Origin of the sequence: Pseudorhodobacter sp. MZDSW-24AT, from assembly GCF_002794355.1 — a bacterium.
Taxonomy (GTDB): domain Bacteria; phylum Pseudomonadota; class Alphaproteobacteria; order Rhodobacterales; family Rhodobacteraceae; genus Pseudotabrizicola.
Window position 1 is genome coordinate 616,397 of the sequence record NZ_PGOI01000007.1, and the last position, 57,355, is coordinate 673,751.

Annotated in this window: 52 protein-coding genes (2 of these 52 cut by a window edge); 36 read left to right on the plus strand and 16 right to left on the minus strand. The window is 59.5% G+C overall.

Features of this window, described 5'->3' with window-relative positions; all coding sequences use genetic code 11:
* Together CUR21_RS09025 and CUR21_RS09030 are read right to left on the minus strand one after the other, a co-directional pair.
* A protein-coding gene (locus CUR21_RS09025; protein ID WP_100196653.1) for an argininosuccinate synthase crosses the window boundary here: on the minus strand, positions 1 to 1,186 show its 5' portion. Its footprint begins 62 nt before the window's first position; only the first 1,186 of its 1,248 coding nucleotides appear in the window; the start codon lies at positions 1,184 to 1,186; its stop codon lies off the left edge, out of view.
* Positions 1,187 to 1,360: 174 nt separating this feature from the next.
* Positions 1,361 to 2,677: a ferric reductase-like transmembrane domain-containing protein gene (locus tag CUR21_RS09030; protein WP_198431649.1), complete on the minus strand. Its 1,317-nt coding sequence runs from the start codon at positions 2,675 to 2,677 to the stop codon at positions 1,361 to 1,363.
* Positions 2,678 to 2,939: 262 nt separating this feature from the next.
* Here CUR21_RS09030 and CUR21_RS09035 point away from each other — a divergent pair, with 262 nt between their 5' ends.
* Both CUR21_RS09035 and CUR21_RS09040 read left to right on the plus strand, forming a co-directional pair.
* Entirely contained in the window at positions 2,940 to 3,686 is a 747-nt protein-coding gene (locus CUR21_RS09035) for a cytochrome c oxidase assembly protein (protein WP_232622734.1), read from the plus strand.
* Complete coding sequence (locus tag CUR21_RS09040) at positions 3,683 to 4,159, plus strand: CopD family protein (protein WP_100196656.1); 477 nt, start codon at positions 3,683 to 3,685, stop codon at positions 4,157 to 4,159. The genes CUR21_RS09035 and CUR21_RS09040 overlap by 4 nt, the downstream gene beginning before the upstream one ends.
* Here the strand turns inward: CUR21_RS09040 and CUR21_RS09045 are convergent.
* Positions 4,141 to 4,668 carry a DUF2231 domain-containing protein gene (locus CUR21_RS09045; protein WP_100196657.1) on the minus strand — a complete coding sequence of 176 codons (528 nt, stop codon included), beginning with the start codon at positions 4,666 to 4,668 and terminating at the stop codon, positions 4,141 to 4,143. The two genes, CUR21_RS09040 and CUR21_RS09045, sit on opposite strands and share 19 nt — an antisense overlap.
* 153 nt (positions 4,669 to 4,821) lie before the next feature.
* Between CUR21_RS09045 and CUR21_RS09050 the strand changes: the two genes are divergently transcribed.
* From CUR21_RS09050 to ilvA, 4 genes are all read left to right on the plus strand, one after another.
* Positions 4,822 to 5,385 (plus strand): cytochrome c oxidase subunit II, encoded by a 564-nt coding sequence (locus CUR21_RS09050; protein WP_198431650.1) that lies wholly within the window; start codon positions 4,822 to 4,824, stop codon positions 5,383 to 5,385.
* Positions 5,378 to 7,882 (plus strand): cytochrome c oxidase subunit I, encoded by a 2,505-nt coding sequence (ctaD, locus tag CUR21_RS09055; RefSeq protein ID WP_100196658.1) that lies wholly within the window; start codon positions 5,378 to 5,380, stop codon positions 7,880 to 7,882. Before CUR21_RS09050 ends, ctaD begins: the two co-directional genes overlap by 8 nt.
* Entirely contained in the window at positions 7,882 to 8,190 is a 309-nt protein-coding gene (locus CUR21_RS09060) for a hypothetical protein (RefSeq protein ID WP_100196659.1), read from the plus strand. The genes ctaD and CUR21_RS09060 overlap by 1 nt, the downstream gene beginning before the upstream one ends.
* A gap of 67 nt (positions 8,191 to 8,257) precedes the next feature.
* Positions 8,258 to 9,505, plus strand: a complete 1,248-nt coding sequence (ilvA, locus tag CUR21_RS09065; protein WP_100196660.1) for a threonine ammonia-lyase IlvA — start codon at positions 8,258 to 8,260, stop codon at positions 9,503 to 9,505.
* Here the strand turns inward: ilvA and CUR21_RS09070 are convergent.
* Positions 9,502 to 9,843, minus strand: a complete 342-nt coding sequence (locus CUR21_RS09070) for an Hpt domain-containing protein (RefSeq protein WP_232622735.1) — start codon at positions 9,841 to 9,843, stop codon at positions 9,502 to 9,504. The two genes, ilvA and CUR21_RS09070, sit on opposite strands and share 4 nt — an antisense overlap.
* 217 nt (positions 9,844 to 10,060) lie before the next feature.
* On the opposite strand from CUR21_RS09070, the gene CUR21_RS09075 reads away from it, so the two are divergent.
* Positions 10,061 to 11,281: a PP2C family protein-serine/threonine phosphatase gene (locus CUR21_RS09075; protein WP_232622743.1), complete on the plus strand. Its 1,221-nt coding sequence runs from the start codon at positions 10,061 to 10,063 to the stop codon at positions 11,279 to 11,281.
* Here CUR21_RS09075 and CUR21_RS09080 read toward each other — a convergent pair.
* Positions 11,269 to 11,715, minus strand: a complete 447-nt coding sequence (locus tag CUR21_RS09080) for an NUDIX hydrolase (RefSeq protein WP_100196662.1) — start codon at positions 11,713 to 11,715, stop codon at positions 11,269 to 11,271. The two genes, CUR21_RS09075 and CUR21_RS09080, sit on opposite strands and share 13 nt — an antisense overlap.
* Before the next feature lie 77 nt (positions 11,716 to 11,792).
* Between CUR21_RS09080 and CUR21_RS09085 the strand changes: the two genes are divergently transcribed.
* From CUR21_RS09085 to CUR21_RS09120, 8 genes are all read left to right on the plus strand, one after another.
* Positions 11,793 to 12,779: an Hsp33 family molecular chaperone HslO gene (locus tag CUR21_RS09085; RefSeq protein ID WP_100196663.1), complete on the plus strand. Its 987-nt coding sequence runs from the start codon at positions 11,793 to 11,795 to the stop codon at positions 12,777 to 12,779.
* Positions 12,772 to 13,365, plus strand: a complete 594-nt coding sequence (locus CUR21_RS09090) for a CoA pyrophosphatase (RefSeq protein WP_100196664.1) — start codon at positions 12,772 to 12,774, stop codon at positions 13,363 to 13,365. Before CUR21_RS09085 ends, CUR21_RS09090 begins: the two co-directional genes overlap by 8 nt.
* Positions 13,362 to 14,504, plus strand: coding sequence for a CCA tRNA nucleotidyltransferase (locus tag CUR21_RS09095; protein WP_100196665.1), 1,143 nt, complete (start codon positions 13,362 to 13,364; stop codon positions 14,502 to 14,504). The genes CUR21_RS09090 and CUR21_RS09095 overlap by 4 nt, the downstream gene beginning before the upstream one ends.
* Positions 14,505 to 14,567: 63 nt before the next feature.
* Entirely contained in the window at positions 14,568 to 16,409 is a 1,842-nt protein-coding gene (locus CUR21_RS09100) for an ABC transporter ATP-binding protein (protein ID WP_100196666.1), read from the plus strand.
* On the plus strand, positions 16,406 to 18,256 hold the full coding sequence (locus CUR21_RS09105) for an ABC transporter ATP-binding protein (RefSeq protein WP_100196667.1): 1,851 nt from the start codon (positions 16,406 to 16,408) through the stop codon (positions 18,254 to 18,256). Before CUR21_RS09100 ends, CUR21_RS09105 begins: the two co-directional genes overlap by 4 nt.
* Positions 18,253 to 19,473, plus strand: a complete 1,221-nt coding sequence (locus CUR21_RS09110; protein ID WP_100196668.1) for a class I SAM-dependent RNA methyltransferase — start codon at positions 18,253 to 18,255, stop codon at positions 19,471 to 19,473. Before CUR21_RS09105 ends, CUR21_RS09110 begins: the two co-directional genes overlap by 4 nt.
* Before the next feature lie 33 nt (positions 19,474 to 19,506).
* Complete coding sequence (locus tag CUR21_RS09115; RefSeq protein ID WP_198431651.1) at positions 19,507 to 20,298, plus strand: ion transporter; 792 nt, start codon at positions 19,507 to 19,509, stop codon at positions 20,296 to 20,298.
* Positions 20,299 to 20,366: 68 nt separating this feature from the next.
* Positions 20,367 to 20,864: a murein L,D-transpeptidase family protein gene (locus CUR21_RS09120; RefSeq protein WP_100196669.1), complete on the plus strand. Its 498-nt coding sequence runs from the start codon at positions 20,367 to 20,369 to the stop codon at positions 20,862 to 20,864.
* A gap of 29 nt (positions 20,865 to 20,893) precedes the next feature.
* On the opposite strand, the gene CUR21_RS09125 is transcribed toward CUR21_RS09120, so the two are convergent.
* Positions 20,894 to 21,409, minus strand: a complete 516-nt coding sequence (locus CUR21_RS09125) for a CAP domain-containing protein (RefSeq protein WP_100196670.1) — start codon at positions 21,407 to 21,409, stop codon at positions 20,894 to 20,896.
* A 177-nt stretch (positions 21,410 to 21,586) separates the two neighbouring features.
* On the opposite strand from CUR21_RS09125, the gene CUR21_RS09130 reads away from it, so the two are divergent.
* Together CUR21_RS09130 and CUR21_RS09135 are read left to right on the plus strand one after the other, a co-directional pair.
* On the plus strand, positions 21,587 to 22,192 hold the full coding sequence (locus CUR21_RS09130; RefSeq protein ID WP_100196671.1) for a L,D-transpeptidase: 606 nt from the start codon (positions 21,587 to 21,589) through the stop codon (positions 22,190 to 22,192).
* Positions 22,193 to 22,339: 147 nt separating this feature from the next.
* Positions 22,340 to 22,519 carry a hypothetical protein gene (locus CUR21_RS09135; RefSeq protein WP_100196672.1) on the plus strand — a complete coding sequence of 60 codons (180 nt, stop codon included), beginning with the start codon at positions 22,340 to 22,342 and terminating at the stop codon, positions 22,517 to 22,519.
* Between the two features lie 112 nt (positions 22,520 to 22,631).
* Here the strand turns inward: CUR21_RS09135 and hemH are convergent, their stop codons facing one another.
* Both hemH and CUR21_RS09145 read right to left on the minus strand, forming a co-directional pair.
* A complete protein-coding gene (hemH, locus tag CUR21_RS09140) occupies positions 22,632 to 23,732 on the minus strand; it encodes a ferrochelatase (protein WP_100196673.1) in 1,101 nt (366 codons plus the stop codon).
* Positions 23,733 to 23,789: 57 nt separating this feature from the next.
* Positions 23,790 to 24,608 carry an SAM-dependent methyltransferase gene (locus CUR21_RS09145; protein WP_100196830.1) on the minus strand — a complete coding sequence of 273 codons (819 nt, stop codon included), beginning with the start codon at positions 24,606 to 24,608 and terminating at the stop codon, positions 23,790 to 23,792.
* Positions 24,609 to 24,626: 18 nt separating this feature from the next.
* Here CUR21_RS09145 and CUR21_RS09150 point away from each other — a divergent pair, with 18 nt between their 5' ends.
* The 9 genes from CUR21_RS09150 (at position 24,627) to infB (ending at position 34,778) form a co-directional block, all read left to right on the plus strand.
* Positions 24,627 to 25,358, plus strand: a complete 732-nt coding sequence (locus tag CUR21_RS09150) for a double zinc ribbon domain-containing protein (RefSeq protein WP_232622736.1) — start codon at positions 24,627 to 24,629, stop codon at positions 25,356 to 25,358.
* Positions 25,359 to 25,400: 42 nt separating this feature from the next.
* A complete protein-coding gene (gene grxC / locus CUR21_RS09155; RefSeq protein ID WP_100196675.1) occupies positions 25,401 to 25,658 on the plus strand; it encodes a glutaredoxin 3 in 258 nt (85 codons plus the stop codon).
* Positions 25,659 to 25,752: 94 nt separating this feature from the next.
* Positions 25,753 to 26,202 (plus strand): MarR family winged helix-turn-helix transcriptional regulator, encoded by a 450-nt coding sequence (locus CUR21_RS09160; RefSeq protein WP_100196676.1) that lies wholly within the window; start codon positions 25,753 to 25,755, stop codon positions 26,200 to 26,202.
* A 42-nt stretch (positions 26,203 to 26,244) separates the two neighbouring features.
* The gene (locus CUR21_RS09165; protein WP_100196677.1) at positions 26,245 to 26,856 is read left to right on the plus strand and encodes a sugar transferase; all 612 of its coding nucleotides are present in this window, start codon (positions 26,245 to 26,247) and stop codon (positions 26,854 to 26,856) included.
* Positions 26,857 to 26,968: 112 nt separating this feature from the next.
* Positions 26,969 to 28,903, plus strand: coding sequence for a nucleoside-diphosphate sugar epimerase/dehydratase (locus tag CUR21_RS09170; RefSeq protein ID WP_100196831.1), 1,935 nt, complete (start codon positions 26,969 to 26,971; stop codon positions 28,901 to 28,903).
* A gap of 371 nt (positions 28,904 to 29,274) precedes the next feature.
* Positions 29,275 to 29,880 (plus strand): ribosome maturation factor RimP, encoded by a 606-nt coding sequence (rimP, locus tag CUR21_RS09175; RefSeq protein ID WP_100196832.1) that lies wholly within the window; start codon positions 29,275 to 29,277, stop codon positions 29,878 to 29,880.
* Between the two features lie 16 nt (positions 29,881 to 29,896).
* Positions 29,897 to 31,519: a transcription termination factor NusA gene (nusA, locus tag CUR21_RS09180; RefSeq protein WP_100196678.1), complete on the plus strand. Its 1,623-nt coding sequence runs from the start codon at positions 29,897 to 29,899 to the stop codon at positions 31,517 to 31,519.
* Between the two features lie 23 nt (positions 31,520 to 31,542).
* The gene (locus CUR21_RS09185; protein ID WP_100196679.1) at positions 31,543 to 32,187 is read left to right on the plus strand and encodes an RNA-binding protein; all 645 of its coding nucleotides are present in this window, start codon (positions 31,543 to 31,545) and stop codon (positions 32,185 to 32,187) included.
* Positions 32,184 to 34,778 (plus strand): translation initiation factor IF-2, encoded by a 2,595-nt coding sequence (gene infB / locus CUR21_RS09190; RefSeq protein ID WP_100196680.1) that lies wholly within the window; start codon positions 32,184 to 32,186, stop codon positions 34,776 to 34,778. The genes CUR21_RS09185 and infB overlap by 4 nt, the downstream gene beginning before the upstream one ends.
* Before the next feature lie 328 nt (positions 34,779 to 35,106).
* On the opposite strand, the gene mutT is transcribed toward infB, so the two are convergent.
* From mutT to CUR21_RS09210, 3 genes are read right to left on the minus strand one after another with little or no spacing between them, the layout of a single operon-like run.
* A complete protein-coding gene (mutT, locus tag CUR21_RS09200; protein ID WP_100196681.1) occupies positions 35,107 to 35,505 on the minus strand; it encodes an 8-oxo-dGTP diphosphatase MutT in 399 nt (132 codons plus the stop codon).
* A complete protein-coding gene (gene argJ, locus CUR21_RS09205) occupies positions 35,502 to 36,893 on the minus strand; it encodes a bifunctional glutamate N-acetyltransferase/amino-acid acetyltransferase ArgJ (RefSeq protein WP_100196682.1) in 1,392 nt (463 codons plus the stop codon). Before argJ ends, mutT begins: the two co-directional genes overlap by 4 nt.
* A 15-nt stretch (positions 36,894 to 36,908) precedes the next feature.
* Positions 36,909 to 37,754 (minus strand): peptidylprolyl isomerase, encoded by an 846-nt coding sequence (locus CUR21_RS09210; protein WP_100196683.1) that lies wholly within the window; start codon positions 37,752 to 37,754, stop codon positions 36,909 to 36,911.
* Between the two features lie 184 nt (positions 37,755 to 37,938).
* Here CUR21_RS09210 and secA point away from each other — a divergent pair, with 184 nt between their 5' ends.
* The 3 genes from secA to CUR21_RS09225 all read left to right on the plus strand — a co-directional run bounded on the left by secA (position 37,939) and on the right by CUR21_RS09225 (position 43,299).
* On the plus strand, positions 37,939 to 40,638 hold the full coding sequence (gene secA / locus CUR21_RS09215) for a preprotein translocase subunit SecA (RefSeq protein ID WP_100196684.1): 2,700 nt from the start codon (positions 37,939 to 37,941) through the stop codon (positions 40,636 to 40,638).
* 141 nt (positions 40,639 to 40,779) lie between these two features.
* Positions 40,780 to 41,775 (plus strand): hypothetical protein, encoded by a 996-nt coding sequence (locus CUR21_RS09220; protein ID WP_100196685.1) that lies wholly within the window; start codon positions 40,780 to 40,782, stop codon positions 41,773 to 41,775.
* A 15-nt stretch (positions 41,776 to 41,790) separates the two neighbouring features.
* Positions 41,791 to 43,299 carry a phosphate ABC transporter substrate-binding/OmpA family protein gene (locus CUR21_RS09225; RefSeq protein WP_100196686.1) on the plus strand — a complete coding sequence of 503 codons (1,509 nt, stop codon included), beginning with the start codon at positions 41,791 to 41,793 and terminating at the stop codon, positions 43,297 to 43,299.
* Here CUR21_RS09225 and radC read toward each other — a convergent pair.
* From radC to dnaK, 3 genes are all read right to left on the minus strand, one after another.
* A complete protein-coding gene (gene radC, locus CUR21_RS09230) occupies positions 43,271 to 44,038 on the minus strand; it encodes a DNA repair protein RadC (protein WP_100196687.1) in 768 nt (255 codons plus the stop codon). The two genes, CUR21_RS09225 and radC, sit on opposite strands and share 29 nt — an antisense overlap.
* A gap of 206 nt (positions 44,039 to 44,244) precedes the next feature.
* Entirely contained in the window at positions 44,245 to 45,393 is a 1,149-nt protein-coding gene (gene dnaJ / locus CUR21_RS09235; RefSeq protein ID WP_100196688.1) for a molecular chaperone DnaJ, read from the minus strand.
* A 76-nt stretch (positions 45,394 to 45,469) separates the two neighbouring features.
* Positions 45,470 to 47,383, minus strand: a complete 1,914-nt coding sequence (gene dnaK, locus CUR21_RS09240; protein WP_100196689.1) for a molecular chaperone DnaK — start codon at positions 47,381 to 47,383, stop codon at positions 45,470 to 45,472.
* Between the two features lie 302 nt (positions 47,384 to 47,685).
* Here dnaK and CUR21_RS09245 point away from each other — a divergent pair, with 302 nt between their 5' ends.
* Positions 47,686 to 48,807, plus strand: a complete 1,122-nt coding sequence (locus CUR21_RS09245; protein WP_100196690.1) for a hypothetical protein — start codon at positions 47,686 to 47,688, stop codon at positions 48,805 to 48,807.
* 77 nt (positions 48,808 to 48,884) lie between these two features.
* Here CUR21_RS09245 and CUR21_RS09250 read toward each other — a convergent pair whose 3' ends face one another.
* Together CUR21_RS09250 and CUR21_RS09255 are read right to left on the minus strand one after the other, a co-directional pair.
* Entirely contained in the window at positions 48,885 to 49,448 is a 564-nt protein-coding gene (locus CUR21_RS09250; protein WP_157791972.1) for a COG3650 family protein, read from the minus strand.
* Positions 49,449 to 49,486: 38 nt separating this feature from the next.
* Positions 49,487 to 50,308, minus strand: coding sequence for an ABC transporter permease (locus CUR21_RS09255; RefSeq protein ID WP_100196692.1), 822 nt, complete (start codon positions 50,306 to 50,308; stop codon positions 49,487 to 49,489).
* A 145-nt stretch (positions 50,309 to 50,453) separates the two neighbouring features.
* Here CUR21_RS09255 and cysQ point away from each other — a divergent pair, with 145 nt between their 5' ends.
* The 6 genes from cysQ to CUR21_RS09285 all read left to right on the plus strand — a co-directional run.
* Positions 50,454 to 51,251, plus strand: coding sequence for a 3'(2'),5'-bisphosphate nucleotidase CysQ (cysQ, locus tag CUR21_RS09260; RefSeq protein WP_100196693.1), 798 nt, complete (start codon positions 50,454 to 50,456; stop codon positions 51,249 to 51,251).
* A 150-nt stretch (positions 51,252 to 51,401) separates the two neighbouring features.
* Positions 51,402 to 52,295 (plus strand): UTP--glucose-1-phosphate uridylyltransferase GalU, encoded by an 894-nt coding sequence (gene galU, locus CUR21_RS09265; RefSeq protein ID WP_100196694.1) that lies wholly within the window; start codon positions 51,402 to 51,404, stop codon positions 52,293 to 52,295.
* 9 nt (positions 52,296 to 52,304) lie between these two features.
* Positions 52,305 to 53,351, plus strand: coding sequence for a glycosyltransferase family 2 protein (locus tag CUR21_RS09270; RefSeq protein ID WP_100196695.1), 1,047 nt, complete (start codon positions 52,305 to 52,307; stop codon positions 53,349 to 53,351).
* Between the two features lie 179 nt (positions 53,352 to 53,530).
* Positions 53,531 to 54,541 carry a glycosyltransferase family 2 protein gene (locus CUR21_RS09275; protein ID WP_100196696.1) on the plus strand — a complete coding sequence of 337 codons (1,011 nt, stop codon included), beginning with the start codon at positions 53,531 to 53,533 and terminating at the stop codon, positions 54,539 to 54,541.
* Positions 54,542 to 54,554: 13 nt separating this feature from the next.
* Positions 54,555 to 56,252, plus strand: a complete 1,698-nt coding sequence (locus CUR21_RS09280; RefSeq protein ID WP_100196697.1) for a beta-1,6-N-acetylglucosaminyltransferase — start codon at positions 54,555 to 54,557, stop codon at positions 56,250 to 56,252.
* Positions 56,253 to 57,355: the 5' portion of a nodulation protein NodH gene (locus tag CUR21_RS09285; RefSeq protein WP_100196698.1), read on the plus strand. The gene runs 307 nt beyond the window's last position; the window shows 1,103 of its 1,410 coding nt (coding positions 1-1,103); the start codon lies at positions 56,253 to 56,255; the stop codon falls past the right edge of the window.

Sequence of the window (57,355 nt, forward strand, 5' to 3'; positions counted from 1 at the left end):
GGATAAAACCTGCCGCGTCTTTCTGGTCATAGGCGCCTGCGTCATCTTCAAAGGTCACATGTGCTTCGGAATACAGCGAATGCTCCGACCACCGGCCCACACAGGTGGCCGAACCTTTGTAAAGCTTCAGCCGCACGGTGCCCGACACATGTTCTTGTGATTTGTCGATCAGCGCCTGCAACATCTCGCGTTCCGGGCTGAACCAGAAGCCGTTGTAGATCAGTTCCGCATAGCGCGGCATGATGCTGTCTTTCAGGTGGCCCGCACCGGCATCCAGCGTGATCTGCTCAATCCCGCGATGCGCCTCCAGCAAGACGGTGCCGCCGGGGGTTTCGTAGATGCCGCGCGACTTCATGCCGACGAAACGGTTCTCGACAAAATCCAGCCGCCCAATCCCATGCGCCCCGCCCAACTCGTTCAGCCGGGTCAGGATCGAGGCGGGCGACATGGCTTCGCCGTTGATGGCGACAGCATCGCCACGCTCGAAAGAAACTTCAATGTATTCAGGGGTATCCGGGGCTTCTTCCGGCGAAACCGTGCGCTGATACACATAATCCGGTGCCTGTTCCGCCGGGTTCTCCAGCGCCTTGCCCTCGGAGGAGGTGTGCAGCAGGTTGGCGTCGACCGAGAAGGGCGCCTCGCCGCGCTTGTCCTTGGCAATCGGAATCTGATTGGCCTCGGCAAATTCGATCAGCTTGGTGCGGCTGGTCAGATCCCATTCGCGCCATGGGGCAATCACACGGATTGACGGGTCAAGCGCATAGGCCGAGAGTTCGAACCGCACCTGATCATTGCCTTTGCCGGTAGCACCATGCGCCACCGCATCCGCGCCATGGGCTTGCGCAATATCGACCAGATGCTTGGAAATCAGCGGGCGCGCAATCGAGGTGCCCAACAGATACAGCCCCTCATACAGCGCGTTGGCACGGAACATCGGGAAGACGTAGTCGCGCACAAATTCCTCGCGCACGTCCACGATATGGATATTCTCGGGCTTGATCCCCAGCATGATCGCCTTCTGGCGCGCAGGTTCAAGCTCTTCACCTTGGCCAAGATCGGCCGTGAAGGTGATGACTTCGCAGCCATATTCGGTCTGCAGCCATTTCAGGATGATGGATGTGTCCAGACCACCGGAATAGGCAAGGACAACTTTCTTCGGGTTCGATAGCGACTTGGATTTGGACATGACCACGCTCCCTTGGGGATTTTCGCGGGTCTAAGGCGAAACGCGGCAAAGGGCAAGAAACATGACGTATCCTTGCGACTAACCGTTCATCATCCATGCGAAGAAAAGCGCGGCCGACAGCGCAAAAAGGATCAGCGCAAGGGCGAACAGTCGGGCATAGGTTTCTCTCATCCGCTACACCATATCAAAAACTTCAGAGGTCACCTGATGGGCAGGTGTGCCCATCGAGATCAGTGCCTTTGTGGCGGCCGTAATCAGCGGCGCCGGGCCACACAGCATGTGCGGCCACGCCCGCGTGACATCTGGCAGGTGACGGGCGAGCAGGGCCTTATCGATCCGTCCGGTTTCACCCTGCCAATCTGCAGGCGCCTCTTCCGGAACATGCACGATGGTCAGGGGAATATCCTTGGCAATCTCCTCCAGCTCTTCCCGAAAAGATGCTTCTTCCAATGTGCTGTTGGCATAAATCAGGATGACCGGGCGCGGATCGTTCCGGGAATGCAGCGCGTGCAGATTTGCAAGGATGGGTGTGATCCCCACGCCGCCTGCGATCATGACAAAGCCTTCAGCCTTGGCTTCGCGGTCGATCGAAAAGGTTCCATAAGGGCCTTCCACATAAGCAACGGTGCCGGGGGCGGCCTTGGCCATCTGTTCGCTGTCATCCCCCAGTGGCTTAATCGAAAAGGAAATCTCAGGGCCACGATCTGGCGCGGTTGAAATCGTGAACGGATGGTCTCGCAATTTCCAAGGGGCGTGTCCCAAGGAAAGCCATGCGAATTGCCCCGGCTTCCATCCGCGCAACGGCGCGCCTTCGGGCCGCAAGGTCAAGGTATGAACCCCTCCGCGCTCCATCTCGTTAGAGATCACGCGCCATGGGTGACGTGCCAAAAGGAACGGCCGCACCATCCGTGACCAAAGCATGAACACGATCCAACCGGCGAATAACCCAAGCCACAGGGCCCTGGACCCCGCCATTTCCGTGTAATTTCCAACCCCGAGCACGTGAAGCAAAGCCGCTGCCGTGCCGACTGTGCCAATTGCGATGTGGATCAGCCGCCACGCCCGATAGGGAAGGTTCAAACGCTTGCGCAGTTCCGACGTCAGGATCAGCAAGCCAAAGCAGACCAAGGCCAGCCGTGCGATGGTCAGTTCCCAAGGTGCCTTCAACGGGTTCAGTGCGCCCAAGGCCGGCTCGTACCAAATGTAGAGCACACCAAAATGCAGCAGCGCGAGCGCGAGCACACCCCAACTGGCGATCCGATGCACGACGTACAGAATATCCGCGCCAAAAGGCGCGGTGATCCAGCGGATACGGCTGGTCATCGCAAACTGAAGAAGGACCATCGCCAAAGCGGCAAAGCCGCAGCCCATGGAAAATTCCCACAAAACGGCGCCGGCCTCTGGCCGATCTTCGCCCAAAAGGATGACAACAAATGGAAGCGCAATGACAGCAAACGCCATCGCCACCCAAAAGACGGTCCACGCCGCCACGCGAGACGGCTTATCATCAACGCGGATGAAAGCCTTTGGCGGAAGGGGACGGTCTGATGGGTTCATCCTGCTTGAACGGATTATCTCCCGCTTCGTTCCCTTGACGGGCGGCGAACCGAGAAAATTCTCAAACACAGTGCAAAGAGAGAAAAGCGAGGGAACGAAAACAGCTCCGCGTGATTTATCTTAAAACAACTTTGCCTGTGACCGCGCGGCCATGGTCGTGAGCGGCCGAAAGGGTAAGAAAAGACAGGTGTGGACAGTGACCAACGGCTTTGAGTCAACGCCCTATTGCGGCCCCTTCACCACGGCTGAGGCATTGCTTTCCACTTGGAATCTCGATCCGTGGCTCATCGCCATGATTACCCTGTCTTTTGGCGCCCTTCTTTTGCATCGGTCCAAGGTGGGCTTTTCCTCCGGGAAAGATAGCGCTTTGGCGATTGCTTTCGTCGGTGTCATTGTCGCGTTTGTTTCGCCCCTTTGCGCCGCCACCGTTGCCCTGTTCTCTGCGCGCGCAGTGCATCATCTGGTGCTGGTGTCGGTCGTGGCCCCAGCGCTTGCAGTCGCCTTGCCTTGGCGTGCCCTGTCGGCGCCTTTGGCGTTGGCCGCCACGACGGCAGCGTTGGTCTTGTGGCACGTTCCCGCAGTTTATGATGCCGCTTGGTCTTCTGTCGGCATCTATTGGGGGATGCAGGTCGTGACCTTGCTGCCAGCTTGGCTGTTCTGGTCTTCCATTCTTCACCCTCGGCAAAGCGGAGAAGATCTGTTGGCGCATGCGCTGGGCGTCGGAGGTTTGGCGGCGTCGATGGGGTTCATTGGCGCCGTTCTGACCTTTGCTCCCACCGGACTGTATCCCCAGCACCTGATCGGGAGCGAGGCTTTTGGCCTGACCCTTCTTGCCGATCAGCAGTTGGCTGGCCTTATCATGTGGGTTCCGGGCTTTCTTCCCTTGGCGGGGCTTGCCCTGTGGATGGTGCGACGCGGCTGGAAACAAGGGTTTGCAGCGTGATTGCGGCGCTCAAGTTCCTGCACATCGCGGCACTGCTGTGCTGGTGCGCAGCACTGATCGCGCTGCCCATTCTTTTGCACCATTACAGGGGGGCGAAGGCGCAATCGCGCTTTACCGAATTCCGTTTGGTCACGCATACAGGTTACACAGTCTTTGCAACACCTGCCGCCGTGGCCGCCATAGCCGCCGGAACGGCCTTGATCTTTGCGGCGGATGTTCGGGCTGAATGGCTTTGGGTAAAGCTGACCTTTGTCTGCGGCATGTCATTGGTTCATGCCTGGATCGGTCATCTGGTCCTGCGTTCGGGCGAGAGCGGCGGCACCTTTCGCATGCCACCGCCCCTCATCGCCATCCTCTTGGTGGTGCCGCAAATCGCGGTGGTCCTTTGGCTTGTCCTCGCAAAACCCGATGTGGCTTGGATCGGTGATCTGTTGCCTGTCGTTCTCTTGGAACCTCAGGGAGGGTCTCTGTGACTGGGTTGTGTTCCGATCTGGTAGTCAAACACCAGCTTGCCGCCGTGCCAGCCGGTGATGGCTGTCATCCCGGCGGTCACCATCGAAAGCAACGCGCCCCAAGGCAGCACAGCGGCCACGGCATCGTCCAGCCGAATGATCCAGTTGGCCCCCAGCATCGACAAAAGCATGACGGCAAGGACGAAATGCGTCCAGCTGGCCGAGCGGACGCGGATGCCTGCAACCGCCAACAGCTCCATTGTGCCGACAATGCCTGCCAGCACGCCGACACAGAACCCCACCCCGGCCGACCACAGACCAACACGGGGCCAGAATGTGTCACCCGTCCACCAGTAAAGGCCGTCCGCGGCAAAGGTACAGAAGGCAAGCGTGATGGGGAAGGCGACCATCATCGCATGCAACGGATGTCCGGCAATCGCGATCTTGGACTCTGTGACGTTGAAAGACTCGCGCTGCTGAATCGGGTCCGTCAGGCGGCGTCTGCGCGATTTCCGTGGTCTGTCTGTCATACGGCGGGGCCTCATGTTGGGAAAAACGCTCTGTACGGATACAAGACCGCGCTGGTAGGTTTGGTTCCTGTATTGGCCGGATGTCAGGGCTCGCTGTCAACGCTTGATCCAGCCGGGTCATCGGCTGACCTCATCGCAGGCCTCTGGTGGGTCATGCTGATAGGTTCTGCAGCCATAATCGCATTTGTGCTGATCCTGCTTGCTTGGGCTTGGCGCAGGCCTGAAGGCAAAGGCGCAGACGAACGCGTCTGGACGCTGGGTTTGGGCGTGGGCTTTGTGATGGCAGTGCTGGTGGCGCTGGTTGGCTACGGATTTTGGGTTGGAGAACGTATCCTGCCACGCAGCGACGGCGCCGTGCGGGTCGCGGCAGAGGCCCGGCAATGGGGCTGGGCTTTCCGTCAGCCCGGACCCGACGGCCAGCCTCTGGAAACCCAAGAGGTGCTGTATGTCCCAGCCGGTGTTCCCATCGACATCGAAATCACGTCCACCGATGTGATCCATAGTTTCTGGGTGCCACGTCTGGGCGGCAAAATGGATGCGGTGCCGGGTCGGGTGAATGTGGCCCGCCTGATGGCGCACACACCGGGCGAATACGAAGGGCTTTGTGCCGAATTCTGCGGTTTGGGCCACAGCTTCATGCGGTTCAGCGTGATCGTTTATGAACCGGGGGCGTTTCCCGACCTTTCCAACCGTCAGACCGGGGGCGCAGATGAATGACCAAACCCAATCGGTGAACCCACCGCAGCGTGCACTTACTCTGCATCGGGAGTTGACCGCCGTGTGGAGCGATCTGCCCGGTTGGCGTGGTGTGCTGGCGTCCGTCAACCATGGCACCATTGGCCTGCGCTTTATGGCCACCGCCTGCGTCTTCTTTGCCATCGGCGGGGTTTTGTCGATGTTGATCCGCGCGCAACTGGCGACCCCGCGCGGGGCTTTTCTCGACACCGCTGTGTATAACCAGATCTTCACGATGCACGGCAGCATCATGATGTTCCTTTTTGCCATCCCTATGCTCGAGGGTCTGGCACTGTGGCTCTTGCCCAAGATTCTGGGTGCGCGGGATATGGCATTCCCGCGTCTCTCGGCGCTGGGCTACTGGTGCTATCTGTTCGGGGGCACGATCATTCTCTTGTCGCTTCTGGGGGGGGTGGCGCCCGATGGCGGCTGGTTCATGTATACACCCCTGTCAGACAAAACTCATACTCCAGGCATCAACGCCGATGTCTGGCTGCTTGGGATCACTTTTGTAGAGATTTCGGCTGTGGCCGCCGCGGTGGAGATCACAGTCACCATTTTGCGCTGTCGGTCTGCTGACATGCCGTTAACCCGCATGCCGCTGATGGGGTGGTATATGCTTGGCACCAGCGTCATGATGCTGGTGGGCTTCCCTCCACTGATCCTCGGCTCCATCCTGCTGGAACTGGAGCGGGCATTCGACTGGCCTTTTTTTGACGTGACGCGGGGCGGTGATCCGCTCTTGTGGCAGCACCTGTTCTGGCTTTTTGGTCACCCAGAGGTCTACATCATCTTCCTGCCCGCCGCCGGGGCGCTGTCGACCATCATCCCCGTGCTCAGCCGCACCACGATTCTGGGATATGGCACGATTGTCGCGGCTGTGCTGGGGCTGGTGTTTTTGTCCTTTGGGCTTTGGGTGCACCACATGTTTACCGTGGGGATCCCCCATATGGCCTTGGCGTTTTTTTCTGCCGCCTCCGCGCTGGTGGCCGTGCCGACTGCGGTGCAGGTTTTTGCTTGGATTGGCACCATCTGGAAGGGCCGGCCAGAGCTGAAACTGCCGATGCTTTATGTGCTGGGCTTCTTTCTTACCTTCGTCATGGGTGGCTTGACCGGAGTGATGCTTGCCATCGTTCCCTTTAACTGGCAGGCCCATGACACAGCCTTCGTCACGGCGCATTTGCATTATGTGCTGATCGGCGGGTTTGTGTTCCCGATGCTGGCCGCTCTGACCTACTGGATGCCACTGATTTGCGGGCGGGCGCGGGTGCCCCGGGTTGGAGAGGCAGCATTCTGGCTGATCCTGATCGGGTTCCACGGCACATTCTTCATCATGCACCTGACAGGTTTGCTGGGTATGCCACGAAGGATCGATGTCTATCCTGATAATCCGGAATGGATTATCCCAAACTTGGTATCTTCGATCTTCAGCATGGTGATGGCGATGGGCTTTGCCTTGTTCGCCTTTGACATTGTGATGCAGGTGATTTTTGGCGCGCACAGCCGGCGCAATCCGTGGCGCGCGCCCACGCTGGATTGGGCGATGTCCTTGCCGGCGCCGGCCTATAACTTCGCCTCGCTGCCCGGGCCCGGTCTGGACCATGCAGATGCCGCCGTCGCCCTTGCGCGCGGCACGGGTTGGCTGCCAGGGGCTCCGCGCGGATGGCGCGAAACCTTGGTGGTGAACGCAGGCAGCGGGCGGCCCGAGCATGTTGCGGTGTTGCCCGACAACACCATGCTCCCCATTGCGACCGCCGCCGTGATTGGCAGCTTCTTCATGTTGATGCTCGCGGGCCTCTACTGGCTTACGCCCTTGGCGCTTGTCGCCATCGTGCTCACTCTGTGGCGCTGGGGCGCGGTGATGGGGGCCGACACTGATCATGCCCCAATCCTTGTTGCCAAGGGTCAAAGCTTGCCAGTTCACTGGCAGGTTCGCGGGACCTTGGCCTATGGTGGCGCAGTGGCGACCTTGGTGGCCGACAGTTCGCTTTACGCATGCCTTTTGTTCGGTGTGGGCTTCTTGTCGGTGGTTGCGCCTGCATGGCCCGCGCCGGAGTCGGGGCTGTCCGGCCTTTGGTCGGCGATGTTGATCGGCGTGGCTTTGGTGGCCCTCACGCTCGGGGCGCTGTTTGCCCGTCGTGCCGAAGCCCGGCGCGGCAGCGCGATTGCCCAGACACAGACCCGGCTTGGCGTTGTCTCGGGTGTCATCGCCCTCGTGGCTTTGGTCAGCATTGCCCTACTGCTGGATGATCCGACGCGTCACGCCCGTGATGCCTTGCGAGGCGTTCTGCTGGGTTTTGCCGTGGTTCATATGGGGATTGCCACGCTTCTCGCGGCGCGCAGTCATGCAGATGCGCGCGACGGGCGTATCAGTGCGCAAAGACGTGGCGCTGTCCCGGTCTGGCGGTTGTGGCAAGACTTTGCCTTGGCCACGACAGCCATCTCGGGGCTCCTTGTCGCCGCGCAAGAGGTGCTCTGATGCGCTGGGCGATGGGGATGTTGGCGGGACCCACCCTTTGGGCCGTGCTTTTTGTGGTGGTTTATGCCTTGCATGGCATCGGTTGTGCATGGGGCTGGCCCTCTGTGTCTTTCGGCCCCACAAGCCTGCACATCGCGGCGATGATGGGGGCATGGGTGGCAGGTCTTGTCCTGCATCTTGTCCTGTTGTGGCAGATGCCAAAGGGGCATGATCGCGAAGGCCGGTTGCAACGCGCTGGCGCATGGATTGGACTGGTTGCCAGCGGTGTCACGCTCTTGCCGATCGTGGTCACCTCTTCCTGTGGCTGAAGGCACGGCGAATGCCTTGCGCGTCCACCGCTCTTGCCAAAGCCAAGCGGCTGCGGCATCCAAGGGCATGAGAGATTTTGCAGAACAAGCCCGCCTTGCAACCGATGCCCTGCGCGATCTGTTTGATCCGACGCCGTTGCAACGCAATGACCATTTGTCGCAACGGTTTGGTGCGGACATCTGGCTAAAGCGCGAAGATCTTTCCCCGGTCCGTTCATACAAGCTGCGCGGAGCCTTTACTGCTATGCGCAAGGCGCGCGAAGCACAGCCAAGTTTGCAGCATTTCGTCTGCGCCAGTGCCGGAAATCATGCGCAGGGTGTAGCCTATGCGTGCCGTCATTTTGGCGTTCAGGGCACCATCTTTATGCCGGTCACGACGCCGCAACAAAAGATCGATAAAACCCGGATCTTCGGTGAAGGGCAGGTTCAGATTGTTTTGACGGGGGATTACTTCGATCAAACCCTCGCAGCGGCAAAATCATTCTGTGAAGAGAAGGCGGCCTATTTCCTTTCCCCCTTCGATGACGACGACGTCATTCTCGGCCAAGCCTCGGTGGGGGTTGAGATCCTGGATCAGTTGGGCGGTGACCCCGATCTGGTCATTTTGCCGGTGGGAGGCGGGGGCCTTTCGTCAGGTGTCACGCGCTATCTGCGCAGTGCAGCTCCCGATGTGGATTTTCGCTTTGTTGAGCCATTGGGGGGCGCATCGCTGACTGCTGCCTTACGCGCGGGCAACCCCGAGACGTTGACCGAAGTGAACAGCTTTGTTGATGGCGCTGCGGTGGCCCGCTTGGGGGACAAGACATTCGCGCTGCTTGATTGGGTTGACCCCGGTCAGGTGGTTCTTGCGCCAGAGGATCGGATTTGCATCACGATGCTCGACATGCTGAATGTGGAAGGCATCGTTCTAGAGCCTGCGGGGGCGCTTTCCGTTGATGTTTTGCCAGAGCTGGCGCCTTTGATTCAGGGCAAGACGGTGGTTTGCGTTACATCGGGCGGTAATTTTGATTTTGAACGACTGCCAGAGGTGAAAGAGCGCGCGCAACGCTTCGCGGGGCTCAAGAAATACTTCATTCTGCGCATGCCACAGCGCCCAGGCGCCTTGCGTGATTTTCTGGAAATGCTCGGCCCCGAGGATGACATCGCACGATTTGAATATCTCAAAAAGTCGGCCCGGAACTTCGGTTCGGTGCTGATCGGCATTGAGACCAAAGCGCCCGAAAACTTCACCCGGCTGTTCGCACGGCTGGACCACGCAGCGTTTCCCTATCGGGACATCACAAATGATGGTATCCTGTCTGAATTCCTGATCTAGGCGGCCAAGATGCCGATTCCGCCCAAAAAGGCCCGGCGGGACCGTGCGTAAACGTCAAGGATCGCCTGCGCGGACATTTCCTCAACGCCTGAAGCCATCAGCTTTTCGCCGTCTTGGCAGATTTCAGCAAGTTCCGCAAAGCCAAGATTCAAGGCGCTGCCCTTTAAGAAATGCAGGTCATTTGCCAAGGATTGTGGATCTGACAGGTTTGGCAGACGCGCGACAACTGCGTCTGTCTCTTGCAGAAAAACATCGATGACATCGAAAAAATCATCGGCTCCGATTTCAGTTTTCAGTTCCTGAACGCGGCTCCAGTCTATCATTTTTCCGCCCTCCATCCGCCTGCGCCGAACCCAGGTTTTGCAGACTGAGTGTCCGTGAGCCACGTTAATTCAAGACTATCTGCACAAGGTAGCCCAAGCCAAATCAGCAAAAACTTTAAGCTTCATCGCCAGTTAAACCGCTTCTGCGTTCATCTGAAGCGCGTGAAGGGATTTTGTGTTTATGAAGCTTATCGAGTCTGTCTCCTCCAGCACCGCGGGCCCACCGCCGCTGATGCAGCATCGCCTGCGGGTTCTGGTCGTTGACGATAGCAAGGCTCAGCGCATGATGCTGGGTATGTCTTTGTCGCGCTGGGGCTATGAGGTGACAGAGGTTGCTTCGGGCGAAGAGGCGCTGGCCGCCTGCGCGACGGTCAGCTTTGATATCATTCTGTCGGACTGGATGATGGATGGCATGTCGGGCCTTGAGCTTTGCGCCGCCTTTCGCGGCCTGGAGGGCGAGGGATATGCCTATTTCATCTTGTTGACGTCAAAATCCGAAAAAGCGGAAATTGCCCTCGGGCTTGAGGCTGGCGCCGACGATTTTCTGACTAAACCTGTGTCTCTGGACGAATTGCGCGCTCGCTTGCGGGCGGGGGAACGCATCGTCGGGATGCACAAAGAACTCACGCAGAAAAACCAATTGCTGGCCACAACCTTGGCGGAGCTCCAGCGCACGCACAGTATGGTGGACCGCGACCTGATTGAGGCGCGAAAGCTGCAGCAAACTTTGGTGCGTGACCGTTTCCGCGATTGGGGCCGTGGGGCGGCCACGCTTTTTCTGCGCACCTCGGGCCATGTCGGCGGCGATCTTGCCGGCTTTTTCGAATTGAACACAACCCATGTCGCGCTTTATTCGGTGGATGTCTCGGGGCATGGCGTTGCCTCGGCCATGATGACGGCAAGGCTGGCGGGGTATCTATCCGCCGCTGCCCCAGATCAGAACATTGCCTTTCAGCGTCGGGAAGACGGCTCCTTCAAAGCGCTACCACCGGAAGAGGTTGCAGCCCGCTTTAACCGGACCATGCTCGAAGACCTACAGGTCGATCAATATTTTACCATGGCTTATGCGCAAGTTGACCTAAGCAGTGGTGCCATCGCTTTGGTGCAGGCGGGCCATCCTTACCCTATGATCCTGCGCAAAAATGGCAGGATTGATCGTTTGGGGGCAGGTGGCTTGCCGATTGGTCTGCTGGCTGACGCCGTGCATGAGCGCATCACGGCGCGGCTGAATCCGGGGGATCGGCTGTTTCTGTTGTCGGATGGGCTGACCGAATGTCCGTCACGCACGGGGCAAGAACTGGGGGAAGCAGGGCTTGAAGCCATGATCCGAAAAAATCGCGGAATGGAGTCTTCACAGCTTTTCGATGCACTGATCTGGGATCTGGCGGCGCATATGGGTTCGGAAGAGTTTCCTGACGATGTGTCAGGTCTGCTATTTGATTACCGTGGATAAACGCTCAACGCCTGCGCAAGAAATGCACGATCGCCAATATTGGTGATCTGCTCCAGCGCTTGCTGTGCGGGCAACCATAGCGCTGTGTGTCCGGGCTCTGAGGGTGGCCCAAGCCGACGGATCGGTTTTGCCAGATAGATCGTACAGATCTTTTCCGCCCACTTGTCATAGTCCGGCATATAGGTGAACCGGCGATAGGCGCCCAGCCGATGGCTTATGGCGATTTTCCAGCCAGTCTCTTCTTGCACCTCCCGGTGCAATGCGGGGATGGGGTGCTCTCCCGGATCAATGCCGCCACCGGGCAGTTGATATTCCGGAATTGGCTCGGCCTGATGTGTGGTCAGCACATAGCCTGCATCCAGCAGAACCGCATAAACCCCAGGTCGGGGGCGGTATTTCTGGCCGGATTTCACGGCCTCACCATAGCGTCGCATCTGATTGCCCCTTGGTAGTGCGGTTGCCCTGCCTATATAGGCGCGGTATGCCAAGATTGGCTCGCTAAGGAAACCCCATGACCATTGGTTCGCAGATCGCTTGGGACGATACCGTCCTGCCCTTTCAACTCGACCAGTCCGACATCCGCGGCCGTGTGGTGCGGCTGGACGGTGTGCTTGAGCAGGTGCTATCGCAACACAGCTATCCGCCCCTGATTGAGGCATTGGTGGCTGAGGCCGCTTTGCTGACTGCGCTGATCGGGCAGTCCGTGAAGTTGCGTTGGAAGTTGAGCCTTCAAATCCGTGGCAATGGCCCGGCGCGTCTGATTGCCACCGACTATTACGGACCCAGCGAAGACGGCGAGCCTGCGCGCATTCGTGCCTATGCAAGCTATGATGCCGATCGCCTTGACCCGAACGCCGATCCGTTCAGCCAGATCGGCACCGGCTATTTTGCCGTCATGCTGGATCAAGGTGAAGGGATGGTGCCTTATCAGGGGTTCACACCGATTGCCGGAGGCTCTTTGTCGTCCTGTGCAGAGACCTATTTTGCCCAATCAGAGCAATTGCCCACCCGGTTTTCGTTGACGTTCGGCCAAAGCGCCGAGCCGGGGCGCGCAACCCATTGGCGTGGCGGCGGCGTAATGTTGCAGCATATGCCAAAAGCCGGCATGAGCGTTGCGGCCGATCAAGGCTCGGGCGAAGGCGGCCTGTTGCAGCACAGTGATATTCTTGGTGGCGAAGAAGGTGAAAGCTGGACCCGCGTCAATATTCTTCTGGATACAGTCGAAGACATTGAATTGATCGGGCCGCATGTGACGCCTTCGGAACTTCTGGTCCGGTTGTTCCATGAAGAAGGTCCGCGCGTGTTCGATGCCCAGCCTGTGCGGTTTGGTTGCTCCTGCTCGGAAGAAAAGGTGCGCAACACGATGTCGATTTACTCGCAAAGAGACATCGAGAAAATGACCACGCTGGAAGGGATTGTCACCGCGGATTGCCAGTTTTGCGGGGCACATTACGAAATGGACCCGACCACACTGGGTTTCGAGGGCAAGAATGGATGAGATCAGCCGCCTGTTGCGTGCCCTGAAGCGCCCAGCAGGAGAATCGTCTGATTTTGATCTGAACCCCAGCATACATCCCCCCGCCGGTCGGAGCCTGCGTCCGGCGGCTGTTCTTGTGCCAATCTGGCTGAGGCCGACCGGCGCGCGGGCGATCTTAACCAAACGCGCGTCGCATCTGAAACATCATCCGGGGCAAATTTCCTTTCCGGGCGGCAAGGTCGAACCCGAAGACGCCTCGGTTGAAGCCGCCGCCTTGCGTGAAGCTCATGAGGAAATTTCTCTGCCTCCCGCGTGCGTGGAGGTGATCGGGCATTTGCCGCCGCATGAAACCGTGACGGGTTTCATGGTGACGCCTGTATTGGGAGTGATCCGTCAAGACTTTACACCGATTCCAGAGGCTGGGGAGGTGGAAGAAGCTTTCTCGGTGCCGCTGTCCCATCTGCTAGACCCTTCGCACTATGCCATAGAGCGGCGGCTTTGGATGGGCCAGTGGCGCCGCTACTATACGGTGCCTTACGGCCCTTACTATATTTGGGGTGCGACCGCGCGCATTCTGCGGGGTTTGGCAGAGCGTGCCTCAACGTGAAAGTCAGCGGACCTTGGTTGGACCATCCCGAAACGCAGGCGCTGTGCCTGTCTTTGGAGCGGGGCGGCTATCGTGCTTTTTTCGTCGGGGGGTGTGTCCGCAATGCGCTGATGGGGCTTCCCGTCGGCGACATCGACATTGCCACAGACGCGCATCCTGAAACTGTGTCTCGCATTGCTGAAAGCTGTGGTTTCCGTGTTGTTCCCACGGGCATCGACCATGGCACTGTCACGGTGATTGCGGGCGGTCTCGCGCATGAAGTGACCACCTTCCGACGGGATGTAAAAACCGACGGACGCCACGCAACTGTGGCCTTCTCCCACCATGTGGAAGAAGATGCGGGGCGGCGTGATTTCACCATGAACGCCCTATACGCGGATCGCACCGGCACGGTAATCGACCCTTTAGGTGGCTTGCCCGATCTTGTGGCGCGCAAGGTGCGCTTTGTGGGTGATGCAAATGCGCGGATCGTTGAAGACTTTCTCCGCATTCTGCGTTTTTTCCGGTTCTATGCGCATTATGGGGACCCAAACACAGGGATGGACGCAGAAGGTCTGGCGGCCTGTGCTGAAAACTCTGCAGGATTAGACAAGTTGTCACGCGAAAGAATCGGGGCCGAGATGCGCAAATTGTTTGCCGCGCCAGACCCCGCGCCCGCTGTGGCCTCTATGAATAGCGCGGGGGTTTTGCCGCAGATCCTTCCGGGCGCCGATCCGCGTGGCCTTGCGCCCTTGGTGCATCTCGAATCCGACCTGCCTCCGCGATGGTTGCGGCGTTTGGCGGTCTTGGGGGGGGACGATGCCGCTGCAAGGCTCCGGCTTTCCCGACAAGAGGCAAGTGATCTGCGTGCGCTGCAAGGCCAGATCGGCGGCCTCCTCAGTCCGGCAGCGCTTGGTTTTACCTTGGGTGAGGCGCTTGGAACGGACGCCGTCCTTGCACGTGCCGCCGTTATGGAGTCTCCCTTGCCGGCCGATTGGGCACGAGACGTGGCGCGAGGGGCAGCCGCGATCTTCCCAATCCGTGCGAGCGATTTGATGGATCGCTTTCAAGGCCCGGCACTGGGTGCAGCGCTCAAGGCAGCGCAACAGCGCTGGCTGGCAAGCAACCTCACGCTGACCCGAGACCAGCTTTTGGCTTAAACGGTTTTACTCGGGCTTTATTGCCGCTATATCCCTTATGTATCCTGCATAAGGCTGACCCCAGTGTTTTCCTATTTTGAACGGCTCGTGGATCCTTACGGTCCATACGAGCAGACTGATACGCCTCCGCGTAAGCTTTGGCCGTTTCTCAAGCAGTACATTCGGCCTTTCCGGGGTGTCTTTGCGATCACCGCCACTTTGTCGGTGATCTCGGCTTTTGCCGACGTTGCGCTGATCTGGTATGTCGGGCGTCTGGTGGATCTTTTGTCCACCACAGGGCCGCGCGCCGTTTGGGCAGAGTATGGGGCCGAAATTCTGGCGGTTGCCGCCGCGATCCTGATTTTACGCCCCATTCTGCTGGTGGCCAACGTTGCGTTGTTGCACAACACCATCCTGCCCAATTTCGGCACGATGATCCGGTGGCGGGCGCACAGCCATGTGATCCGTCAACCTGTGGGCTGGTTTGAGAGTGATTTTGCGGGGCGGATCGCAAACCGGATCATGCAAACACCGCCAGCCGCTGGCGATGCTGTGTTCCAGACCTTTGATGCCGTCGCTTTCGCCAGCGTCACCGTGGTGGGCGCGGGCATCATGCTTGCGGGCGCGGATGTGCGGTTGTTGTTGCCGCTGGTGATCTGGTTCGCGCTTTACGCTTGGTTAGTTCAATGGACGGTAAAGCGCGCCGGTCCCGCTGCAAAGGCAAGCTCTGACGCGCGCTCGGCGGTGACGGGGCGGGTTGTTGATGCCTATACCAACATACATTCGGTCAAACTCTTTGCGCATCACGATATGGAAATGCGCTATGCCAAAGACGCAATCGAGCATGCGCGCAGCACCTTTGCCAAGGAAATGCGCATCGTCACCAAAATGGATCTGGCGCTGACGGTGTTGAATGGCGGCCTGATCGTCGGAGTGACAGGCTGGGCGCTGTTGCTGTGGTATCAGGGACAGGCCTCGGTTGGCACCGTCGCGGCGGCCACTGCTTTGGTCCTGCGGCTGAACAACATGACCTATTGGATCATGTGGGCCTTCACGTCTTTGGTACAGGCTTTGGGGGTTGTTGCTGAAGGGATGGAGACGATCACCCAGCCGATCCAGCTTGTTGATGCAAAGGGCGCCAAACCCTTGGTTTTGACCCAAGGCAAGATCGAGATGGAGAAGATCAGCCATCACTACGGGCGTGGTTCTGGTGGGCTTCAAGATCTGAGCCTGACCGTCCGGCCCGGAGAAAGGATCGGCGTTGTCGGAAGGTCGGGTGCCGGAAAGTCGACGCTCGTCAAGCTGCTCTTGCGGTTTTACGACACCGAGGGTGGGGTGATCCGCATCGATGGTCAGGACATCGCACAAGCAACCCAAGACTCCGTCCGGAGGGTGATCGGCATGGTGCAGCAGGACAGCAGCCTGATGCACCGGTCTGTGCGGGACAACATTCTTTATGGCCGTCCTGACGCCTCTGAGGCCGATATGATCGCGGCAGCACGACGCGCCGACGCCCATGATTTTATCCATACGCTGGAAGATCCGGAGGGACGCCAAGGATATGACGCGCATGTCGGAGAGCGCGGGGTAAAGCTTTCGGGCGGGCAGCGCCAGCGCATCGCTCTGGCGCGCGTCATTCTGAAGGATGCGCCCATCCTGATCTTGGATGAAGCCACCAGCGCGTTGGATTCCGAGGCAGAGGCAGCGATTCAGGACGCGCTCTTTGGCGTGATGGAAGGCAAGACAGTGATTGCCATCGCGCACCGCCTGTCAACCATCGCGGCCATGGACCGGATCGTGGTGCTGGAAGACGGGTCTATTGCAGAACAAGGAACACATGCCGAACTGTTGGCGTTAAACGGATTGTATGCCCGCTTCTGGTCGCGCCAATCAGGCGGTTTCATTGGGCTTGAGGAAACGGCATGAACGTATTGCGGCGTCTGGGTGGATTCATCGAAGCGTTTCGTCCAGCGACAGGGCAGCCACCGCAACAGCTCTGGCCCTTCATGCGGTGGTGCCTGAGCGGTTCTTGGCCAATGTTGGGGTTGGCTGGCCTCTTTTCCTCGCTCGCCGGGGCAACCGAAGTGGTGTCTGCCGTTATCTTGGGCTGGGTGATCGATGCGGCGCTGAATGCGGGGCCAGATCGCTTTTTTAGCGACCATCTGTTGCTGCTTGTGATGTTTGTTCTGTTCTATTTGGTGTTCCGGCCCTTGGCCTTTGGGGTGGCCGCCGCTTCCAACAGCATCGTGGTTGGGCCAAATGTCATGCCGTTGGTCTTGTCGCGCCTGCACCGGTGGACGCTGGGGCAAGCCGTGACATTCTTCGACAACGATTTTGCCGGACGCATTGCGCAAAAGCAGATGCAAGCCGCGCGGGCGGTCACGGATGTTGCAACCGAGGTGATCAACACAGTCTGTTTTGCCTTGGCTTCTGTAATTGGTTCTGTGGTCTTTCTGGTGGCGATTGATGCCCGGATCGCCTTGGCGCTTGCGGTCTGGCTGGTAACCTATGTCCTGCTGATTCGTTTTTTCATGCCGCGCGTCCGTGTCAATTCGGCCGCCCGCGCCTCGTCCCGCGCTATGGTTTCCGGACAGGTCGTGGACACCATCACCAACATCAAAACCGTCAAGCTTTTTGCCCATGCGGCCTTTGAAGACCGCGTTGCGCTCAAGGCGATGGAGGTTTTTCGCGAGCGTAGTCTCGAATTCGGCGTGATTTCCACATGGTTCCGTCTTTCATTGATGACGCTCGCCGGGGTTCTTCCGGTGCTGTTGATCGGGGGAACAGTGATTTTATGGCAGCAAGGTCAGGCAACGGCGGGCGCCATCGCCGCCGCTGGCGCCATCTCGATGCGCATTGCGCAAATGTCAGGCTGGGTCAGCTTCACGCTCATGTCGATCTATACATCGGTTGGCGAGGTTGAAGATGGCATGAAAACCCTGTCGGCGCCGCATCAATTGGCCGATGCGCCCGATGCAAGGGATTTGCCGCCGGTGCGTGGTGAGATCACTTTTGCTGATGCCAGCTTTGCTTATGGTCGTCGTAGAGGCGGGGTCGAGAACCTGAACCTTACCATCCGTGCTGGCGAAAAGCTGGGGATCGTGGGGGCCAGTGGCGCGGGCAAGTCCACCTTGGTCGCCTTGCTCCTCAGGCTCTATGACTGTGAAAAAGGGGCGGTCTTGGTTGACGGACAAGACGTGCGCCAGATCACACAGGAAAGCCTGCGGCGACAAATCGGGATGGTGACGCAGGAAACCGCGATGTTCAACCGTTCGGCCCGGGATAACATAGCCTATGGTCGCCCGGACGCCTCTGAGGAAGACATCATCGCCGCCGCCCGCGCTGCGGAAGCCGATGGGTTCATCAGTCAGATGATCGATCATACCGGTCGCAAGGGCTATGATGCCTTTCTGGGTGAGCGCGGTGTCAAGCTTTCGGGGGGGCAACGGCAGCGCATTGCATTGGCCCGCGCTTTCGTGAAGGACGCGCCCATTCTTGTTTTGGACGAGGCCACTTCTGCGCTTGATTCCGAAGTCGAAGCCAACATTCAGGCGGCCTTGGACCGGGTGATGGAAGGCAAGACCGTGCTGGCCATTGCGCATCGTCTCTCGACGATCGCGGCCATGGACAGAATCGTGGTGCTTGACGCAGGCCGTATTGTCGAAGAAGGCACACATGACGCGCTTTTGGCGCGCGATGGTCTTTATGCCCGATACTGGAACCGCCAGTCAGGCGGGTTTATCGGGTCGGACGAAAAGGAAGCGGCAGAGTGATCATTACCATTGAGCGGCTGGGGCATCTTGGCGATGGCATCGCGCAAGGTGAAAGCGGGCCGATCTTTGTTGCAGGCATGCTTCCGGGAGAGGTGGTCGAGGGCGAGCTTGAAGGCGACCGCCTGCACAATGCGAAGATCCTGACCCCCAGCCCCGCGCGGGTTAAGCCACCGTGTAGCCACGCACGCAGCTGTGGTGGTTGTCTGATGCAGCATGCCTCTGATGCCTTGGTTGCAGATTGGAAAACTGCGAGTGTGGAAGGTGCCTTGGCAGGGCAAGGCCTGCACGCACCTTTCCGCCCGATCCTGACATCTCCGCCGCGCACCCGGCGGCGGGCCACATTCGCTGCCCGCCGGACGAAGGGCGGGGCGATGATCGGATTTCATGCTCGCGGGTCTGCCGCGTTGATCCCGATCCCAAATTGTCAGCTGGTGCACCCGGATCTGATGGCCGCTATGCCCGGGCTGGAAGAATTGGTGCGCCTGGGCGGGTCCCGCACGCAGGAAGTGTCCTTGATGGTGACCAAGGCACTGGGTGGGCCCGATGTGGTGGTGACAGGCGGCAAGCCGCTTGACAGCGCTTTGCGTCTGGAGCTTGCCCGCGTTGTCGAAGCGCATGGCCTTTCTCGCCTGACTTGGGAGGATGAGACTGTGGCGCTTCGGGCCACGCCAATCCAAACACTTGGTGATTCGCGGGTGGCGCCGCCTGCGGGGGCTTTTCTCCAGGCCACCGAACATGGCGAGCGGGCCTTGCTGGAAACCGTTTGTGAGGCTTTGGGGCCGCAGAAGAAAATCGTCGACCTTTTTGCCGGTATCGGGACCTTTGCCCTGCCTTTGGCGCGAACAGCCGAAATCCACGCTGTCGAAGGCGATCCTGCGATGATCGCTGCGCTCGACAAGGCTGCTCGCAACACGGAAGGGTTAAAACCTGTTCGCTCTGAGGCGCGCGATCTGTTTCGCCGGCCGTTGGAGCCGGATGAGTTCAAGTCCGTGACGGGGGTTGTCATCGATCCGCCGCGTGCGGGTGCCGAGGCGCAGGTGCGCTGTCTGGCGCATTCCACAGTTCCAGTCATTGCCATGGTGTCATGCAACCCCGTTACCTTCGCGCGGGATGCCAAGACGCTCGTTCAGGCCGGATATCGGCTTGAATGGGTCCAGGTCGTTGATCAATTTCGCTGGTCAGCGCATGTGGAACTTGTTGGCCGCTTCGTTCGGTAGCATATCCGCTGACAAACCTTGGACCCGGAGAGAATGATGACGCGCGCTGCAGTGGGTAACTGGCTGGAAAAACCTTTGGTCAGGAACGCCATCATCGGAGTGATCCTGTTCAACGCCGTTATTCTTGGTCTGGAAACCTCTTCCACTGTCATGACACGGTTCGGGGGCTTGATCCTGCTGTTGGACAAGATCTGCCTTGCCATCTTTGTTGCCGAGATAGCAGCCAAGCTTTTCGCGCATGGCGCGCGTTATTTCCGATCTGGCTGGAACGTCTTCGACTTTTTGATCGTCGGGATTGCCTTGGTGCCTGCCGGGCAAGGCCTGTCTGTCTTGCGTGCGCTGCGAATCCTGCGGGTTCTGCGCGTCATTTCGGTGGCTCCCCGACTGCGGCGGGTGGTCGAAGGCTTCATCACGGCTCTGCCGGGCATGGGCTCGGTCTTCCTGCTGATGGCGATCATCTTTTACATCGGTGCCGTGATGGCGACCAAACTGTTCGGTAGCGCCTTTCCAGAGTGGTTTGGCGATCTGGGCAATTCGGCCTATACGCTGTTTCAGATCATGACGCTGGAAAGCTGGTCGATGGGGATCGTGCGCCCGGTGATGGAGGCATTCCCTTACGCGTGGATGTTCTTCGTGCCCTTCATCATGGTCACCACCTTTGCCGTGGTCAACTTGCTGGTCGGTCTGATCGTGAACTCGATGCAAGACGCCCATTCAGCTGAAGACAACTTGAAAACAGATGCTTACCGAGACGAGGTGCTGAGCCGTCTGGCTGCGATCGAGGCACGTCTTGCCAAACCTGATGACACACCCGTGAGCAAGTGAACCGCCAAAGTTGCTAGGCAGTGTTCGCAAAATTCGATATGCGGGCAAAAAAATGCAGGGCAGGGCACATGCGGGTTTTTCGGATTCTGGCGATTTTGGTACTGGCTTTTGGCTTGGCGGCTTGCGGAAACAAAAGCAAGTTCAAGACCTATAACGGGCCAGAGGTGACATCGATCCAAGTCCACAAGGCCGCCCGCAAGATGTACCTGCTCCACCACCAAAAAGTGCTGAAATCCTACGATATTGCCTTGGGATTCAACCCGATCGGGCACAAGCAATTTGAAGGCGATGGCCGGACACCGGAAGGCACCTACATCATTGACCGCCGAAATCCGAATTCGGAATTCCACCTCTCGATCGGGATTTCCTATCCCAATCAAGCGGATCGCGCCTATGCTGAAGCCTTTGGCAAGAAGCCGGGCGGCGACATTTTCATCCATGGGGGTCCCAAGAAGAAAGTGTCGCGCCGCGATTGGACGGCAGGTTGCATTGCCGTGACCGATAAAGAGATGGAACGGATTTACGCCATGGTGAAAGACGGAACGCCGATCCAGATCCTTCCCTAATACTTACTCAGTCAGGCAAGTCCCGGGGGTTAGCCCCCGGTGACAAGGCACCACCAGATTTTGCCACTTTGCTCTTGGAACCATGCAAAGCCAATCTCACGCGCTGATGGGTCAAGGATCACGGCACGCGTTTCGGGCTGACGCATCCACGCGGCAAGTGTCACCAGTTCTGTCTCAAAGGTTTCGGAAATCAGTTCTCCCTTGAGCCCGCCGGTATAGCCGACCCGTTGCACCCGCGTCAGGGGCGAAGAGCCGTCAGATCCGAAATGCCAAGGACGGTTCTGCACCGACATGTCGCGTGCATGTGTCGCCGCTGCGGCATTGAGCGCCGCATTGAACACCAAAGGCTGAGCATTCTGAGCGCGGCGCAGCGAATTGACCGAATCAAGCAGACGGAAAGAAACCTCGTTTTCCGTTCCCGGCGCGATCCGATAGACCTGTGGCAGGGGCTGGCCGCTTGCATCGACCGGCACAGCCGCAGTTTGCTGGACACATGCAGAAAGCAGACCAACCGCACCAAGGGTCAGGACCACACGTCTGTTCATCTTGAATTCCGATCATTCCGGCCCGCAGGCACCAAGTTTCGAAGGCTGTTTAGCGAAACAGGGGCGATAATTCAAACCCAACTCTGCGTGACTCGTCAGGGTGACGACGGTTTGATTTGCGGGATTTGGCCGATCAGAGTAATGAGGCCGCCACAATTCAACCTCAGGAGACCTCGGATGAGTGCCGAAGATCGGATCAAAGTGAATCGCCGTGCCTTTCTGGGAACGGCTGCTGCAGGTCTGGCTGCTGGATTGTCGCCCGCGCTGGCCATGGATGGCTCGACCGAGTTCATCAGCTCGGTGCCGGTCGGCAGCGTGCGCAATAACGTGTCGAGCTTTAGGATGCTGCGGTGGCAGGATTATTTCGACAGCACCCGCAATGGTGCGATTCTTGTCGACCTGACGTCGCGCGCCCTGCATTACTGGTCCGAGGATCAGGCCACATATCGGCTTTATCCAACCTCTGTGCCTCTGTCAGAAGATCTGACGCGGCGGGGGAAGACCGAAGTGGTGCAGAAGGTGGTGGCACCCAGCTGGCGCCCGACACCCTCCATGAAGCAGCGCAACCCGGAATGGCCTGATGTCGTCGCAGGCGGGGCGCCGGATAACCCGCTTGGATCGCACGCGCTTTACCTGTCATGGACGTATTATCGGATCCACGGCACGCATGACACGCGCAAGATCGGCCGCCGCTCCTCAAACGGATGTGTCGGACTTTATAATGAACATATCGCGGAACTGTTTTCGATGACGAAAGTTGGAACACAGGTGTTGCTAATTTGACGAAACGGCGTTGAAGCGAGGCCTGCTTTAACAAGCCAGATTGCAAATCTCTCGGCAAGCTGGTTATGAAGTCGATACGAGGTACAGTCTTGGGTGCATGCCGTCGCCTCTGCAACATACGGCGGTATGCGATAACTGGAGGTTACTATGAAGAAACTTGCGCTCGCTGCCGCTCTGACGGTTGCTGCTTCCACCGCTAACGCTGGTGGCATGATGGAACCGGTGATGGAGCCGACCGTTGTTGCTACCGAAACGTCGTCGTCGGCTGGCGGCATCGTTGTTCCGCTGCTGCTCCTGCTCATCATTGCAGCAGCTGCTTCGAACTGATTTTCGGATCATTTCTAGGAAAAGGCGGTGGGATTTCCACCGCCTTTTTCTTTGTCTGCACCATACACAACGGCGCCGAGATACGAGATTGCGCCAAGCAGGGGCCGCAGCGTTACCGCAGCCAGCCCGACAAATTCTCTGAGATTACAGCCAGCAATGCTTTGATGTGCGAATCATCGTCATTCAGGCAAGGAATGTAGGTGAAGGTCTCGCCGCCGGCATGCTCAAATGCCTCACGGATTTCCCCGTTGATTTCCTCAAGCGTCTCAATGCAATCGGCCGAAAACGCAGGCGCCATCACAGCGATGTTTTTCTTGCCCTGTTTGGCCAGTTCGGCGACGTGTTCAACGGTGTAGGGGCGCAGCCATTCCTCAGGTCCGAACACTGACTGGAAGGTCGTGTCAATCGTGCCCTTTTCCCAACCCAGACGCTCACGCAACAAACGCGAGGTTTTTGCGCATTGGCAATGGTAGGGGTCGCCCTCCATGAGATAGCGCTTCGGCATCCCGTGATAGCTCGCCACCAAGACATCGGGCCGGGTTTCTAGCCCGGCATAGACCCGCTCCACCGATTGGGCGAGCGCATCGATGTACAGCGGATGGTCAAAGTATTCCGGCACTGTGCGGACGGATGGTTGCCGCTTTTCCTTCATCAGCGCCCGGAAGAACTGATCATTGGCTGTGGCTGAAGTGGCGCCTGCGTAATGCGGATAAAGCGGGAAGAACAAAATCTTCTCGCATCCCGCTTCCACCATTGCGCGCACCTTCGACTCGGTGGAGGGATTGCCATAGCGCATGCAGAAATCAACCATTACGCCATCGCCATAATGTGCGGCGATCCCTTCGGCGATCTTGCGGGTCTGGTCTTTGGTGATGGTCATGAGCGGGCTTTCATTCCGGTCATGATTCCAGATCAGCTTGTAATTGGCCCCTGACGAAAACGGCCGCTTGGTCAGGATCACAAGTTGCAGCAGAGGTTGCCAGAGCCATGCTGAGTAATCGATCACCCGCTTATCCGACAGAAATTCATTCAGATATCGGCGCATTGACCAATAATCATAATTGTCGGGCGTGCCCAGATTGGCGACAAGAACCCCGATCTTGGCTTTGCGCACCGGCGGATGGTCTGCCGGAGCATGTGCCAACCTGCCCTGACCGGGCGCAATGGCATGGGCCTGCGGGGCATGGGTCAGTCCGTGCTTGGCATCGAGCATCGCGGTCGTCCTTGGTGATCTGAGGTTAAGCGGGAGATATAGGCTTATGCGCCGGGGTCAACCTTTGCGAAGGTCTGTCGGCAGCGGCATTTCGGCCGCATTCAGCGCATCGGCCAGCCTTTGAACGGCGGAACCCGGTTTCAGCGGTTTTGGTTGGCTGTCGGCCGGTGCCCAGCCTGTGAGGCAGATAATCTCAAATGTGGCAGGGATCCGTCCCTCAGCATCCGCATATTGCATCTGATACAACTCGACGGCGCGCAGCAGGACAGCGCGCCGCGTCGGGTGGCGCAGGCGCGCATCAAGCGCATTGTTTTCGCCCATTTGGCGCAGGTCACGCATCAGATGCAGGGCATCGCGGTAGCGGACGGTCTTTGTAAAGCTGTCTGCCACCGGCAGCGCAAAGCCAGCACGCTGCAGCAGCCCGCCCAGATCACGAATCTCTCCCATCGGCAACACACGCGGCGACAGCCCGCCTGTCACCTCGGCCTCTGCTTCGGCAAGGCAGGCGCGCAATTCGTGCAGTGTTTGTCCGCCGAACAGCAGACCAAGGAACAGACCGTCAGGTCTTAACGCGTGGCGACACTGCACCAATTGCCCCACAGGGTCATTCGCCCAATGCAGGCTCAAGGCGTGCACCACCAGATCATGTGCAGCCGGGGTGAGCGTCAGCACATCATCATCAGCCACCGGCGAACCAATCTCACGCCAAATGTCCGGTAACCCGGTCACGACGGCCGGTGCCGTAAACGTTCTGTTAACCTCGAGCAGTCTTTCCTGAACCTCGGCCCGGGCTTCCTCGTGCAAAAAAAACTCGGTGGCCTTGGCACGGTTGCGTGTGAGGGCGATGCGATCGGTCAAGATGGGTGGTGTTTGCATGGCGCGGAAGATGGGGGGATGAGGAAGAGAATGCAAGCTGCACTCCTGCACATGGTCTATCCGCCGCAATGCGTTGTCTGTGGCGCGATGGTGTCCAGCGATTTTGGTCTGTGTGGAGAGTGCTGGCGTGAAACACCTTTCATCACTGGCTTGGTTTGCGACACATGTGGCTTACCTCTTCAGGGGCAAGATCCCGGTCATCCTGTGTTCTGCGATGATTGCCTTTCCATTGCACGCCCTTGGTCGAAGGGGCGTGCGGCGATGCTGTATCGGGACCGCGCGCGCGACGTGGTTTTGCAACTCAAACACGCGGATCGGCTTGATCTGTCGCGCCCTGCTGGGATGTGGTTGTTGCGCAGCGCTGCACCACTGCTGGCACCCGATATGCTGCTTGCCCCGGTGCCGCTCCACTGGCTGCGCCTGCTGCGGCGGCGCTATAATCAGTCTGCGGTTCTGGCTGATGCGCTGGCGAAGCTGTCTGGCTTGCCGCATTGCCCGGACCTGCTTCAAAGATCGCGCAACACTCAAAGCCAAGAAGGCCGAAACCGTGACGGACGCTTTGCCAATGTTGCCGACAGCATTCGGGTGCACCCGCGCCGCAAAAGCAAAGCCGAAGGCAAGCATGTGTTGCTGGTCGATGACGTGATGACATCGGGCGCAACCCTTGCGGCGGCGGCAGAGGCTTGCCTTGCAGCCGGCGCGGCCAAGATCTCGGTGGTGGTGCTGTGCCGCGTTGCGAAGGAGGGGTAAATCCGTATAGTCCGCGCAACAGTTGTTCGCGCAGGAACCGCCATGAAGCCCGTTGAAATCTACACGACGCCTTATTGCCCGTACTGTCTCGCCGCCAAGCGCTTGCTGGGCCGAAAGGGCGTAACCTACACCGAGATCGATGTCAGCCAAGATATGGACTTGCGCATCATCATGACCAAGCGCGCCGGGGGCTCACGCACGGTGCCGCAGATTTTCATCGGCGGTAAGCATGTCGGTGGGTCAGATGATCTGCATGCGCTGGAAGACGAAGGGGCCTTGGATGCCCTGTTGACCGCGTGATGCGGCTCTGGGCGGTGCTTTGGTTGGTCCGAAATGTAGCGGTGGCCAAGCTGCCGATGCTTAATGTGCCGCAGGGTTTTGTTCAGGCCGGATCATGAGCGATAAGGAACGGTTAGAAGAGATCGCCGTAGCGCTGTTTGGCGAACTGTTCATGGCCGATCAGCTTGCCCGCAACCGGATTTCCAAGGTTCTTCCCAAAGGGATGGAGCTTTCGCATTTCAGCGTGCTGAACCATTTGGCGCGATTGAATGATGAACGCACACCGGCGCAACTCGCGCGGTCGTTTCACGTGACCCGTGGTGCCATGACCAATACGTTGGCAAAGCTCGAATGGGCCGGACATGTGCATATACGACCGGACTGGGATGATGCACGGCGCAAACTGGTGGCCATCAGCCCCTCGGGGCGCGCTGCGCGCGATGCCGCCGTGCAGTCGGTGGCTCCGCTGATTGCCGAAGTGGTGCAGGCCGTAGGAATTGACCGGGTCAGAACTTTGGTGCCCGTTTTGCGTGAAATGCGAAAGCGCTTGGAAGGTGATGGATAAAGCAAGGGCAAATATTCACCGCTGTTTGCCCGGAGCACGGCCTTGACGCCGGCCAAGCGTTTTCTTGATGTTCTCCTCGCCCTGCTTGTGGCCGCCATTGTTTTCTTGCCTTTTTGCATGCTGCTGATTTGGCTTATCTTGCGTGAAGGCTGGCCCCTCTTTTACGTTTCCGAACGGATGCATGCGCCGGGAAAGCCCTTTCTCCTGTGGAAACTGAGAACCATGCGCGTGGCCAATGTCGATTCGGGCGTTTCGGGGGGCGACAAGGCGAGTCGCATCACCCCGATGGGGCGCTGGCTGCGCAAATACAGGGCCGATGAGATTCCACAGCTTTGGAATGTGCTGAAGGGTGACATGAGCTTTGTGGGCCCGCGTCCCCCCTTGCGCGCCTATGTGGAGCGTTTCCCCGATCTTTATGCACGTGTGCTGCAATCGCGTCCGGGCGTGACAGGCTTTGCCACTTTGCATTTCCGCGCTCGGGAAGAGCAGTTGCTGAAGGCCTGCACGACAGCGGAGGAGACAGACCACGTCTATGTCCGGCACTGCATCCGGCAAAAGGCGCGGTTGGATCTTGTTTATGCACGCCGCCGCACCCTGTGCTCTGATGTCGTCCTGATCGTGCAAACGCTGCGTGGTCTGTTCCGCAAACCCTAAAGCGCACCAGCCCGCATTGATGATTCGTTAAGGTTTATGCTGCAACCCTGAGTTTGGCAGGTGTTCAGGCATTCTCCTTTGAATCTTCTGACGAATTTCAGGGTTGTTGGATTTGGCCAATTTAGCCTCAGGTTATCTTCTCTGGTTCGTCGGGCGGCTGTCCCGCTTTCATAAGCAGGCCATCCTTCTGTTTCTGGATGTCGTCTTGGCGCCCGCAGCGCTGCTGGCAAGTCTTCACTTCCTTTTGCCTCCGATGATGGCGCTGGAAATGGTCGTGCAGGGTGCTTACGGCTTTTTGGCCGTCACATGCTTCGCGGCGGTCGGCTCTCCGCTGCTGGGGATTCCGAAGATAAAGCTCAAGGCGTATGAGGCAGTCGGCGCAATCAGGACCGCGCTTCTGGCGCTTTTCGCAGGACTGGGGCTTTGGCTTGCAAGCCTGTGGGTCGGCTTTGCCTTGCCAGCGGCTGTCATGCCTTTGTTCTTGTTGATCTACATTCTGCTGATGGTGATTGCACGTTTCGCACTTCTCAGCCTGCTTTTATCCGTTCTGCGCCAAGGTCAGGTGCGTCGCAACGTGGTCATTTACGGGGCGGGGAATACCGGCACGATGCTTGCCTCGGCTCTGCGCGCGCACGAAAGCATTCATGTGGTTGCCTTTGTGGATGACAGCAAATCTGTACAAGGCATGACGCTGATGGGTTTAAAGGTCTACCCTGCCAACCATCTGGAAAAGATCGTGGCGCGCCATGATGTTGAGCGGGTCCTTCTGGCCATGCCATCTGCCTCGGCGGCGCGACAAGCGTCGATTGCGCGCGATCTTGTGTCACGCGGTCTTGATGTGCACGCCTTGCCGTCGATTGCACAGCTCGTTGGCGCTGAAGTGATTGTCGATACGCTGGCGCCCTTTTCTCCAAGCGCTTTTCTGGGGCGGGACCCTGTGAATGATCTTCGTCCCGAGGCCAGCGATGCCTATGGCGGAAAGACAATTCTGGTTACCGGGGCGGGTGGCTCTGTGGGGGCGGAACTCTGTCGTCAGCTGATTCGCTATCGACCTGCCTGCATCGTGCTTTTTGAGGTCAGCGAGATCGCACTTTACACGATCAGGCATGAAATGGCGCCACAGACCGAAGCTCTGGGCATTTGCCTTGTTCCGCTGCTTGGAACCGTGACGGAGTCGCGGCAAGTTCGGGCTGCTCTGGCCAAGTACAAGGTCGACGTGATTTTACATGCGGCTGCCTATAAGCATGTCCCTTTGGTTGAAGACAATCCGATTGCCGGCTTGAACAACAATGTGTTGGGCACCCGCACGTTGGCCGAGGCTGCGGTGGAGCAAGGCGTAAAACGTTTCATCCTCATCTCGACGGACAAGGCTGTGCGCCCCACGAATGTGATGGGCGCGTCAAAACGCATGGCCGAATTCGTCGTGCAAGATATGGCGCGCCGCGCCACCACAACCGACTTCTCGATTGTCAGGTTCGGAAATGTGCTTGGAAGTTCTGGCTCGGTCGTGCCCCTCTTCCGCGAACAGATCAGAATGGGCGGGCCCGTCACTCTTACTCATGAAGATGTGACGCGCTATTTCATGACGATTTCCGAAGCAGCCGCGCTTGTGCTGATCGCAGGCGGCCTGTCGCTGTCGCGCGGTCCCCATGAAGGTGATCTTTTTGTGCTGGATATGGGTCAGCCGATCCGCATCCGTGATCTGGCCGAACGCATGATCCTGGCGGCGGGATATACTGTCAAATCAGCCGAAAACCCTTGTGGTCAGATCGAAGTCGTGCTCATCGGCCTGCGACCGGGTGAAAAATTGCACGAAGAATTGTTGATCCAGCCCGGCATGCTCACCACCCCTCACGAAAAGATCCTCCGGGTGCAGGAACGGGGGCTGACAAATATGGAAATGACGATGGCCCTGCGCGACCTGCGGGCCGCCGTTGCCATCGGAGACGCGGCTGCTGCCTGCCACACGCTGGAAACCTATGTCGAAGGCTATGAAAGCAAATTCCAGCGCTATCCGGACACCCGTCGCAAAAGGATCAGATCCTGACGCCGTCGCGATCTGCCCTGCTCAGAAGCACACAAGATCATACCCACTAAAGGCGCTCGTGCCGCAGGGCGTTTTGAAAACCGCCGGAGGCCGATGTCTCTTCAGAGGCGGGGTGCGCGGTGGGGCCCGCAAGGCGATGCCGTTTTGTCGATCTGATGTGGCAAGCTGAGGCGTCACCCTTCGCCTCTTGCCTCCCTCTGACGCACGCGTCAAACCGTGCTGCTGTGGCCCGGCGTGGCGGTGACCCATTGGCCCTTGCAAAATTCTCCATCTGCGGTTAGATCACCTACAACAGCGGGTTCGGGGTCCACACCCGGATCTACCGAAGGAAGTTTGCGGGCCGCTAGGCCCGTTTTTCGTTTTTGGAACCCATGACAGATCTTATCGCAAAAACTGCCATCGACCGTCGGCTTGCGGACCTGATCGGCCCCGTCATTGAAGGGCTGGGGTTCGAACTCGTCCGCGTGCGCCTGATGGGGGGCAAGACCCGCATTCTGCAGATCATGGCCGATCGGCCGGAAGGCGGAATCGTTGTTGATGAATGCGCTGCCATTTCGACAGCGGTCTCCGCAGTGCTTGATGTCGAAGATCCCGTTGAAGACAATTACATTCTGGAAGTGTCGTCTCCCGGCATCGACCGCCCGCTGACGCGCCTCAAGGATTTTGAGATGTGGAAAGGCTGGGAGGCCCGCATCGAGACGACAGAACTGATCGATGGCCGTCGGCGCTTCAAGGGGGAGTTGGCGGGCGTCGAGGATGAAGAAATCCTGATCCTGATCGATGAGGCAGGCGAAGAGGTGACCATCGGCCTGCGCTTTGAATGGCTCTCCGACGCGAAGTTGATCCTGACCGATGACCTGATCGCGGAAATGCTGCGCCAGAAGAAGGCCAGCGGCAATTTCGACGATTCGGAATTCGATGACATTGAGCAATCCGAAGGCGAGGAAGAAGATCCCGCCGAAGAAACCAGACATTAAGACCGGGAGTTGACCGATGGCTATTACCTCTGCCAACCAGCTTGAACTTCTCCAGACGGCCGAGGCTGTCGCACGTGAGAAGATGATTGACCCGGATCTGGTGATCCAGGCGATGGAAGAAACGCTCGCCCGCGCGGCCAAGTCGCGTTACGGCTCGGAGCTTGATATTCGCGTGAACATCGACCGCAAGACCGGTCGGGCCACGTTTGCCCGCGTGCGGACCGTGATGGAAGATGACCAGATCGAAAACCATCACGCGCAGCTGACCGTCAAGCAGGCCAAGAATTACCTTGCCAACCCGCAGGTGGGTGATGAGGTGATTGATGAAGTGCCTCCGGTTGATCTGGGCCGCATCGCCGCGCAATCGGGCAAGCAGGTTCTGCTGCAGCGTGTGCGCGAAGCCGAGCGTGACCGCCAGTATGAAGAATTCCGTGACCGTAAGGGCAGCATCATCAACGGTGTGGTCAAGCGCGAAGAATACGGCAATGTCATCGTCGATGTGGGCCGGGGTGAAGGCATCCTGCGCCGCAACGAAAAGATCGGCCGCGAAGCCTATCGCATTGGGGACCGTATCCGCTGCTTCATCAAGGACGTGCGCCGCGAAGTGCGCGGCCCGCAGATCTTCCTGTCGCGGACCGATCCGCAATTCATGGCGGAACTGTTTAAGATGGAAGTGCCGGAAATCTATGACGGCATCATCGAGATCAAGGCTGTTGCCCGTGACCCAGGGTCGCGCGCCAAGATTGCCGTGATCTCCTACGACAATTCGATCGACCCAGTGGGCGCCTGCGTTGGTATGCGCGGCAGCCGTGTGCAGGCCGTGGTGAACGAGTTGCAAGGCGAAAAGATCGACATCATTCCATGGAATCAGGATCAGGCGACTTTCCTTGTGAATGCTTTGCAGCCGGCCGAGGTCTCTAAGGTTGTGATCGACGAAGAAGCTGGCAAGATCGAAGTCGTGGTGCCGGATGAACAGCTGTCGTTGGCGATTGGTCGTCGCGGTCAGAACGTGCGCCTTGCTTCGCAGCTGACAGGTCTTGATATCGACATCATGACCGAAGCTGAAGAATCCGCCCGCCGTCAGGCCGAATTCGCCGAACGCACCAAGCTCTTCATGGACACGCTGGATGTCGATGAGATGATGGCGCAGCTCTTGGTTTCGGAAGGCTTCGGGAACCTTGAAGAAGTTGCCTATGTCGAGGTTGATGAACTGCTCTCCATCGACGGTTTCGATGAAGACACTGCCGCCGAACTTCAGGCCCGCGCCCGCGACTACTTGGAAGAGCAAGCCCGGAAGGCCTTGGAGAACGCCCGCAAGCTGGGTGTCGAGGAAAGCCTGATCAACTTTGAGGGCCTGACCCCGCAAATGCTCGAAGCGCTTGCAAAGGACGGCATAAAGACGCTCGAAGATTTCGCCACCTGCGCCGATTGGGAGCTGGCAGGCGGCTGGACCACCGAAAACGGGCAGCGCAAGAAGGATGAAGGTATTCTGGAGGCTTTCGACGTCAGTCTGGAAGAAGCACAGACCATGGTGATGACCGCACGCGTCATGCTGGGCTGGGTGGACCCGACCGAGGCCGAGCCAGCCGACGACGACAGCGCCGATGACACGTCCGAAGACGAGGAGGCCGAGGCCTGATTTCAGGCCTCGGAGCAACGCGCATGACGCGTGGCGGGCAGAAAGAAACGCGCGAGGAACCGGAACGCAAGTGCATCGTTTCCGGGGAAAGCCAGCCAAAAGCGGGTCTGATCCGCTTTGTGCTGGGGCCGGATGATGTGATTGTGCCTGATCTTCAAGGCCGTCTTCCAGGACGCGGAATTTATGTTTCGGCAGATCGTGAGGCTTTGGAGAAGGCGGTCAAGAAAAACCTCTTCTCGCGAGCCGCGCGTCAGCCGGTCAAGGTGCAGAGCGATCTGCCCGAATTGGTAGAGCGCCTCTTGGCGCAGCGGGTCATCGATCTTATATCGCTGGCACGAAAAGCCGGAGATGCGCTCTGCGGCTATGAAAAGGTGAAAGACTGGCTCATCAAGGGCCAGGCGAGAACCCTGATACAGGCGAGCGACGGTTCTGAGCGCGGCAAGGAAAAGCTCCGGCCGCCAAATGGGCCAGATTCCCTCATTTCCTGCCTTACAGCTGGGGAAATGGGTTTGGCATTCAGTCGCGAACGTGCGATACACGCCGCGCTTGCGGCTGGTGGACTCAACAACCGTGTTGTAGAGGAAGCGGCAAGGCTTGTCGGTCTGCGTGGGGCAGCAGGCAAGCAGGTCGGCGACATGATCGCCGGGAAGGATACGAAGGACGCATGAGCGATACAGACGGCAAAAAACCCCTCGGGTTGGGTGGCGCACCTCGTTCCGGTCAGGTGAAGCAAAGCTTCAGCCACGGTCGGACGAAGAGTGTCGTGGTTGAAACGAAACGCAAACGCGTGGTCGTTCCCACCAAGCCGGGGGCAGCCGGGGCAGCAACTCCGGGTGGCGGCTCTCCTAATCTGGGGGATCCAGCCAAGCGGCCTGCGGGCATTTCCGACGCCGAGATGGAGCGTCGTCTCGCGGCATTGCGCGCTGCAAAAGCGCGTGAGATCGCAGACAACGAGCGTCGGGCCGAGGAAGAACGTCAGCGCGAGGAAGAGCGTCAGCGCCGTCGGGAAGAGATTGAGGCAAAAGAGCGCGAAGAGCGTGAACGCCAAGAGGCTCTGCGTCTGAAGGCCGAGGAAGAAGAACGCGCAGCCCGCGCGGAAGCCGAGGCGCGCGCTGCGGCTGCTGCGCAGCGCAAGGCCGAGGTTCTTGGCACGCGTCCCCGGTCTGCTGAAAAGCCCGCCGAGGTTAAGCCCAGCCCGGCTGCTGCCGCAGCGGCTGAAGCTCCTGCCAGTCGTGGTCAGGATACCGCCGGGCCGCGTGGTGTTGCTGCAAAGGCACCGCTGGCCCCCGCGCCGCAGCGAAAGACCGACCGTGAGCGTGAAGAGCGCGAGCGTAGCGCGAAAGCCAAGGGTGATGACAGCCGCCGCGGCGGCAAGTTGACCCTGTCTGCTGCCCTGAACGGCGAAGGTGGCCGCACGCGCAGCCTTGCCGCGATGAAGCGCAAGCAGGAAAAGGCCCGTCAAAAGGCCATGGGCTTTGGCAACAAGCCAGAGAAACAGGTGCGCGATGTGCAGCTGCCTGAAACCATCGTGGTTTCGGAACTTGCGAACCGTATGGCGGAACGTGCTGCGGATGTGGTCAAGACGCTCATGAAAATGGGCATGATGGTTACGATGAACCAGCCCATCGACGCCGATACCGCGGAACTTGTGATCGAAGAATTCGGCCACAAAGCGGTGCGTGTTTCGGATGCCGACGTGGAACAGGTGATCGACTCGGTCAAGGACCGCGAAGAAGATCTGCAGCCGCGCCCACCCATCGTGACGATCATGGGCCACGTGGACCACGGCAAAACCTCGCTTCTGGATGCGATCCGTAAGGCCAACGTGGTTTCCGGCGAAGCGGGTGGCATTACGCAGCACATCGGTGCGTATCAGGTGCGCACGCCGACGGGAGCACTTGTGTCCTTCCTCGACACGCCCGGCCACGCCGCCTTTACAAGCATGCGTGCCCGTGGGGCGAGCGTGACGGATATTGTGGTTCTGGTTGTCGCGGCAGATGATGCCGTGATGCCGCAGACCATTGAGGCGATCCATCACGCAAAGGCTGCTAAAGTTCCGTTGATCGTTGCCATCAACAAGATGGACAAGCACGGCGCCGACGCCACCAAGGTTCGCACTGACCTTCTGCAACACGAGATCGTCGTCGAGGCGATGTCGGGCGACGTGCAGGATGTGGAGCTTTCCGCCAAAACCGGCATGGGCATCGACAATCTGCTGGAGGCGATCTCGCTTCAGGCGGAAATCCTGGAACTCAAGGCGAACCCGAACCGGGCTGCCTCGGGTGCCGTGATCGAAGCCAAGCTGGATGTGGGCCGCGGTCCGGTCGCAACGGTTCTGGTGCAGAACGGCACCCTGCGCAAAGGCGATATCTTTGTCGTCGGCGAGCAATGGGGCAAGGTTCGGGCGCTGGTGAACGATCAGGGCGAAACCGTGCTGGAAGCCGGGCCTTCGGTTCCGGTGGAAGTGCTGGGCCTGTCGGGCACACCATCGGCGGGTGACACGCTGAACGTGGTTGAAACCGAAGCGCAGGCGCGCGAGATCGCGGATTACCGCGAGAAGGCCGCCAAGGACCGCCGCGCCGCAGCCGGTGCCGCCACCACGCTGGAACAGCTGATGGCCAAGGCCAAAGCCGACCAGTCGGTTGCGGAACTGCCAGTTCTCGTCAAGGCTGACGTGCAGGGTTCTGCGGAAGCCATCGTGCAGGCCTTGGAAAAGGTTGGCAACGAAGAGGTGCGCGTGCGTATCCTGCATTATGGTGTGGGTGCCATCACCGATACCGATGTGGGCTTGGCCGAAGCATCGGGTGCGCCGATCATCGGCTTCAACGTGCGTGCCAATGCATCCGCGCGGCAGTCGGCCAACCAGAAGGGTGTCGAGATTCGCTACTACTCGATCATCTATGATCTGGTGGATGATATCAAAGCCGCTGCCTCGGGCCTGTTGAAAGCCGAAGTGCGTGAAACCTTCATCGGCTATGCGCAGATCAAGGAGGTCTTCAAGGTGACGGGCGTCGGTCAAGTGGCGGGCTGCTTGGTCACCGAGGGCGTGGCACGCCGGTCGGCAGGCGTGCGCCTGCTGCGCGACAGTGTCGTGATCCACGAAGGCACGCTGAAGACGCTGAAGCGCTTCAAGGATGAGGTCAAAGAAGTGATCTCTGGTCAGGAATGCGGCATGGCGTTCGAACGCTATGAAGACATTCGCCCTGGAGACATCATCGAGATCTTTGAGCGCGAAGAAGTGCAGCGCACTTTGGCCTGAGGCAAAGCTGGACAAAAACAAGGAAGCCGGGGAATTCCCCGGCTTTTTCATTTCAGTCTTTTTAGATCAGATCGGTCAGACAGCGCGACTTTGCGGCACAGGCATGCCGACAAACAGCTTTTCATCGACTTTGACGACAAGCTTTCCATCCGCAAGCGTCTTTACCAGAAGCCCCTGAATGGAAACACAACTACCGACTGCGATTGTTCTCAACATTTGCAACCCCCCTAGAAAAAAGCTCCCCGCGTTAGAATTAACGCAAAGATTCCAGAAAACCATCATTATTTTGACACATTGACGAAGTCTGCGACACTTTGTGAACGGCGGATTACAGCCAATCGCGCAGAATCGGAATCAGGGGAACGTCAGCGGGTGGCATTGGGTAATCTTTCAGCTGCGCTGCCTTGACCCAAGCCAGCTTCTGGCCCTCGCGGCCCTGCACGATGCCCTCCCATTTGCGGCAGGCGAAAAGGGGCATCAGCAGATGAAACGTCTCATAGCTGTGACTGGCGAAAGTGAGGGGGGCCAGACAGCTTTGCCAAGTCTCGATGCCAAGTTCTTCCTTCAATTCGCGCACCAGCGCGAGTTCTGGCGTTTCTCCCGGCTCGACCTTGCCCCCCGGAAACTCCCACAAGCCAGCCAAGGATTTGCCTTCGGGCCGCTGCGCCAAAAGCACCCGGCCCTCTGGGTCGATCAGCGCGACTGCGGATACAAGAACAATCTTCAAGAGCGGTAATCCGCATTGATCTCGATGTAGCGGCTGGTCAGATCGCAGGTCCACACTGTTCGCGCTGCGCGACCCAGCCCCATATCAACACGGATGAGGATTTCTTCCTGTTTGAAATGGCTCGCGCCATCCTCTTCCTTGTAATCCGGATTGCGCCAGCCTTTCTTGGCCACCACCACATCCCCGAAGCGGATGGTGAGCAAATCACGATCTGCTTCCGCCCCAGATTTGCCGATGGCGGCAACGATCCGGCCCCAGTTCGGGTCTTCCCCGGCAAGGGCGGTCTTCACGAGCGGAGAGTTGGCGATCGAGAACGCAACCTTGGCCGCGTCTGCGTCACTCGCCGCGCCCGTGACCTGAATCTCGACCAGCTTCGTGGCGCCCTCACCGTCGCGGATCACCTGCAATGCCAGATCCCGCATGACCCCTTGCAGCGCGGCCTCAAAGGCTTTCGCCACCGGGCCCTTGACCGCTGCGGCATCGCTTTGGCCAGTCGCGGCCAGCAACAAGCTGTCAGACGTCGAGGTATCGCTGTCGACGGTAATCGAATTGAACGTGGCATCCACGTTGCGCGACAGCATGCGCTGAAGCATCGCAGGCGAGATTTTCGCGTCGGTGAAAATGTAGACCAGCATCGTCGCCATGTCGGGGGCTATCATTCCCGATCCCTTGGCGATGCCGGCGATATGGATCGTGCCACCGTCACCTTGCACCGTCGCGGATGCGCCTTTGGGGAAGGTGTCGGTTGTCATCATGGCATGGGCGGCCATCTCGATCGCATCATCCCGCAGGCCGGCTACCAAATCGGGCAGCACGGCCGTGATTTTCTCATGCGGCAGCGGCTCGCCGATCACCCCGGTAGAGGAAGAAAACACCCGGCTTGCCGGCAGATCAAGCGCAGTTGCCACACCGCCCGTCACCGCCGCCACCGCCTTATCGCCCACCTTGCCGGTGAAGGCGTTGGAATTGCCCGAGTTCACAATGATTGCTGCACCCGCCCCTGCGGGAACCTTGGTGGCCAGCTTGTCCTGACAATCGCGCACGCAACCCGACCGGGTGGAGGAGCGGGTGAAAACCCCGGCCATGGCCGTTCCGGGCGCAAGGCGGATCAGCATGACATCCTTGCGGTTGGCATATTTGATGCCGGCCTCGGCGGCAGAAAACTCTACCCCCTTGATGACGGGAAGTTGGGGGAAGCCATCTTTGGGCGCCAGCGGCGACACAGGCTTGGCTGCTTTCAGCTTGGCACCGATTTTGCCCGCAACCTCTGCCACCTCGTGTCCGACACCATCGGCCACATCAGAAACAGTTTCGGTCACCTTCGACTTGAGCTTACGCAGCCGCTTTTTCAGCGTTTTTGCTTCGGCTTTCCAATCGGTCTTCGCCATGACTTCCCCCGAGGACTATTTGTCCAGCAGCGTTGCATCACGCAGGAGGGTGGGGTCAAGCCCTTCTCCGGGGCGCGAAACATCGGCCGCATCGGTTAGCGCCTTAATATGCGCATCGACAGCCGCACGTTCGATCTCGGCGGCCAGTTCGTCGCGCGTCTCATCCAGCGTTGGCGCTGCCGCCACGCGGGTTTCCTTGACCAAAATCAGGTGGAACCCAAAGTCCGATTGCACCGGACCGACCACTTTGCCTGTTTCAGCCGCCACGACGGCATCTTCAAATGGCTTGACCATCATCCCTGTGCCAAACCAGCCCAGATCGCCGCCATTGGCGCCCGAACCCACATCGGTGGAGTTGGCGCGCGCGAGTTCTGCAAAGTCGGCACCGCCGTCCAGCTGCGCTTTCAACTCGGTGGCCTTCTCTTCTGATTCCACCAGAATATGTGCGGCGTTATATTCGGTTGCCGGTTCGGCATTGGCGAACTTGGCGTCATAGGCTGCCTGCAGCGCTTCATCCGTCACCGCTTCTGCGATCACCGCCTGCAACGCCACGCCCGAGATATAGCCCCGACGGTCGTTCTCCAGTGCCAGCTGATCTTTCTTGGCAATCTCGGTCACGGATTGCTCGAGCGCGGTCTGCTGGATCAGCTGGTCCAGAATGCCGTTGAACAGCACATCATCCGGCAGGGCCTGATATTGTTGCGGCAGGCTCTCGCGCAAGGCGATCATGTGGCCAAGCGTGATTTCGGTGCCATTCACCGTGGCGACAACCGTATCGGCGCTGGTGTCCTGCGCCCATGCGGGAGCCGACATCGCACCCACAACGGCACAACTGGCCAAGAACTTGGTCCATTTCGTCATTTTCACACCCTCCTGATCGGGCTGCGACCCCGCCAAACATTGACTATGGCGGGCCTGTCCCTTAAATCGCGGGGGTCGCGTGCGACGGGGCCGGCCGGCCTTCTTGCGCTTTCTATGGAAGGCATTGGGGGCGGGCAAGGCCCTTGGCTCACACGATCCTGTCAAGAATACCCACGGAGAACATATGCTGGGTCTGGGTTCGCTAACGCGTAAGGTCTTTGGTACGCCAAACGATCGCAAGGTCAAATCGGTTCGCCCGCTGGTCGCACAGATCAACGCGCTAGAGCCGGAATTCGCCGCGCTCAGCGACGAAGGTCTGAAGGAAAAAACACGGGCGCTGTCGCAGCGGGCGCAGGCGGGTGAAAGCCTCGATGCGCTTTTGCCCGAAGCCTTTGCCAACTGCCGCGAAGGCGCCAAGCGGGCGCTTGGCCTGCGTGCCTTTGATGTGCAGCTCAAGGGCGGCATCTTCCTGCACCAAGGCAACATCGCCGAGATGAAAACCGGCGAAGGCAAAACGCTGATGGCAACGTTCCCGGCTTATCTGAATGCGCTGGCGGGCAAGGGCGTGCATGTTGTCACCGTGAACGATTATCTGGCAAAGCGCGATGCCGAATGGATGAGCAAGGTTTATGGTGCGCTTGGGCTGACCACTGGCGTGGTCTATCCCTATCAGCCCGATGCCGAGAAAAAGGCCGCCTACCGCTGCGACATCACCTATGCCACCAACAACGAGTTGGGCTTCGATTACCTGCGCGACAATATGAAGGGCAGCATCGAAGACATGGCGCAACGCGGCCATTTCTTTGCCATCGTCGACGAGGTCGACTCGATCTTGGTGGATGAGGCGCGGACCCCGCTGATCATTTCCGGCCCTTCGCAGGACCGGTCTGAACTTTACATCAAGGTCGATGCCCTGATCCCGAGTCTGACCGATGCGCATTTCAAGCTGGATGAGAAAACGCGCAACGTGACCTATACCGACGAGGGCAACGAGTTCATCGAAGGTCTGGTGCGCAGCGCGGGCTTGCTGCCCGAAGGCCAGAACCTCTATGACCCGGAAAGCACCACGCTGGTGCACCACGTGACCCAAGCTTTGCGTGCCCACAAGCTCTTCTCCAAGGATCAGCAATATATCGTCCGCGATGGCGAGGTGATGTTGATCGACGAATTCACCGGCCGCATGATGCGCGGTCGCCGCCTCTCGGATGGCTTGCATCAGGCGATTGAGGCGAAAGAAGGCGTGCAGATCCAGCCGGAAAACGTGACGCTGGCCAGCGTCACGTTCCAGAACTATTTCCGGCTGTACAATAAGCTTGCAGGGATGACGGGCACCGCCGCGACCGAAGCTGAAGAATTCATGGAAATCTATAAGCTTGGCGTGGTGGAAGTGCCCACCAACCGCCCGGTTGCGCGCAAAGATGATCACGATCAGGTCTACCGCACCGCGCGCGAAAAGTATGAAGGTGTCGTCAAGACCATTCAGGAAGCGCATGAAAAGGGTCAACCGATCCTTGTCGGCACCACCAGCATCGAAAAGTCTGAGTTTCTGTCAGGCCTTTTGCAGGCTGCGGGCGTGCCGCACAACGTGCTCAATGCGCGCCAACATGAGCAAGAGGCGCAGATCGTGGCCGATGCCGGCCGATTTGGTGCGGTGACCATCGCCACCAACATGGCCGGTCGCGGCACCGACATTCAGCTGGGCGGCAACGTCGAGATGAAGGTGATGCAGGCCATCGCCGCTGACCCGCATCTTAACCCCGATGACGTGCGCAAGCGCATCGAGGCCGAACATGCCGAAGAAAAGGCCAAGGTGATTGCGGCAGGTGGGCTGTTCGTTTTGGGCACCGAACGCCACGAATCCCGCCGGATCGACAATCAGCTGCGCGGCCGCTCGGGCCGTCAGGGCGACCCGGGGCGCTCTTCCTTCTTCCTGTCGCTGGAAGACGATCTGATGCGCATTTTCGGCTCGGAAAAGCTTGATGCCGTCCTGTCAAAACTGGGGATGAAGGAAGGCGAGGCGATTGTTCACCCATGGGTCAACAAATCGCTGGAACGCGCGCAGGCCAAGGTAGAGGGGCGCAACTTCGACATTCGCAAGCAGTTGCTAAAGTTCGACGACGTGATGAACGATCAGCGCAAGGCCATCTTTGGCCAGCGGCTTGAAATCATGGAAGCCGAAGATGTCGCAGAAATCGCCGAAGACATGCGCTTGCAGGTCATCGAGGATTTGGTCGACCTTCACATGCCGCCAAAATCCTACACCGATGCTTGGGATGTCGACGCCTTGGTTCAGGCGGTGCGCGAAAAGCTGAACATCGACGCACCGCTCGCCGAATGGGCTGCCGAAGAAGGCGTTGATCAGGATGTGATCAAGGAGCGTTTGGCCGAAGCCACGGCAAAGGCGATGGCCGATAAGACCGAGGCCTTTGGCGCCGAGACCATGCGTTCGATCGAAAAGCAGGTTTTGCTGCAATCCATTGATGGCAAATGGCGTGAGCATCTGCTGACGCTGGAGCATCTGCGTTCGGTCGTCGGCTTCCGTGGGTATGCACAGCGCGACCCTTTGAACGAGTATAAAACCGAAAGTTTTGCGCTCTTTGAATCAATGCTCAACTCGCTGCGCCAAGAGGTGACGCAAAAGCTGGCCGCGATCCGTCCGCTGACCCAAGCAGAGCAAGAGCAGATGATGGCGCAGGTCCGCGCGCAGCAGCAGGCCGCGACGGCTGCCGCCGAACCTGTTCCTGCGCCCGCCGAGGCGCCGCCCGCGCGTTTGCCCGGCTTTGATGAGAACGACCCGGCAACTTGGGGCAATCCCAGCCGAAACGATCTTTGCCCTTGTGGATCGGGTGAGAAATTCAAGCACTGCCATGGCCGGATCGTCTGATCCGCGCCGCAGTTGACCTGAGTGGGGCAGCCGGTGCTGCCCCATTTCTGACACTTATGGTGGAAACATTCCCCCAATCTGCCACTGATTGGCCCGCTTTCGCCGTCAAGATGCCCTCAGTCAAAAGGGCCGGAGGCGCGTATGATCCTGCAACGCAGACTGACATTGGTGATCGCGACAGGCGCGGTTGCTTTGGGTGCGGGTCATTACGTTCAGCAGAAGGCTGGTGAGCGCGCGGCAGCAGAACCTGCCGATCTGATTGTCTCCGAAGTCAAACCGGTGGCTGCTGGCCCCTCTGACCAACGGGCAGCGCCACCCCGGGTGGACGCTCCTGCAGCGCCGCTTGAGGCCGCCCCCATGGTGGTGCCTCCGCTTTCAGAAGCATCGCCCACAGAAGATTTCGCACCGACCGAGCGTCTGGCCGCAGTCGAAGCCGAATCGTCGATTGCGACGCCATCTTTGCCTGCGCCAGAGCAGATGCCGGATTGCCAGATCAGCTTTGAGCTTTTGGCACAGCCCAATGCCTTAATCGGTGTTTCGCTGCTGGCGCCCTGCCACCCGGATCAACGTGTGGTGTTGCGGCATGCGGGGCTTGCCATCACTGGCCGGACCTCTGCCAGTGGTGCGCTCTCTGCCACGCTGCCGGCTCTCACGCCGGTGGCAGAGGTTGAAGCTGGATTCGCAGATGGCGAAAGCGCGCGTGGCACGCTTGCGATCGCAGATTTCCAGTCTGTGCAGCGCTTTGCCGTGCAGTGGCAGGATAAGGATTCCTTTCAATTGCATGCGTTTGAAAACGGTGCAGGTTACAATCAGCCGGGTCACATCTCCGCGGTCTCTACAGGCCCCACAGGCGATTCCGGCAGCGTTGTCACTCTCGGCGATGCCTCGGTCAGCTTGCCGCTTATGGCCGAGGTTTACACCTTTGGCTCGGCCACAAATGTCGATCTGGTGCTGGAGGCTGCGATCACACCATCCACCTGCAATCGCGAAATCCTTGGGGAGGCCATTCTAGCGACTGGCGGAGCGGTTGAGGTGACCGACCTGACCTTGGCGATGCCGGGCTGCGATGCTGTCGGCGATATTCTTGTATTGAAAAACCTGCTGCAGGACATGACACTCGCCATCGCAGACGAATAGGGCGGCACAAGGTTCATGCGGGCAAAATTCTGGTGCGCGGCGGGTTTCGCCGCGTTTTTTGTTCCGGCCGCTGCCGGGGCGCAGGACATCACCCTGTCGGCGCGCGAAGGCGGGTTGGAGATTTCCGGCACGTTGCAAGGCTATGACGGTGAGTTCTACCGGATCGATACCGTGTATGGTCTGCTGACCATTGATGCCGCCGGGGTGATCTGCGACGGGCCGGCATGCCCCGATCTGACCGCGCCAAAGGCGAACATTCGAATCGTGGGGCTGCCCGGAATTGGCGAGTCGTTGCTGCCGCCCTTGATTCGGGCCTTTGCCGAGGCGCGCGGACTGACCTATTCCGCTGTTGCAGAGGATGGCTATCGCGCCACGGTCAGCGACCCCAAGGGCGGCGCGCTCTTGGCGGAGATCCACTTTGCTGCGGCGACCTCTGATGAGGCACGGGAGGATGTGCAGGCAGGGCGCGCCGAGGTGATATTGGCGGCGATGACAGAACCCGATCTTGGCGCGCGGGTCCTGGCCTTGGATGCGATGGTGCCCATCGTGGCGCCGGACAATCCTTTGCCGCGTATCAGCACGCGCGATCTGGCGCGGGTGCTGGCGGGTGAGGTGGGCAATTGGGCCGAGGTGGGCGGCCCCGACATGCCCTTGGTCCTGCATGGATTGCGCGCGGACGCAGCCCTTCAGCGGGCCCTTGGTGCGCGTTTGGGGCGAGAGGTCTTGGCGCAGGTGCGGCATGACGATGTCGCGTCTCTGGCTGCTGCGGTCGAGCGCGACCCATGGTCCATCGCCATGACGTTGCGCGCTGCTGTGGCAGGGGCACGCAGCTTGCCGTTGACCGACAGTTGCGGCTTTCCGCTTTTGCCCTCTGCGCTGGCGGTCAAGGCGGAAGATTATCCGCTGTCGCTTCCGATCTATCTCCTGACGCCCAAGCGGCGCTTGCCCTTGTTTTTGCGCGAGTTTCTGACCTACCTTGAGACGCCACAGGCGCAATCGGCTGTCGCGGCGGCAGGTTGGATCGACCGCCAGCCCGAACGGCAGCCGCTGACGGCCGATGGTCTGCGCCTGATCAATGCCATTCAAGGCGCAGGCGAAGAGACGACATTGGCCGATTTGCAGCGCCTTGCCGCCGCAATGAATGGGGCGGATCGCCTGTCGCTTACCTTTCGCTTTGAGGATGGTGCGAGCCAACTTGACGCCCATTCGCGCGACAACCTTGCCGATCTGGCGCGCCTGATCGAGGTTGGCACGTTTCGCAATCATGCACTGGTGCTGGCAGGGTTTTCGGATGGCAGCGGCGCGGCCGCTGCCAACCTGTCGCTCAGCCAGGTTCGGGCCGAAGGTGTGTTGACGGCCCTTGCAGAGGCGGGCGTGGCAGCGGGGGATTTGCCGCAGGTGATGGCTTTTGGCGAAGCCATGCCGATGGCCTGCGATGAAACGCAGGCGGGGCGTCGCCTGAACCGGCGGGTGGAGGTTTGGCTGAAGCCTGTTTTTACAGATACCCCCCCGACCGAAAACTGAGTTCGCGGCTTTTGCCGATGATCAGATGGTCATGCAGGGTGAGGCCGAGGACCTGACACGCCTCTTGCACCTGATGCGTCATCGTGATGTCGGCGCTGCTGGGAGTTGGGTCACCGGACGGGTGATTGTGCACCAAAATCAATGCGGAAGCGTTCAGCTCCAGCGCGCGCTTGACCACTTCGCGCGGGTAGACAGGCACATGATCGACCGTGCCGCGGGCCTGTTCTTCATCGGCGATCAGGGTGTTCTTGCGATCCAGAAACAGAATGCGGAACTGTTCGGTTTCGCGGTGCGCCATGGTGGTGTGGCAATAGTCCAGCAGCGCATCCCATGAGGACAACACCTGCCGGTGCATCACGCGCGCCCGCATCATGCGCTGAGAGACCGATTCGAAGATTTTGAGTTCACAAACAACGGCTTCCCCCACCCCTTTGACCGATTGAAGGCGCGGCACCGGTGCAGAGATCACACGATTCAGGTCGCCGAATGTGTCGATCAGCAGATGCGCGAGCGGTTTGACATCTTGCCGCGGAATGGCGCGAAACAACAGCAATTCAAGCAGTTCATAATCGGGCATCGCCGCGCCGCCGCCTGCCATAAAGCGATCGCGCAGGCGTTTGCGGTGATCGGCGATGTAGGACGGCAGCTTTGCGGGCAGAGGCGATGGTGCGGCTTCATCCGTATCCCCGTCAGCGGGGAACAGAGGGAGGGAGCGGTCGTGAAATCCGTGCTGTGCCATGACGGGCAGGGTGGCAGGGCTTGCTGAACAAAGCGTTAACAGAGGCGCCGTGCGCCGCAAAAGGCGCGTCTGATCCACGTCTGGGGCGCGTATGGCCAAGGTATGGTTCACGTCATGACATGCCGGCAAAAGGCGTGGCGGGCAGGCAAAAGAAAAGCCCCGCCGGTTTCCCGGCGGGGCCTGTGTCCGCGCTTCAAGATCGGGGGTCAGCTTTTCATGCCGTCCCAGAAACCCTTGACCTTGGAGAAGAAGGAAGAGCCTTCGGGGTTGTTCTCTTCCGACAGCTTTTCAAACTCACGCAGCAGCTCTTTCTGCCGGGAGGTCAGGTTCACCGGCGTTTCCACCGCGAGTTCGATCAGCATATCGCCAACGCCGCCGCCGCGCAGGGCAGGCATGCCCTTTGAGCGCAGACGCAGTTGCTTGCCCGATTGCGCCCCCGCCGGGACTTTCACACGGCTGCGGCCGCCATCGATCGTTGGCACTTCGACTTCGCCGCCGATCGCGGCCGTGGCCATGCTGACCGGAACCCGGCAATAGAGATGCGCGCCATCGCGTTGGAACAGGGCATGTTCCTTGACCTCGATAAAGATATAGAGGTCGCCGGACGGGCCGCCGCGCAAGCCTGCCTCACCCTCACCGGCGAGCCGGATGCGGGTGCCGGTTTCCACCCCGGCGGGAATGTTCACCGAAAGCGCACGCTCTTTCTCGACCCGGCCTTGGCCGCCACAGGCACGGCAGGGGTTCTTGATGATCTGGCCCATGCCATTGCAGGTGGGGCAGGTGCGTTCGACGGTGAAAAAGCCCTGTTGCGCGCGCACCTTGCCCATGCCCGAACAGGTGGGGCAGGTGGTGGGTTCGGCGCCGCCTTCGGCACCCGAGCCCCGGCAGACTTCGCAAGCGGTGGAGGTGGGCACGTTGATGGTTTTTTGGATGCCCTTGAACGCCTCTTCCAGCGAGATGCGCAGGTTGTAACGCAGGTCAGAGCCGCGCTGTGCGCGCGAACGACCGCCGCCGCCGCCGCGCCCGCCCATGAAATCGCCGAACAAGTCTTCGAACACATCCGAGAAGGCGGAGGCAAAATCTCCATTGCCGCCAGCGCCCGGATGGCCGCGCCCGCCGCCCATGCCGCCTTCAAAGGCGGCGTGGCCGTAGCGGTCATAAGCCGCTTTCTTGTCGGCGTCCTTCAAAACCTCATAAGCCTCGTTCACTTCCTTGAACTGGGCTTCTGCATTGGGATTGTCTGAATTGCGATCTGGGTGAAGCTCTTTTGCTTTCGACCGATAGGCCTTTTTAAGGTCTTCTGCCGAAGAGCCCTTGGGCACGCCCAGAACATCGTAAAAGTCGCGTTTTGCCATGGGTTAGAACCCCTTTCCCGAACCGGAGAGGGGCGGTCCGTTGCCGGACCGCCCCCTTTTCCCGTGTCCTGCGGTCTTACTTCCGCTTGTTTTCGCCCAAATCCTCGAAGTCGGCATCGACGATATCTTCGTCAATGTCACGAGGACGGTCTGGATCTGCGCCGTCCGCGTCGCCTTCGGCTTGGCTGGCTTTATAGATCGCCTCGCCCAGCTTCATGGCGGCTTCGGTCAGGTTCTGGATGCCCGAGCGGATTTTGCCCGCATCGTTGCCCTTCAGCGCTTCTTCCAGCGGCTGCATCGCAAGCTCGATGGCTTCGACCGTGCTTGGATCCACCTTGTCAGAATGCTCTTTGAGCGACTTCTGCGTGGAGTGCAGGAGGCTTTCGCCTTGGTTCTTGGTTTCCACCAGCTCGCGGCGTTCCTTGTCTGCCTCGGCATTGGCTTCGGCGTCGCGGACCATCTTTTCGATGTCCTCATCCGACAGGCCGCCCGAGGCCTGAATGGTGATCGCCTGTTCCTTGTTGGTGCCTTTGTCCTTGGCTTTCACCGACACGATGCCGTTGGCGTCGATGTCGAAGGTCACCTCGATCTGCGGCATGCCGCGCGGGGCGGGCGGGATGTTTTCAAGGTTGAACTGGCCCAGCATCTTGTTGTCGGCCGCCATCTCACGCTCACCCTGGAACACCCGGATCGTCACGGCGTTCTGATTGTCTTCCGCGGTCGAGAAGATCTGGCTTTTCTTGGTGGGGATGGTGGTGTTGCGATCGATCAGGCGGGTGAAGACACCACCCAGCGTCTCGATTCCCAGCGACAGCGGGGTCACGTCGAGCAGAACCACATCCTTGACGTCGCCTTGCAGAACGCCTGCCTGAATGGCGGCGCCGGCGGCAACCACTTCATCCGGGTTCACGCCCTTGTTCGGCTCTTTGCCAAAGAACTTGGTCACTTCTTCGATCACGCGCGGCATGCGGGTCATACCGCCGACCAGAACCACCTCGTCGATGTCGCCCACCGAGAGACCGGCGTCTTTCAGCGCGGCTTGGCATGGCTTCATCGAGCGTTTGATCAGGTCATCCACCAGCGATTCCAGCTTGGCACGGGTCAGCTTCACCACAAGGTGCAGCGGCTGGCCGGTGGTCTTGTCCATCGAGATGAACGGCTGGTTGATTTCGGTCTGGCTGGACGAAGACAGTTCGATCTTGGCTTTTTCCGCCGCCTCTTTCAGGCGCTGAAGGGCCATCTTGTCCAGCGTCAGGTCGACGCCATGCTCTTTCTTGAACTGCTCGGCCAGATAGGACACGATGCGCATGTCGAAGTCTTCCCCGCCGAGGAAGGTATCCCCGTTGGTGGATTTCACTTCGAACAGGCCATCGTCGATTTCCAGAATGGTGATGTCGAAGGTGCCGCCACCAAGGTCATAGACCGCGATGGTTTTGGTTTCCTTCTTGTCCAGACCATAGGCCAGAGCGGCAGCGGTGGGTTCGTTGATGATCCGCAGCACTTCCAGACCGGCAATCTTGCCCGCATCCTTGGTGGCTTGACGCTGCGCGTCATTGAAATAGGCGGGCACGGTGATCACGGCTTGGGTGACGGTTTCACCCAAGTAGGACTCCGCGGTTTCCTTCATCTTTTGCAGGATGATCGCGGACACCTGGCTGGGCGAATACTTCTCGCCGCGCACTTCGACCCAAGCATCGCCGTTGCCGCCATTGACGACCTTATACGGCATGTTCTTCTGATCCTTGAGGATCGCCGGATCATCAAAGCGGCGGCCAATCAGGCGCTTGACCGCGAAAATGGTGTTGCTGGCGTTGGTGACGGCCTGCCGTTTGGCGGCCTGACCCACAAGGCGTTCGCTTTCGGTGAACGCCACGATGGACGGCGTGGTGCGTGCACCTTCCGAGTTTTCGATCACGCGGGGCTGCGACCCATCCATGATGGCGACGCAAGAGTTGGTTGTTCCAAGGTCGATACCGATGACTTTGGCCATGTTTTGATCCCTTTCTACAGGCGATGGTCTTGGCGCGGGCCCGATGCGGCACCCTTGCCCATGGAGCGTGCGGCGAAATCGGTGGATCCCGAGTTACCGTTGCGTGCTGTATATAGGTGCCGGTCATTTTGCCTGCAACAGGGTCTCCGGCCCCCGTGTCGCTAATTTTTCGCATCCCGTCCGGCCTTGCGCGGGCCGCCGCCGGAGGGTGGCGGACGGGTCATCCTGTCGCAGGGGAGGAACAGCAGGCGCGCGCGGGCGTTGGTTTGTCATGGATTTTCAACGAGAAGAAGGATGTATTGATGCTTCATGTCGACATTCCGACCAAGACGCAGATTGACACACTGATTGCGGCACGGGGGGATGCGCTGGTTTCTTTCTATGTTCCAACCACGCCGGAAACGCAGCACATCGGTCAGGCCCGCACCATATTGGGCAACCTGCTGAAGGAGGCGGAGGCTCAGCTTGAGGCCGCCGCAACGCCCAAGCGCGCGATCTGGCCAATCTCTGAACAGGTGAATGACCTGCTGGATGATGATGCATTCTGGAGCAAGCAGGCGAACAGCCTTGCTGTGTTTGTCAGCCCAGACCGCTTGCGGGCCTTCCGGGTGCCGAACCGGCTGAGCGAGGGCGTGCATGTGGGCGACCGTTATTTCACCAAACCCCTGCTTCGGGCTGTGTCTGGCCTCAACCATGCCTTTGTGCTTGCGCTCGCCGAAAATGACGTGCGCCTGATCGAGGTCTTTGCCGATCTGCCGCCGCAGGAGCGCCGGGTGGCTGATCTTCCGAAAGACGCGGCCTCGGCCAATGGCACGGCGAATGTGAATTCGCGCAGCTATTCTGGGCGGATCGGGGGCGCTGAAGGCCAGAATGTCTTGCTGCGCGCCTATTGCCGCAAGATCGATGAGGCGCTGCGCCCGGTTCTGGCGGGGCGCGACGAGCCGCTGATTCTTGCGGCGACGGAGCCGCTGTTGTCGATGTTCCGCTCGGTGACCACACAGGACACTCTTGTCGAGGATGCGATCAGGACGAGCCCGGCCAACATGACCGCGGCGCAACTGGACAGCGCGGCCCGGCCAATTCTGGACGCCGAACAGGCCAAGGCCCTTGCCGATTTGCAAGACCGCTTTGCCGCGCTTGCGGGAGAAGGGCGGGCGCTGACCGATGTGGAGGAGGTCGCAAAGGCAGCGACTTTCGGCGCGGTCGACACCCTGTTCGTCGATATCGACCATGTCGTGCCGGGCACGGTGGATGAAACGACAGGTGCCGTGACCTTTGCCAAGGAGGCCAGTGCCAAGACCCATGGCGTGATTGACGAGATCGCCGCTCGGGTGATCACGACCGGCGGCACCGTGCTGGCCGTGCGGCAGGATGAGGTTCCGGGCAAGGGCGCCGTGGCCGCGCTGTTGCGCTATGCGGCCTGATCCGGCGGATCACGCGCCGACAGCCGATCAGGGGCCTTGCAAAAGGCCCCTGACCCCCGCGCGAGTCTGGCGCCAAATCACCGATGGTCGAGCGTGCAGCAGCCTTGCAGGGCCGAATTGCCATCCGGCGCTTCGGTGAACATGCGCGTGGAAAACCCGAATGCGCGGTCAGACATTCCGTCTGAACAGGCTTCGCGTGTGATGATCAGGGTGCGGTTCAGGGTCGGTCCTTCTTCCAGACTGATCAGATAACCCTGATCCGCCACCGCTTCTTGGGTAACCGTCATCGGCACCGCGCCGGTATCAGGTGAATTGTATTCCGCGCCACGCGGATAAAGGCTGACCGACCAGAAGGGTTCTGTCCCTAGACACGACAGGGGACGCGGCACGGCAAAAGGATCGTCCTGCTCTGTCGGGTTCAGATAGGCCATCGACACCCAGCCATTGCCTTCGGGCATGCCGATCTTGCCCCATTTCTTATCCTCCGACAGGCCGAGCACTTCGATGTGAAGCGTGAAGGGCCCAAGCTCGCCCACCACATCGGCGCGGGTCGACGGCTCTGACCGGACATTGAGCACATCATTTGCCGCCACTCCGCTGACTTCAAAGCTGGCCGGAAAAGGTTGTGCCAGTGCGCCCATGGGGCAAAGGCAGATCAAAAAGACGACACTCCCACGGATCACCGCTTGGCCCCCCAACTGCTGGATGCATGTTTGCGGGTGTAGAATTCACCCATCAACCCGATCAGGATGCAGATCACCATCACCGTCACCGCGTAGCGGATCGAACTGTAATGCGGGTTGTAATTCAGGAAGATAAAGCCCCGCGCCTGATCGATGATGTGAAACAAGGGGTTCCAGTCGAAATAGGCCAGAACATAGGTGGGCATGGCATTGGCGACAAACATCTTGCCCGAGGCGATCATGTTGGCGCGCTGATAGATGGTGGACAAGATGCCGATGAATTCCGGCTGCCACGGCATCGCCGCCTTGAAAACCATGCCAACCGCGACGCCGCTGCCCCATGCCAGAAACAGCATGCCCATGGTGCCGACCGGATCAAAGAGGGTGATCGGGGTGAACGCCGCATGATAGATGAACAGCACCACGCCTGCCGAAAGGATCTGGATGTAAAGCGCGCTGAGCGCGGCGGCGGCAATCGCGATGATCGGGTTCATCGGCGCATGTTTCATCATTGCCGAGGTGGGGCCATCGGAGCTGACCACGGCACCCACCGCCTTGGTGTGCGTCATGAACAGAAAGATGCCTGACATCACATAAAGCAGAAAGTCGCCGCGAATGGCATTGCCGCGCAAACCCAGCAGGTCGAACATCACATAAAACACGACCACCATGATGACCGTCTGCAGGATGTTCAGCAGCAGGCCGATCACGGCATTGCCGTGGCTGCGCCGAATGGACCGGACCGTTGCGTGGAAAATAAGCTCCAGCATCGCAAACGCGCTGCGGCCCGGCGTCTTTCTCACCACAGGTCGGAACATTTCTGCCCTGTCCTCTTGAGGGGTCCGGCGGGAACCCCCTACCATAACAGCGGAAATCTTGATGTTTCCTTTAAGGCGATGATAAGGCCAGCAGATATTTTAAGCAACTGTTGTGCCTTGATCGGCGCACGGACGGGAGGCGAATTTGGATTTCGACCATTTGACGCGCACCATGCGCCGTCTGGCGCTTGAGGCGGGCGACAAGATCATGTCGGTTTATGAAAGCCCCGATTTCGAGGTGAAATCAAAAGGCGATGCCAGCCCGGTGACAGAAGCGGATGAGGCGGCCGATGCGATCATCTCGGCGGGCCTGTGCGCGGCTTATCCAGAGCTGGTTCTGATCACGGAAGAGCAGGCCGAAAGCCACAGCCTTGAGGCCAGCACCTTTCTGATTGTCGACCCGCTGGATGGCACCAAGGAATTCGTGCAGCGGCGGGGCGATTTCACTGTGAACATCGCCTATGTCGAAAATGGCATTCCTTTGCGGGGGGTGGTTTACGCACCGGCCAAAGGGCGTTTGTTTTACACGCAGGCCGATGGGCGCGCCGTGGAAGAAACCGGCCCCTTTGCCAAGGACAGCATCGGCCCGGTCACGCCGCTTGCTGTCTCGGCGCCGGACAATGGCGGGCTGATGGTCGTTGCCTCCAAATCACACCGCGATGCGGCCACCGATTCTTATATTGCCCGTTATGCGGTCAAGGATATGACAAGCGCGGGCAGCAGCCTGAAGTTCTGCCTTGTTGCGACGGGAGAGGCCGATCTTTATCCGCGTCTGGGCCGCACCATGGAATGGGACACTGCCGCCGGAGATGCGGTGTTGCGCGGCGCGGGCGGGCATGTGGTGCGCTTTGATGACCACAGGCCGCTGACCTATGGCAAGCAAGGCTGGGACAATCCGTTCTTTATCGCCTATGCCCCTGGGGTTGTATTGCATCAAGGCTAAGCAAATGCGTAACGTATTTTTATCTTTTTGTATGTCTTCTGGGGTTGCTGCTGGCGAAGTCATGGATTTGCCATTTTTCGGCCCGCTAATTGATGTACATTAAATTAAATAGTCCGTTGTCGTGACGGCCATTCAAACAGAGCGAGTGCTATGAAGCATAAGAAAGTGACCAAAGCAGTCTTTCCGGTTGCAGGGCTTGGGACGCGGTTCTTGCCGGCCACCAAGTCAATCCCCAAGGAGATCATGACCTTGGTGGACCGCCCCCTGATCCAGTATGCGATCGATGAGGCGCGGGCTGCGGGCATCACGGAGTTCATCTTTGTGACCAGCCGCGGAAAGTCGGCGCTTGAAGATTACTTCGACGTGGCGCCCGAGCTCGAATCGGCGTTGCGCAAGGCGGGCAAGGATCAGCTGCTTGAGGTGCTCAAGGACACCAACATGGACAGCGGCGCCATTGCCTATATCCGCCAGAACCGGCCGCAGGGTCTGGGACATGCGGTGTGGTGCGCCCGTCGGCTGATCGGAAACGAGCCCTTTGCCGTGCTGTTGCCCGATGATGTGATCGCAGCGGAAAAGCCCTGCCTTCAGCAGATGATCGAAGCTTATGCCGAAACCGGCGGCAACATGGTGGCCGCGATGGAAGTGGCGCCTGAAAAGGCCTCTTCCTATGGGGTTCTGGACATCGCCAATGACATGGGCTCGATTGTCGAAGCCAAGGGCATGGTGGAAAAGCCGCGGATGGGCACTGCCCCTTCAAACCTTGCCGTCATCGGCCGTTACATCCTGTCGCCCGAGGTTCTGACGAACCTCAACTCCATCAAGCAGGGTGCGGGCGGTGAGATTCAGCTGACCGACGCGATCGCCGAGGAAATCGGCAAAAGCAAGGTCTATGGCTATCGCTTCCGGGGGCAGCGCTATGACTGCGGGTCCAAGGCTGGCTTCCTGCAGGCCACCGTGGCCTTTGGTCTGGCCCGCCCGGATCTGCGGGATGAGTTCGGGGTGTATCTGAACGATATGGTCGCACTGCAGAAAGCCGCGCAATAAGGCCTGTGCATGGCAGGGCTCGCCCACAGGCTTTTGGCGCTTTTGTCAGCGGCCGGGCGGGCCTATGGTCTGAGAACACGAAGGCGGCGCCATCTGTGGCGCGCCTTTCGCAGCCGACGCAAGGTGCAGGCGGTCAAAGATCGCAGCGGCACCATCCGGCCGCGGGACATCCTGTGTTTTATGGCGGTGCGTAACGAAATGCTGCGTCTGCCGCATTTTCTTGACCATCACCGCAGTCTTGGGGTCGATCACTTCCTGATCGTCGACAATGACAGCACCGATGGCACCCGCGATTTCCTTGCCGCGCAGCCGGATGTTTCGCTGTGGCATACCCCCTCTAGCTATAAACAGGCGCGGTTTGGGCTTGATTGGGTGACATGGCTGCAGATCCGCCATGGCCATGGTCATTGGACCCTGACACTGGATGCCGATGAGCTGCTGATCTACCCCTATTGGCAAACCCGCCCTTTGCCCGCGCTGACCGCTTGGCTTGACGATCAGGGTTTGGCGGCGATGGGTGCGATGATGCTGGACCTTTATCCGGAAGGTCCGCTCTCGGCGGCTGAGATCGCGTCTGGCGGCAACCCGCTGTCGGTGCTGCGCTGGTTCGATGCGGGCAATTACGGTGTGCAGCTCCAGCCGCGGATGGGCAATCTGTGGATTCAGGGCGGGCCGCGCGCGCGCATGTTCTTTGCCAAAGATCCGCGCCGTGCGCCCAGCCTGAACAAGATCCCGCTTGTGCGCTGGAACCGGCGCTTTGCCTATGCCAATTCCACACATGCCCTGCTGCCGCCGCGGTTGAACAGGGTCTATGCCACCGACGGGTCCGAGCAGATTTCCGGTCTTTTGCTGCACACGAAGTTTCTGCCCGAGATCATCGCCAAATCCGCCGAAGAAAAAGCGCGCAAGGAGCATTTCGCCAACAGCGCGCTTTATGACGACTATTATGACAGCGTCACCCGCGACCCGGTGCTGTGGTGCCCCGAATCCGAAGCTCTGGGCAGTTGGCGGCGGCTGGAGGCGCTGGGGCTGATGTCGCGCGGCGGCTGGATCTGAGGGGAGCGCCCCAAGGTCTGCCCGGCGACCGGGTGAATTCGATTGCCAAGTGAGGGCAATTCATTAAGTTTGAGGGCGCAAAGCAGAGAGATGCGGAGAGCGGGGCCATCGGGAGTGGGCTTTGTTCCTCTGCATGAAAACGTGTCTGTTCGTGCGCTTGCGGGGATCGGGTCGCTGCCTTGGGTTTTCTGTCATCCTATCGCTTACGTTGGCATCGCAGGCGCTTGCTTTTTCGCGGTTGGCGCAGCCGGCATGATCTGACGGTGGTGGCAGATCGCGCTGACGGTCAGCGCGATGACGCCATCTTTGCCTTCACCACCTTGCGCAATGAAAAGATCCGGCTGCCCTATTTCCTGACGTATTACCGCAATCTGGGCGTGAACCATTTCTTCATGGTCGACAACGGCTCTACCGATGGGTCGCTGGAGTATTTGCGGGCGCAGCCCGATGTTTCGCTTTGGCGGACGGAAGCAAGTTACAAAGACAGCCGCTTTGGGATGGATTGGCTGAACCATCTTTTGCGCCGCTATGGGCACGGCCATTGGTGCCTGACCGTCGATCCCGACGAGTTTTTCATCTATCCCTTTTGCGAAACCCGCCCGATCCGTGCGCTGACCGACTGGTTGGATGCCACCCAGATTCGCACCTTTGCGGCGATGTTGCTTGACATGTATCCGAAGGGTCCGATCACCGCGCAGATCTATCGAGAGGGGCAAGACCCTTTCGAGATTGCGCAATGGTTTGACAGCGGCAATTACCAGATCAGCCGCAACCCTGCCTATGGCAACCTCTGGGTTCAGGGCGGGCCGCGCACCCGGATTTTCTTTGCCGAAAACCCGAAACAGGCCCCGGCCTTGAACAAGATCCCTTTGGTGAAATGGCATCGGTCTTATGCCTATATCAGTTCGACCCATATGCTGCTGCCGCGGGGCTTGAACCTTGCCTATGACGCATGGGGCGGAGAAAAGGCCTCGGGCGTGCTGTTGCATGCCAAGTTTCTGAACACCTTTGCCGCCAAGGCGGATGAGGAGATCCGGCGCGGCCAACATTATGCCGCAAGTGCCGAATACAAAGCCTATCAGCAAGGTCTGGCCGCGCATCCCGACGTGTGGTGCCGGTGGAGCGAGAAGTATATCAACTGGCGTCAGCTTGAGATTCTGGGGCTGATGTCCAAGGGCAACTGGGCATGAAGGGAGCAGGCGCGTGACGGTGGGCTTTGTGATGCTGTGCCATACGGCACTGGGTCGCGCGGCTCAGGTGGCGCGGCACTGGGCCGAACGCGGTTGCCCGGTCGTCATCCATGTTGATCGCCGGGTGGCGGCCAAAGCCTATGCCGGGCTGACGCAGGATCTGGCTGATCTGCCCAATGTGCGGTTTTCGGGCCGACATGCCTGTGAATGGGGAACCTGGGGCATCGTTGCTGCCAGTCAGGAAGCGGCCACGGTGATGCTGCGTGATTTTGCCGATGTGCGGCACGTCTATCTTGCCTCTGGCTCTTGCCTGCCGCTGCGCCCGGTTGATGAATTGCGCGCCTATCTTGATGAGCGTCCGAACACCGATTTCATCGAAAGCGTGACCACCGAAGATGTGGGCTGGACGGTCGGCGGCCTTGATTACGAACGGTTTACCCTTCGCTTTCCCTTCAGTTGGCGCAAGCAGAAGTGGTGGTTCGATACATATGTCAAACTTCAGCGCAGGGTGGGCTTTCGCCGCAAGATCCCGGCAGAGTTGGTGCCGCATCTGGGCAGCCAATGGTGGTGCCTGACGCGGCAAACGCTTTCGGCCATTCTTGAGCACCCAGACCGCGCCAAGATTGACCGCTATTTCCAGAAGGTCTGGATCCCGGATGAAAGCTATTTCCAGACGCTGGTGCGGCAGGTGTCGCGCACGGTGGAAAGCCGGTCGCTGACGCTGTCGAAGTTCGATTTTCAGGGCAAGCCGCACATCTTTTACGATGACCATCTGCAATTGCTGCGGCGGTCGGATTGCTTTGTTGCCCGCAAGATCTGGCCCGATGCGGTTCGGCTTTATGCAGCCTTCCTGTCAGAGGATCGCAGCCGACAGGCCGCCGCAGAGCCGAACCCCGGCAAGATCGACCGGCTGTTTGCCAAGGCCGTGGAACGGCGTGTGAAGGGCCGCCCCGGGCTTTACATGCACAGCCGATTCCCACAGGAAAACTTTGAAAACGGGCGCACCGCGGGGCCGTATTCGGTGTTTTCCGGCTTTGCCGATGTGTTCGAAAACTTTGAGATCTGGTTGTCCAAGGCCAGTGGGGCGCGGGTGCATGGCCATTTGTTCGCGCCGGACCGCGTGCATTTTTCGGGCGGGGAAACGGTTTACAACGGCGCGCTGTCCGACAGTGCCAAGGTGCGCGACTATAATCCCAAAAGCTTTCTGACCAGCCTGATCTGGAACACGCGCGGGGAACGTCAGTGCTTTCAGTTCGGCCCCACCGACACGCAAGAGCTCAACTGGTTCATGTCTCTGGACGGAAACGCGCAGATTTCTGTCATCTCGGGGGCTTGGGCGGTGCCCTTGTTCCACTCCAACCAGAACTTCGGCGACATCCGGCGCGAGGCGGCGCGCCTGCAAAAGATCGAGCAAGAGTTTCTGAACATCCTGCGCGCGCCCTCTGCCAAGGCGCGTGTGCGCATCTGGTCGTTGGCCGATTTCGTGGAAAACCCGATGGAGCCCTTGCAGACCATCATGGATGAAATCGGCCCGCGTCAGGGCCGCCGTCTGAGCGAGGTGCCGCGGATGGCGGATCTGACGGGGTTCGGCCAGTTCCTGCAAAACCTGCGCAATCAGGGCATGCAGCCGGTGCTGATGGGGGATTTCCCGGTGGGCCATGATCCGGCAACCAAATCCACGCGCCGCGGGCGCCCCTATCTGGTGAAATGAGTGGCGGCGCGGTTTGACAGTTTCGTGATGTTCGCGGAGATGCGGACGGGCTCGAATTTTCTGGAAGCCAATCTGAACGCGATGCCCGGCGTGGTGTGCTACGGTGAGGTGTTCAATCCTCATTTCATCGGCAAGAAGGATCAGACCCGCCTGTTTGGCTTTTCCCTCGCGGATCGTGAGGCTGATCCGATGGCGCTGATCCGCGCGATGCGGGCGCAGACTGCTGGCCTGTCCGGCTTTCGCTGCTTTCACGACCATGACCCGCGCATCGTGCAACCGGTGCTGGACGATCCGCGCTGCGCCAAGATCATTCTCACGCGCAATCCGATTGAAAGCTATGTCAGCTGGAAGATCGCGCAGGAAACCGGTCAATGGAAGCTGACCCATGCCAAAAACCTGAAGACGGCGCAGGTGCGATTCGACGCCGCCGAGTTCGAGTTGCATGTGGCCCGCTTGCAGGCGTTCCAAATGCGGCTGCTGCATGGCTTGCAGGTCAGCGGGCAGACCGCGTTTTACATCGACTATGAGGATATCAACGATCTGGACGTGCTCAACGGTCTTGCGGCCTTTTTGGGAAGGGAGGGGCTGCCCGGTCTGGATGGCAGCCTGAAAAAGCAAAACCCCGAAGAGATCGCGCAAAAGGTTGTGAACCCCGATGAGATGGAGCGGGCACTGGCCCGGCTTGATCGATTCAATCTGGCGCGCACGCCCAATTTCGAACCCCGCCGCGCGCCGATGGTGCCGCAGTTTCTGGCGGCGCGGACGGCGGGTCTGCTTTACATGCCGGTGCGGGGCGGACCGGTCGCGCAGGTGACGGGCTGGTTGCAGGGGTTTGGGCCGCTGGACGGGGAGTTTACCCAAAAAACCCTGCGCCAATGGAAGCGCGCCCGGCCGGGGCATCGGTCTTTCACCGTGCTGCGCCATCCCTTGGCCCGCGCGCATGAGGTGTTTTGCACCCAGATTCTTGGGGGCGGCTTCGACCAGATCCGCGATCAGATGGCCAAGCTGCACAAACTGGACCTGCCGCCCTTGGGGCAGGATTACCCGGATGTGGCGGCCCATCGCGCGGGTTTCCTTGGCTTTTTGCGCTGGATCAAGCTGAA

Excerpts from the sequence above, each read along its gene's own strand:
- CUR21_RS09080 (WP_100196662.1), bottom strand. The coding sequence starts at position 11,715 with ATGCGACGCTATGGTGAGGCCGTGAAATCCGGCCAGAAATACCGCCCC.
- ilvA (WP_100196660.1), top strand. The coding sequence starts at position 8,258 with ATGAGAGATTTTGCAGAACAAGCCCGCCTTGCAACCGATGCCCTGCGC.
- CUR21_RS09210 (WP_100196683.1), bottom strand. The coding sequence starts at position 37,754 with ATGACGAAATGGACCAAGTTCTTGGCCAGTTGTGCCGTTGTGGGTGCG.
- CUR21_RS09220 (WP_100196685.1), top strand. The coding sequence starts at position 40,780 with ATGATCCTGCAACGCAGACTGACATTGGTGATCGCGACAGGCGCGGTT.
- CUR21_RS09185 (WP_100196679.1), top strand. The coding sequence starts at position 31,543 with ATGACGCGTGGCGGGCAGAAAGAAACGCGCGAGGAACCGGAACGCAAG.
- hemH (WP_100196673.1), bottom strand. The coding sequence starts at position 23,732 with ATGCTCGATGCCAAGCACGGACTGACCCATGCCCCGCAGGCCCATGCC.
- CUR21_RS09075 (WP_232622743.1), top strand. The coding sequence starts at position 10,061 with ATGCAGCATCGCCTGCGGGTTCTGGTCGTTGACGATAGCAAGGCTCAG.
- ctaD (WP_100196658.1), top strand. The coding sequence starts at position 5,378 with ATGAATGACCAAACCCAATCGGTGAACCCACCGCAGCGTGCACTTACT.
- CUR21_RS09225 (WP_100196686.1), top strand. The coding sequence starts at position 41,791 with ATGCGGGCAAAATTCTGGTGCGCGGCGGGTTTCGCCGCGTTTTTTGTT.
- rimP (WP_100196832.1), top strand. The coding sequence starts at position 29,275 with ATGACAGATCTTATCGCAAAAACTGCCATCGACCGTCGGCTTGCGGAC.
- CUR21_RS09050 (WP_198431650.1), top strand. The coding sequence starts at position 4,822 with ATGCTGATAGGTTCTGCAGCCATAATCGCATTTGTGCTGATCCTGCTT.
- grxC (WP_100196675.1), top strand. The coding sequence starts at position 25,401 with ATGAAGCCCGTTGAAATCTACACGACGCCTTATTGCCCGTACTGTCTC.
- CUR21_RS09270 (WP_100196695.1), top strand. The coding sequence starts at position 52,305 with ATGGCAGGGCTCGCCCACAGGCTTTTGGCGCTTTTGTCAGCGGCCGGG.
- CUR21_RS09135 (WP_100196672.1), top strand. The coding sequence starts at position 22,340 with ATGAAGAAACTTGCGCTCGCTGCCGCTCTGACGGTTGCTGCTTCCACC.
- CUR21_RS09120 (WP_100196669.1), top strand. The coding sequence starts at position 20,367 with ATGCGGGTTTTTCGGATTCTGGCGATTTTGGTACTGGCTTTTGGCTTG.
- CUR21_RS09255 (WP_100196692.1), bottom strand. The coding sequence starts at position 50,308 with ATGTTCCGACCTGTGGTGAGAAAGACGCCGGGCCGCAGCGCGTTTGCG.
- CUR21_RS09145 (WP_100196830.1), bottom strand. The coding sequence starts at position 24,608 with ATGCAAACACCACCCATCTTGACCGATCGCATCGCCCTCACACGCAAC.
- nusA (WP_100196678.1), top strand. The coding sequence starts at position 29,897 with ATGGCTATTACCTCTGCCAACCAGCTTGAACTTCTCCAGACGGCCGAG.
- CUR21_RS09105 (WP_100196667.1), top strand. The coding sequence starts at position 16,406 with ATGAACGTATTGCGGCGTCTGGGTGGATTCATCGAAGCGTTTCGTCCA.
- CUR21_RS09160 (WP_100196676.1), top strand. The coding sequence starts at position 25,753 with ATGAGCGATAAGGAACGGTTAGAAGAGATCGCCGTAGCGCTGTTTGGC.
- CUR21_RS09245 (WP_100196690.1), top strand. The coding sequence starts at position 47,686 with ATGCTTCATGTCGACATTCCGACCAAGACGCAGATTGACACACTGATT.
- secA (WP_100196684.1), top strand. The coding sequence starts at position 37,939 with ATGCTGGGTCTGGGTTCGCTAACGCGTAAGGTCTTTGGTACGCCAAAC.
- CUR21_RS09070 (WP_232622735.1), bottom strand. The coding sequence starts at position 9,843 with ATGGAGGGCGGAAAAATGATAGACTGGAGCCGCGTTCAGGAACTGAAA.
- CUR21_RS09150 (WP_232622736.1), top strand. The coding sequence starts at position 24,627 with ATGAGGAAGAGAATGCAAGCTGCACTCCTGCACATGGTCTATCCGCCG.
- galU (WP_100196694.1), top strand. The coding sequence starts at position 51,402 with ATGAAGCATAAGAAAGTGACCAAAGCAGTCTTTCCGGTTGCAGGGCTT.
- argJ (WP_100196682.1), bottom strand. The coding sequence starts at position 36,893 with ATGGCGAAGACCGATTGGAAAGCCGAAGCAAAAACGCTGAAAAAGCGG.
- CUR21_RS09085 (WP_100196663.1), top strand. The coding sequence starts at position 11,793 with ATGACCATTGGTTCGCAGATCGCTTGGGACGATACCGTCCTGCCCTTT.
- dnaJ (WP_100196688.1), bottom strand. The coding sequence starts at position 45,393 with ATGGCAAAACGCGACTTTTACGATGTTCTGGGCGTGCCCAAGGGCTCT.
- CUR21_RS09090 (WP_100196664.1), top strand. The coding sequence starts at position 12,772 with ATGGATGAGATCAGCCGCCTGTTGCGTGCCCTGAAGCGCCCAGCAGGA.
- infB (WP_100196680.1), top strand. The coding sequence starts at position 32,184 with ATGAGCGATACAGACGGCAAAAAACCCCTCGGGTTGGGTGGCGCACCT.
- radC (WP_100196687.1), bottom strand. The coding sequence starts at position 44,038 with ATGGCACAGCACGGATTTCACGACCGCTCCCTCCCTCTGTTCCCCGCT.
- CUR21_RS09115 (WP_198431651.1), top strand. The coding sequence starts at position 19,507 with ATGATGACGCGCGCTGCAGTGGGTAACTGGCTGGAAAAACCTTTGGTC.
- CUR21_RS09045 (WP_100196657.1), bottom strand. The coding sequence starts at position 4,668 with ATGACAGACAGACCACGGAAATCGCGCAGACGCCGCCTGACGGACCCG.
- CUR21_RS09130 (WP_100196671.1), top strand. The coding sequence starts at position 21,587 with ATGAGTGCCGAAGATCGGATCAAAGTGAATCGCCGTGCCTTTCTGGGA.
- dnaK (WP_100196689.1), bottom strand. The coding sequence starts at position 47,383 with ATGGCCAAAGTCATCGGTATCGACCTTGGAACAACCAACTCTTGCGTC.
- CUR21_RS09250 (WP_157791972.1), bottom strand. The coding sequence starts at position 49,448 with ATGGGCGCACTGGCACAACCTTTTCCGGCCAGCTTTGAAGTCAGCGGA.
- CUR21_RS09125 (WP_100196670.1), bottom strand. The coding sequence starts at position 21,409 with ATGAACAGACGTGTGGTCCTGACCCTTGGTGCGGTTGGTCTGCTTTCT.
- CUR21_RS09060 (WP_100196659.1), top strand. The coding sequence starts at position 7,882 with ATGCGCTGGGCGATGGGGATGTTGGCGGGACCCACCCTTTGGGCCGTG.